51 protein-coding genes and 3 riboswitches (1 of these 54 only partly in view) are annotated in these 54,314 nt (G+C 40.2%); of the genes, 4 read left to right on the forward strand and 47 right to left on the reverse strand.

The annotated features are described in order from the left end of the window. From RYO92_RS01300 to RYO92_RS01345, 10 genes are all read right to left on the reverse strand, one after another. Nucleotides 1-768 carry the 5' portion of a cysteine ABC transporter substrate-binding protein gene (locus RYO92_RS01300; protein WP_315369212.1) on the reverse strand. 171 nt of this gene lie to the left of the window's left edge, so 768 of the gene's 939 nt are visible here — the first part of the coding sequence; its start codon is at nucleotides 766-768; its stop codon lies beyond the left edge, outside the window. A 35-nt stretch (nucleotides 769-803) separates the two neighbouring features. Then, nucleotides 804-1,580: an amino acid ABC transporter ATP-binding protein gene (locus tag RYO92_RS01305; RefSeq protein WP_315369213.1), complete on the reverse strand. Its 777-nt coding sequence runs from the start codon at nucleotides 1,578-1,580 to the stop codon at nucleotides 804-806. Nucleotides 1,581-1,651: 71 nt separating this feature from the next. Further along, the gene (locus tag RYO92_RS01310; RefSeq protein ID WP_315369214.1) at nucleotides 1,652-2,359 is read right to left on the reverse strand and encodes an amino acid ABC transporter permease; all 708 of its coding nucleotides are present in this window, start codon (nucleotides 2,357-2,359) and stop codon (nucleotides 1,652-1,654) included. Continuing rightward, entirely contained in the window at nucleotides 2,352-3,005 is a 654-nt protein-coding gene (locus RYO92_RS01315; RefSeq protein WP_315369215.1) for an amino acid ABC transporter permease, read from the reverse strand. The genes RYO92_RS01310 and RYO92_RS01315 overlap by 8 nt, the downstream gene beginning before the upstream one ends. A gap of 399 nt (nucleotides 3,006-3,404) precedes the next feature. After that, nucleotides 3,405-4,394 carry a transporter substrate-binding domain-containing protein gene (locus RYO92_RS01320; protein ID WP_315369216.1) on the reverse strand — a complete coding sequence of 330 codons (990 nt, stop codon included), beginning with the start codon at nucleotides 4,392-4,394 and terminating at the stop codon, nucleotides 3,405-3,407. Continuing rightward, nucleotides 4,387-4,863: a hypothetical protein gene (locus RYO92_RS01325; RefSeq protein ID WP_315369217.1), complete on the reverse strand. Its 477-nt coding sequence runs from the start codon at nucleotides 4,861-4,863 to the stop codon at nucleotides 4,387-4,389. Before RYO92_RS01325 ends, RYO92_RS01320 begins: the two co-directional genes overlap by 8 nt. 89 nt (nucleotides 4,864-4,952) lie before the next feature. Beyond that, nucleotides 4,953-5,147: a hypothetical protein gene (locus tag RYO92_RS01330; RefSeq protein WP_007156894.1), complete on the reverse strand. Its 195-nt coding sequence runs from the start codon at nucleotides 5,145-5,147 to the stop codon at nucleotides 4,953-4,955. Nucleotides 5,148-5,367: 220 nt separating this feature from the next. Further along, entirely contained in the window at nucleotides 5,368-5,802 is a 435-nt protein-coding gene (locus RYO92_RS01335; RefSeq protein WP_007156896.1) for a CAP domain-containing protein, read from the reverse strand. A gap of 66 nt (nucleotides 5,803-5,868) precedes the next feature. Beyond that, nucleotides 5,869-5,944, reverse strand: a riboswitch (cyclic di-GMP riboswitch). Between the two features lie 162 nt (nucleotides 5,945-6,106). Next, nucleotides 6,107-6,182, reverse strand: a riboswitch (cyclic di-GMP riboswitch). Between the two features lie 642 nt (nucleotides 6,183-6,824). Continuing rightward, entirely contained in the window at nucleotides 6,825-7,742 is a 918-nt protein-coding gene (locus RYO92_RS01340) for a class B sortase (RefSeq protein WP_314344601.1), read from the reverse strand. A gap of 157 nt (nucleotides 7,743-7,899) precedes the next feature. Then, nucleotides 7,900-9,594 (reverse strand): hypothetical protein, encoded by a 1,695-nt coding sequence (locus tag RYO92_RS01345; protein ID WP_315369218.1) that lies wholly within the window; start codon nucleotides 9,592-9,594, stop codon nucleotides 7,900-7,902. Nucleotides 9,595-9,984: 390 nt separating this feature from the next. On the opposite strand from RYO92_RS01345, the gene RYO92_RS01350 reads away from it, so the two are divergent. Continuing rightward, complete coding sequence (locus RYO92_RS01350; RefSeq protein ID WP_314328656.1) at nucleotides 9,985-10,389, forward strand: PaaI family thioesterase; 405 nt, start codon at nucleotides 9,985-9,987, stop codon at nucleotides 10,387-10,389. 57 nt (nucleotides 10,390-10,446) lie between these two features. Here the strand turns inward: RYO92_RS01350 and RYO92_RS01355 are convergent, their stop codons facing one another. The 26 genes from RYO92_RS01355 to thiM form a co-directional block, all read right to left on the reverse strand. Further along, complete coding sequence (locus RYO92_RS01355; RefSeq protein ID WP_315369219.1) at nucleotides 10,447-10,956, reverse strand: hypothetical protein; 510 nt, start codon at nucleotides 10,954-10,956, stop codon at nucleotides 10,447-10,449. Then, on the reverse strand, nucleotides 10,946-12,049 hold the full coding sequence (locus tag RYO92_RS01360) for a DNA repair protein Rad50 (RefSeq protein WP_315369220.1): 1,104 nt from the start codon (nucleotides 12,047-12,049) through the stop codon (nucleotides 10,946-10,948). Before RYO92_RS01360 ends, RYO92_RS01355 begins: the two co-directional genes overlap by 11 nt. Before the next feature lie 238 nt (nucleotides 12,050-12,287). Continuing rightward, entirely contained in the window at nucleotides 12,288-12,533 is a 246-nt protein-coding gene (locus RYO92_RS01365; RefSeq protein ID WP_315369221.1) for an HTH domain-containing protein, read from the reverse strand. An 84-nt stretch (nucleotides 12,534-12,617) separates the two neighbouring features. Further along, a complete protein-coding gene (locus RYO92_RS01370; protein ID WP_315369222.1) occupies nucleotides 12,618-13,079 on the reverse strand; it encodes a hypothetical protein in 462 nt (153 codons plus the stop codon). A gap of 13 nt (nucleotides 13,080-13,092) precedes the next feature. Then, nucleotides 13,093-14,067, reverse strand: coding sequence for a lecithin retinol acyltransferase family protein (locus RYO92_RS01375; RefSeq protein ID WP_315369223.1), 975 nt, complete (start codon nucleotides 14,065-14,067; stop codon nucleotides 13,093-13,095). 341 nt (nucleotides 14,068-14,408) lie between these two features. Beyond that, nucleotides 14,409-14,600 (reverse strand): hypothetical protein, encoded by a 192-nt coding sequence (locus RYO92_RS01380; protein WP_315369224.1) that lies wholly within the window; start codon nucleotides 14,598-14,600, stop codon nucleotides 14,409-14,411. 83 nt (nucleotides 14,601-14,683) lie between these two features. Next, complete coding sequence (locus tag RYO92_RS01385) at nucleotides 14,684-14,836, reverse strand: hypothetical protein (RefSeq protein ID WP_315369225.1); 153 nt, start codon at nucleotides 14,834-14,836, stop codon at nucleotides 14,684-14,686. Between the two features lie 417 nt (nucleotides 14,837-15,253). Further along, the gene (locus RYO92_RS01390; protein ID WP_315369226.1) at nucleotides 15,254-15,865 is read right to left on the reverse strand and encodes a hypothetical protein; all 612 of its coding nucleotides are present in this window, start codon (nucleotides 15,863-15,865) and stop codon (nucleotides 15,254-15,256) included. Between the two features lie 412 nt (nucleotides 15,866-16,277). Next, a complete protein-coding gene (locus RYO92_RS01395; protein ID WP_315369228.1) occupies nucleotides 16,278-16,469 on the reverse strand; it encodes a hypothetical protein in 192 nt (63 codons plus the stop codon). Between the two features lie 47 nt (nucleotides 16,470-16,516). Continuing rightward, entirely contained in the window at nucleotides 16,517-17,461 is a 945-nt protein-coding gene (locus RYO92_RS01400; protein WP_315369229.1) for a helix-turn-helix transcriptional regulator, read from the reverse strand. Nucleotides 17,462-17,823: 362 nt separating this feature from the next. Next, a complete protein-coding gene (locus tag RYO92_RS01405) occupies nucleotides 17,824-18,021 on the reverse strand; it encodes a hypothetical protein (protein ID WP_315369230.1) in 198 nt (65 codons plus the stop codon). Nucleotides 18,022-18,123: 102 nt separating this feature from the next. After that, nucleotides 18,124-18,708, reverse strand: a complete 585-nt coding sequence (locus tag RYO92_RS01410) for a 4Fe-4S single cluster domain-containing protein (RefSeq protein WP_315369231.1) — start codon at nucleotides 18,706-18,708, stop codon at nucleotides 18,124-18,126. Beyond that, entirely contained in the window at nucleotides 18,665-20,506 is a 1,842-nt protein-coding gene (locus RYO92_RS01415; RefSeq protein ID WP_315369232.1) for an AAA family ATPase, read from the reverse strand. The genes RYO92_RS01410 and RYO92_RS01415 overlap by 44 nt, the downstream gene beginning before the upstream one ends. A gap of 6 nt (nucleotides 20,507-20,512) precedes the next feature. After that, on the reverse strand, nucleotides 20,513-21,631 hold the full coding sequence (locus RYO92_RS01420) for a hypothetical protein (RefSeq protein WP_315369233.1): 1,119 nt from the start codon (nucleotides 21,629-21,631) through the stop codon (nucleotides 20,513-20,515). Next, nucleotides 21,609-23,825: a hypothetical protein gene (locus tag RYO92_RS01425; protein WP_315369234.1), complete on the reverse strand. Its 2,217-nt coding sequence runs from the start codon at nucleotides 23,823-23,825 to the stop codon at nucleotides 21,609-21,611. The genes RYO92_RS01420 and RYO92_RS01425 overlap by 23 nt, the downstream gene beginning before the upstream one ends. Further along, nucleotides 23,815-28,746 carry a DEAD/DEAH box helicase gene (locus RYO92_RS01430; RefSeq protein WP_315369235.1) on the reverse strand — a complete coding sequence of 1,644 codons (4,932 nt, stop codon included), beginning with the start codon at nucleotides 28,744-28,746 and terminating at the stop codon, nucleotides 23,815-23,817. The genes RYO92_RS01425 and RYO92_RS01430 overlap by 11 nt, the downstream gene beginning before the upstream one ends. 776 nt (nucleotides 28,747-29,522) lie before the next feature. Next, entirely contained in the window at nucleotides 29,523-30,842 is a 1,320-nt protein-coding gene (locus RYO92_RS01435; protein ID WP_315369236.1) for an ATP-binding protein, read from the reverse strand. A gap of 174 nt (nucleotides 30,843-31,016) precedes the next feature. Further along, nucleotides 31,017-32,666, reverse strand: coding sequence for an ABC transporter permease (locus tag RYO92_RS01440; RefSeq protein WP_315369237.1), 1,650 nt, complete (start codon nucleotides 32,664-32,666; stop codon nucleotides 31,017-31,019). A 16-nt stretch (nucleotides 32,667-32,682) separates the two neighbouring features. Continuing rightward, entirely contained in the window at nucleotides 32,683-33,786 is a 1,104-nt protein-coding gene (locus RYO92_RS01445) for an ABC transporter ATP-binding protein (RefSeq protein ID WP_315369238.1), read from the reverse strand. A gap of 226 nt (nucleotides 33,787-34,012) precedes the next feature. Then, a complete protein-coding gene (locus RYO92_RS01450; RefSeq protein WP_315369239.1) occupies nucleotides 34,013-35,134 on the reverse strand; it encodes an extracellular solute-binding protein in 1,122 nt (373 codons plus the stop codon). 429 nt (nucleotides 35,135-35,563) lie between these two features. Continuing rightward, complete coding sequence (locus tag RYO92_RS01455; RefSeq protein ID WP_315369240.1) at nucleotides 35,564-36,217, reverse strand: HAD family hydrolase; 654 nt, start codon at nucleotides 36,215-36,217, stop codon at nucleotides 35,564-35,566. Nucleotides 36,218-36,246: 29 nt separating this feature from the next. Next, entirely contained in the window at nucleotides 36,247-36,933 is a 687-nt protein-coding gene (locus RYO92_RS01460; protein WP_315369241.1) for a hypothetical protein, read from the reverse strand. Between the two features lie 38 nt (nucleotides 36,934-36,971). Further along, nucleotides 36,972-37,679, reverse strand: a complete 708-nt coding sequence (locus RYO92_RS01465) for a class I SAM-dependent DNA methyltransferase (protein WP_315369242.1) — start codon at nucleotides 37,677-37,679, stop codon at nucleotides 36,972-36,974. Between the two features lie 157 nt (nucleotides 37,680-37,836). Continuing rightward, nucleotides 37,837-38,625, reverse strand: a complete 789-nt coding sequence (gene thiD, locus RYO92_RS01470) for a bifunctional hydroxymethylpyrimidine kinase/phosphomethylpyrimidine kinase (RefSeq protein WP_315369243.1) — start codon at nucleotides 38,623-38,625, stop codon at nucleotides 37,837-37,839. A gap of 99 nt (nucleotides 38,626-38,724) precedes the next feature. After that, nucleotides 38,725-39,387: a thiamine phosphate synthase gene (gene thiE / locus RYO92_RS01475; protein WP_315369244.1), complete on the reverse strand. Its 663-nt coding sequence runs from the start codon at nucleotides 39,385-39,387 to the stop codon at nucleotides 38,725-38,727. Then, on the reverse strand, nucleotides 39,374-40,192 hold the full coding sequence (thiM, locus tag RYO92_RS01480; protein WP_315369245.1) for a hydroxyethylthiazole kinase: 819 nt from the start codon (nucleotides 40,190-40,192) through the stop codon (nucleotides 39,374-39,376). Before thiM ends, thiE begins: the two co-directional genes overlap by 14 nt. Nucleotides 40,193-40,453: 261 nt before the next feature. After that, nucleotides 40,454-40,560, reverse strand: a riboswitch (TPP riboswitch). A 262-nt stretch (nucleotides 40,561-40,822) separates the two neighbouring features. On the opposite strand from thiM, the gene RYO92_RS01485 reads away from it, so the two are divergent. The 3 genes from RYO92_RS01485 (at nucleotide 40,823) to RYO92_RS01495 (ending at nucleotide 41,754) form a co-directional block, all read left to right on the forward strand. Continuing rightward, a complete protein-coding gene (locus RYO92_RS01485) occupies nucleotides 40,823-41,065 on the forward strand; it encodes a GlsB/YeaQ/YmgE family stress response membrane protein (RefSeq protein ID WP_040648719.1) in 243 nt (80 codons plus the stop codon). A gap of 108 nt (nucleotides 41,066-41,173) precedes the next feature. Next, nucleotides 41,174-41,527 (forward strand): hypothetical protein, encoded by a 354-nt coding sequence (locus RYO92_RS01490; RefSeq protein ID WP_050768749.1) that lies wholly within the window; start codon nucleotides 41,174-41,176, stop codon nucleotides 41,525-41,527. 23 nt (nucleotides 41,528-41,550) lie between these two features. Further along, a complete protein-coding gene (locus tag RYO92_RS01495) occupies nucleotides 41,551-41,754 on the forward strand; it encodes a CsbD family protein (RefSeq protein ID WP_183682763.1) in 204 nt (67 codons plus the stop codon). Between the two features lie 261 nt (nucleotides 41,755-42,015). Here RYO92_RS01495 and RYO92_RS01500 read toward each other — a convergent pair whose 3' ends face one another. The 11 genes from RYO92_RS01500 to RYO92_RS01550 form a co-directional block, all read right to left on the reverse strand. Further along, nucleotides 42,016-42,636: a superoxide dismutase gene (locus RYO92_RS01500; RefSeq protein ID WP_040648721.1), complete on the reverse strand. Its 621-nt coding sequence runs from the start codon at nucleotides 42,634-42,636 to the stop codon at nucleotides 42,016-42,018. A 205-nt stretch (nucleotides 42,637-42,841) separates the two neighbouring features. Further along, nucleotides 42,842-44,083 (reverse strand): YkvI family membrane protein, encoded by a 1,242-nt coding sequence (locus RYO92_RS01505; protein WP_314328628.1) that lies wholly within the window; start codon nucleotides 44,081-44,083, stop codon nucleotides 42,842-42,844. Between the two features lie 30 nt (nucleotides 44,084-44,113). Then, nucleotides 44,114-45,379 (reverse strand): 23S rRNA (uracil(1939)-C(5))-methyltransferase RlmD, encoded by a 1,266-nt coding sequence (gene rlmD, locus RYO92_RS01510; protein WP_315369246.1) that lies wholly within the window; start codon nucleotides 45,377-45,379, stop codon nucleotides 44,114-44,116. Between the two features lie 46 nt (nucleotides 45,380-45,425). Then, nucleotides 45,426-46,208, reverse strand: coding sequence for a zeta toxin family protein (locus RYO92_RS01515; protein WP_315369247.1), 783 nt, complete (start codon nucleotides 46,206-46,208; stop codon nucleotides 45,426-45,428). Further along, nucleotides 46,208-46,684 carry a helix-turn-helix transcriptional regulator gene (locus tag RYO92_RS01520; RefSeq protein ID WP_315369248.1) on the reverse strand — a complete coding sequence of 159 codons (477 nt, stop codon included), beginning with the start codon at nucleotides 46,682-46,684 and terminating at the stop codon, nucleotides 46,208-46,210. Before RYO92_RS01520 ends, RYO92_RS01515 begins: the two co-directional genes overlap by 1 nt. Nucleotides 46,685-46,939: 255 nt before the next feature. Then, nucleotides 46,940-47,224, reverse strand: a complete 285-nt coding sequence (locus RYO92_RS01525) for a hypothetical protein (protein WP_315369249.1) — start codon at nucleotides 47,222-47,224, stop codon at nucleotides 46,940-46,942. 159 nt (nucleotides 47,225-47,383) lie between these two features. Then, nucleotides 47,384-48,643, reverse strand: coding sequence for a ComEC/Rec2 family competence protein (locus RYO92_RS01530; protein WP_315369251.1), 1,260 nt, complete (start codon nucleotides 48,641-48,643; stop codon nucleotides 47,384-47,386). Between the two features lie 206 nt (nucleotides 48,644-48,849). After that, complete coding sequence (locus RYO92_RS01535; RefSeq protein WP_315369252.1) at nucleotides 48,850-50,214, reverse strand: N-acetylmuramoyl-L-alanine amidase family protein; 1,365 nt, start codon at nucleotides 50,212-50,214, stop codon at nucleotides 48,850-48,852. A gap of 90 nt (nucleotides 50,215-50,304) precedes the next feature. After that, entirely contained in the window at nucleotides 50,305-51,864 is a 1,560-nt protein-coding gene (locus tag RYO92_RS01540) for a GH25 family lysozyme (RefSeq protein WP_315369253.1), read from the reverse strand. Between the two features lie 334 nt (nucleotides 51,865-52,198). Continuing rightward, nucleotides 52,199-52,840 carry a C40 family peptidase gene (locus tag RYO92_RS01545; RefSeq protein ID WP_308579183.1) on the reverse strand — a complete coding sequence of 214 codons (642 nt, stop codon included), beginning with the start codon at nucleotides 52,838-52,840 and terminating at the stop codon, nucleotides 52,199-52,201. A gap of 319 nt (nucleotides 52,841-53,159) precedes the next feature. Then, entirely contained in the window at nucleotides 53,160-53,840 is a 681-nt protein-coding gene (locus RYO92_RS01550) for a YczE/YyaS/YitT family protein (RefSeq protein ID WP_315369254.1), read from the reverse strand. Nucleotides 53,841-54,314: the final 474 nt, after the last annotated feature.

Genomic DNA, 54,314 nt, shown 5'->3' on the forward strand with positions numbered 1-54,314 from the left:
GGCAATGGTATCATAGTCTCCCAAGGTCTCAACGCCTACGGTAAAGCCCGGATTGGACTTAGCCCAAGCAATTACCTCGGTGTTGTCAGTGGAGAAAGCGTCTCCTCTTCCGTCCAGAAGTGCATTGTAAGCATCCGCATAGGCATCATACTTCTGCAGCTTAACTTCCGGATGATTTGCCTCAAAATAAGTCTCCGCAGTGGTTCCCTTGGCAATAATCAGCGTCTTTCCCTTTAACTCATCTACAGATTTAATCACCGCATTGTCCGGAGAAACCACACCGAGAGCCACCTTCATATAAGGAAGGGCAAAATCCACCTTCTCCGCTCTTTCCTTGGTTACGGTAAAGTTCGCCAGAGTAATATCCACCTTGCCGGTAGAAACATACTCTACACGAGAAGCGGGATCCAGAGAAGTGAATTCCACCTTTACCCCTAAATCATCCGCAATTCTGTGGGCATAGTACACATCATAGCCCTGGTTTACGCCCTTCTCATCCACATAACCAAAGGGTGCCTTATCCGTAAACACACCGATACGAATCACACCGGATTTCTTGATTTCATCTACGGTTCTAAAGCTGGACTTTCCATCGGTTTCAGCAGTCTTCGCTTCCGCCTTTTCTCCTGCCTGCTCTGTCGCCTTTTGGGAACCCTGTTCCGCAGCTGCAGTAGTCTGTCCCTCTTCCGCCTTCTTTCCGCCTCCGCAGGCTGCCAGGGAAAGGGCTGCTAAAATCGCCACTCCGCTAAAAATCACATTTTTCTTCATATTTTCTCCTCTCTCCGGGTCTCCGGAATAAACATTTATCTTCCAACATGTCTATGAGACACGTAAGAAAAATTTTGTAAAAACTGCTGTGCTCTCTCCGTATCGGGCTTTTGGAAAAAGTTCTCCGGGGTATTTTCTTCTACAATCTTTCCCCCCTCCAGGAACAGCACTCTGTCCGCCACCGCCTTGGCAAAGCCCATTTCATGAGTCACAATCAGCATGGTTAAGCCCTGCTCCGACAGCTCCATCACCACGTCCAAAACCTCTCGAACCATTTCCGGATCCAGAGCCGCCGTGACCTCATCAAAAAGCATCAGCTTCGGATGCATCATCAGAGAACGAATAATCGCCACTCTCTGCTTCTGGCCTCCGGAAAGCATGGAGGGATAGGCATTTTCCTTGTCGGAAAGATGGACTCTGGCCAAAAGCTCCCGGGCTTCCTGCACAGCCTCGTCCCTCTTTCTGCCCTGCACCTTCATAGGCGCCAGAAGAAGATTTTCCATGATATTCATGTGGGGAAAGAGGTCATAGCTTTGGAAAACCATGCCCAGATTCTGCCGCTCTTTTCGAGCCTCCTCACTTTTTCCCACAATATTTTTTCCTTCCAGAAGGATTTCTCCCCCTTGGATATGCTCCAGTCCCATGATGGTGCGAAGCAGGGTGGACTTACCGCAGCCGGAGGGTCCCAGAAGCACCACCACCTCTCCCTTTTTCACCGATAAAGAAATATCCTTTAATACGGGGCTGTCATCCTCATAGCTTTTCTCCAGATGTTTTATCTCTAAAAGCTGCTCTTGTACGATTTCTTCCATAGTTTCCTTTCTCTATACATTTTCCACGATTAAACTTGCTAAACCGTTTTTATAACTCTTTTTTCTTCAGGCTATATCTTAAGCTTCTTTTCCAGATATTTTCCCAGTTGGGAAATGGGGAAGCACACGATAAAGTACAGGAAAAAAATCACCGCATAAATCACAATGGAGGCCTTCGGATATTGGAAACGGTTGGCATCAATAATCTGTTGCCCAGTTTTCAGCACCTCCACTACACCGATCAAAACAATCAAAGAAGTGGTTTTAATCATTCTGGTAATCAGGTTAATGCTTAAAGGAATCAGGCGTCTTACGGTTTGAGGAATAATGATATAGCGATAAATCTGCCAAGAGCTCAGGCCAAGACTCCTACCGCTTTCCTTCTGGTGCTTGGGAATGCTGCCGATAGCCGCTCGAACCAGGTCTCCCATTTCCGCCGTACCCCAAAGGGTAAACACCAGAATTCCGGAGGCCTCTCCGGAAAGATGAAAGCCCGCAATTCTTGCCGTTCCGAAGTAGACCAAAAACAGCAAAACCAGCGGCGGCATAATCCGGATAAAGGCCAGATAAAGCTGACTGATTCCCCGACTTATGGGATCCTTTCTTCTCATGAAAAGCCCGAAAAGAATCCCTAAGGGAAGGGAAAGCAAAACCGCAATCAGGCTGACCCGGAGGGTAACAAAGAGTCCCCACAAAAGACGCTGAAAATTATTTCCCGCAAAAAGGATGGTATATACCGGAGGCTTCTCTGCATTTGCCGAGAGCAAAATATTAAACATAAGCAATGCGCATCCTCCTTTCCAAAACATTTCCCAAAATACTGAGGGGCAGAAGCATGATGAGATAAGAAATTACCAGCATCAGTAAGGCTTCCTCCGTCTTATAGTACAGACCGATTAAGTCCTTGCTGACATACATCAAATCCGCAAGGGCGATGCCGCTGAATACCGAGGTTTCCTTAATCAGGAAAATCATATTTGCCACGATAGCCGGAATGGAAACCGATAAGGCTTGGGGGAAAATGACGTAACGCATAATCTGTCCTTTAGACAGCCCCAGGCTCTGGGCAGATTCTTTTTGAATCTTTTGTACGGTGGAAAGTCCTGAACGGAAGGCCTCCGTCATATAGGCTCCTCCCAGAAAGCTTAAGCCGATAACACCGCAGAGCTCCGAACTGAAACGTATTCCCAGCTTCGGCAAACCGAAATAAAGAAAAAACAGTTGCACAAGAAGGGGCGTATTTCTGCTAAGCTCCACATAGACCTGTACCACCCTCCGCCAAAGGGGGACCTTATAGTACAAAATCAAGCTGGCGGCAAGACCGATCAGTAAGGAAAACAAAATCCCCAGAAAGGCAATGCCCAGGGTAAGCTTTCCCGCCTCCACATACATCGGTATGTACTGTTTTATAAACCCAATATCCAAAATACTCTCCCCCTTAGAACTCTTTTTTGAAAATGAACTATTGCATGATTTGCCGCAGCACTCTTTTTTGAAAATGAACTGTTGCGCGCTTTACCGCAACACTCTTTAAAAATGAGAAATCTCACGCTCTGCGTAGGTCGTCATAAAAAACAAAAAAGCGAGCTGCCGAAACAGCTCGCTGAAATATATCCGCAAAAAATATCCTCAGAATCAGCTGGCACGGCAAAAAGCCCTATGACTATGCATACGGCAACAGCAACAGCAGCAATTCATCATATTGATTTCTGTTCTGTTTCTTCTCATCTTGCCAACAATCCTTTCCCAAAAAATCCTTCATCAGACTGAATTGTTTGCTATGCTAACAGCTTTTTTTCTCCCTGTCAAGTATTTCATAGCATTTTACTGGGGATTTGAATTGGAAGAAAAAAGAGAATATTTTTTCGTAAGTGCCTCCCACTCTCCATTTTCCTTCATCTTTTTCAGCCCCCGAACAAAGGCACGAAGCAGCTCTTTATTCTGCCCCATTCCCACCATCAGGCCGTAATGCTGCTCCTCTTTTAGGGAAAATATTTCTATATTCTGCCCTGCTCTGCTATTTTTCTCTTTCTGCACGTCAAATTCGCTGATGTCCAAAAGATCCGGAGGAAGATAGTCTTCCGTTCTTCCCGTCTCATCGATTTTGGGAATTTCTTCCTTCATGGCCTCCAAAACCGGAAGATCCTCCGCAATAAAATCCCCCTTTCCTTCCAGCCATTCCCGGATAAGATCTTGGTTTTCCTGCACCACCAGCAGAGAAAAACCTTCCTTTTGCCGGATGCTTTCCAGAAAAACCGCCGTACCGCTTCCCTCCTTGACCAGGATGCTCTTCCCCTGTAAAGAAGGCATTTGCTCCGATGCCGAAGACTGCTTCTCCGATACCGAAGGCTGTTCCCCGGATTCCGAAGACCTGCCCATGGGTACAGATGACTGCCCCTTCGTTTCCGAAGAATCCTTTCCATATAAAAGTCCCAGGGTAGAACTTCCATAGGCTTCCGAAAAGCTCAGCTGCTTTTCTTCCCGAATTTCAATCCCTCCCATAGCCCCTACAATGGTGCCGGTCACCACGGCAGACTGTAAAGCCGAAGGATTCATGGGAACAAATTTCACGGTAAAGCCCTCCAGCTTGGCAATGGCTTCTATCAACTCCACATCAAAGCCGGCGGGATTTTTCTCCTCATCAAGGTAAGAAAAGGGCGCATTGTCCCGGTCAATCCCCAAACGGATTTCCCTGCCCTGAATCTTTCCGGTACTCTTCTTTCCACAGGAACTTAAGTCAAAGGCAAAAAACAGGACAAACAAAAAAAGAGGCAGAACAGTAAGCTTGCCGAAAAAAGCAGCCCTCTTATGCATCTTTCCCCTGATCCTTTCTCATTTCCCGGTCCATGATTTGAAGCATCCGAAGTACACTCTTAAAGGGGAAGCAGGCTTCCTCCTCCACGCGAAAAATATCACCCTGCCAGGTAGCATTTTGCCGATATTTGGTATGAATAAAGAAGGTACTCACCTTCCCTCTTTTCTGAATAATGGGGAACTTCTCCAAAGTTCCCGCCTCATCCGGAAGACGTTTCTTCCCCTTACGATTGGGATAGCTATACTTCTCTCTTTTCCGAAAGCTCCGGTCTCTGGTGGAGGTTTGGGGATAGTCCCACTCATCGTACTGAAACTCCATCTTCTTGATTAAATCCAGTACACCAAAAAAGGGAGTACTTTCCTCTTTATATTGATGAATAATTTCTCCCTCAAGCTGACCATCCTGATACTTATGTACCAGAACGCCTAATAAGTCTATGGCATAAAGCCTTTCCAATTGATTTTCCATAGTCTCCTTCACCGCTGTCCTATTGCCTGATTCGCAACAACCTCTGACAACTAAGCTTTTCAACTTATCTGATTGCCTTCCCGGCTTTCTTATTCCTCTTCTTCCTCATCCGGGAAATCTTCCTCGGTTAGAGCCTTGTCCATCAGCTTCAGCATCTCCAGAGCACTCCGAAAATACTGGCTCTTATTCTTTTCTGCCCAGGTAACCTTTCCTTGCCAAGTCTCATTCTCCGTGTATTTTACCTGTACGATAAATGTTCCGTTTCGAATTTCCTTGCTATCCATGCGCTATCCCCTTTATGAAGTATTGCCGGTACTGCTACGGTGTACTGTATTCTATCATAAAAAAAGCAAGCTTTGCAATTCCTTTCATTTTTTTGATAAAAAGAAAATTTTTATAACGAAAAAGAGCTGCCGATGATTTTTCGGTAGCTCTTTCCCTTACATACTCTTTCAATTTTTTAAAATTTTTCAATTTCGTTTTCAGTTCTTTTATACTTCTTCTTTAGATACCGAATTCCTGTGCCCAGTAAACTTCGCCATTTACTTCTACAGTGTAGATAGCTCCGGACTTGAACTCCGGCTTAAGGATGTTTGCTCTGTGTGCCGGAGAATTCATCCAAGCTACTACAACTTCATCAGCGCCATCGAAATACTGTGCTAAGTTCTCTCCGTAAAGAACGCTTGGGTCAGCTGTGTACCATGCAGATCCATCAGGTCTTGTGTGAGAAAAGCTTCTAACGATTTCTGTAGCTCTTACCTTAGCTGCGTTTTCGATCTGGAAGTTCCAAGTAAGTGGCTGAAGGCCGTTTGCAACTCTGATTTCGTTAACTTTAGTAAAAGCGGCTTTAGCATCGCCCTTTGCAGCGAATGCAGTCATAGCGAAAAATGCGGTAAATAATGCTGTAAGTACAACAAGTTTGATAACTAACTTTTTCATGTGATAACTCCTTCATAAAGAGGGAGTCAGGAAGCAGAATCAGTGCACCCTGGTCAGGGGATTCTTGATTGCAGCTGGCTGACATTTTACAGTCCCTATAGCTTTGCGTCGCCGGATTTCCCCGGGTTTGCCGATGTCCTACCGTATCTTACGGTGACACCATATGATGAAAAGAAAAAATCCATACTTTCTTTTCGAGTAATAAAAAAACCGACATCTAGAATTCCCTTTCTAGTTGCCAGCTAACCGTAATCTTCGATGAAATGAGTTTGTTTACTTGTTGAGTAACATCTTCATACTGGAAGATCGCAACTGGCTGCCATATTACAGGCCCTATAGCTTTGCGTCACCGGGTTTCCCCGATTTTGCTCAAACAGATCCGGTCAGAATCTGCTGGTAAGTCGAGATCCTCTTACTCGTCCCCTGCGCAAGAGTTCCAAATGACTTACAATTTGGATTATAGCATATTCCTTTGCTATGTCAACAATTTTCTTAAAAGTTTTTCTGAATTTGTTATCACTTTTATTTATATAAGTTCTGAGAGTGCATTCATAATTTATACTGGGTGGTAAACAAAATCTTTATTCTATTTAAGAGATACTTGTTTTCTAGTGGAATTTCTATCTCTGTTTAATGTATCGCCTTGTTTATTAATTTGTATAAGCATTTTTCAAACTATTTTTTAAAAATAATTATATCTATGATTTTACGCTTTTAATATTTAATTTTTCACCAGAAATAAAAGCTGCTTCTGACCTTGATTCTTAAGGCTTTAGAGTGATTTCCATCAAATACTTTTGCTCCATCCATACGATAGCGTGTTGAGCAATGCTTTCCATAAGTATTCAGCCCAAAAGGCAAAAAAACAGCCCTGCTCTGTGGCATTTCCCATTCTTCAGCTTACGAAAGCTTAAAATGGAAATACACAGGCAAGACTGTTTCTTCTGTTTAGATATTCGCTTTTCTATGTTCTTTGCTACAAGGAGCTTTCCTTCTCCATTCTACGCAGAAACGGAATATACTTAACCGTTCTGATAAACCTCTTCCAAAGCCGCCTGCACAATAAAGCGCTGGTTTCCTCCGGAAGGCCCTGAACAGGTGGACAGGGTGATGATATCCGGTCGCTGAGAAAAGTCGATGCTGTCCTTGGGATAATTTCTATAAGAAGAAAGTCTCTGAATCAGACTCAAATACTGATCATAGCCCTTATCTCCCTCGAAGTCGTTGTAAATGGGGCTTTCCACCGTCGTCAAATAATAGCTAAAGATACGATAGCGGGTAATCCCCTCCGGTCTGCAAAGAAAGACGTAAGGATTGCTGTTTGCCAGTTGATCGTCCCGAAGGAAATACTTCAGCTTTCCGAACATGGTTCCATTCTTCATGTTGTGACCGAAAATGAAGGTGTTCTTATGATCATAGCTTCCCTTGGCATTGGCATCCAGGAAAATAGATCCGGCAAAGTTTGCCTTTCCCTCAAAGGTTCTATGCAGATACTCTTCATTGTCCTTACTCTTCACCACCGGATAGGTGATGGAAAGAGCCGGCACATGCAAAACTGCGGTGAAATCAGCATTTACCCCGGAGAGAGCACCGTAGTCAATCTGAAAATGAGGATGGAGCAGATCCACAGGCTCCTCTTCTGCCTCATCATCAAATTCGTCCTCACTCACCTTCTCTTTCTTCGGTGCCTCCTTCTTCGGCTCCTCGGAAATCACGATATGATCCTGCAGAGAAGCGTATTCATCCTCCGCCGCCCGATATTCCAGAAAGTCCCGGAGGAACAAGCCTCCGAAGACAATCATGGAAATAAACAACACCGTGGGAATCAGATAATGAATAAAGCTTTGCTTCTTTTTCTTCTTTGATTTTGGTTTATCTGCCGTCTTTTGTTCTTCCGGATGATTGTCCGAAAGCTTTTGATCCAGATTTTTATCTTCCATTAGTACTCTCTTTCCGGCCTTCTGCCGCTAAACGAACCCTTTCCTCTAAGGCAAAAGGCTTGCTTTAGCTTAGCATAGAATTCCGAGCATATTTTGTCACTTCTTCCTTACTATATTTCGGCCGGAATGAAAATACAATAAAATCCTTCGCGTTGATTTAGCCTTTCATGTCCCAAATCACACTCTCTATTGGATTCCCGGACTCCAACATCAGATCAAATTTCTCCTTATCTTCAAATGCGGAATCGGACAAAAGAATGGTATTGGCGCCTTCCTCTGCATCCTCAGGCACAATGTAATACACATCCTTCTTCTCTAAAAACTCCTTCTCGGAGTTTACTCTTTCATAGAGGGTTTTCTCTACCACCACAGACTTTAAACGCGTTGTCCACCAGGGCTTTTCCGGCATTCCTTTTCCGGGAACATAGGTAACTCGGAAGGCATGTAAATCCGCTTCTTCATTCAAAGCTGCATAAGTGGGTCCTAAAAGAATCCCCTTATTCAGCACCTCAGGCTCACCCTTTTCTGCTGTAAAAGGTACTTCCACATCATCTTTTACCTCTACTTTAATATCATGGAAAGGCTGAATTCCCCCTGCCTGGATAGAGATGTCATAAGTTTTACTTTTCTTAAATAGACTCTTGGGAAGAGTCAGAATCTGCTTTTCCCGATCCAAGGAGTAGCTAGGCTCGTTCTCTCTATGAGACTCGGGTAAAACCGGCTGAAAACCGACGGAAACAAACGCGATGCTGTCCATAATATCCTTAGATACATACAGCTTCACATCCTGATTAACCTTGGCTTCTCCCACCAGCTTAATAACATTCTTTTCCTCAGGTTGCTCCGGTGTAGGATTCTCTTCCGGCTTTCCGCTTTCTCCGGTACCAGGCTTTTCTTCGGTATTGCCGTTGTCTCCTGTGCCGGGCTTTTCTTCAGTATTGCCATTGTCCCCGGTTCCGGGCTTCTCCTCCGGCTTTCCATCCTCTTCCTTCGGAAGGTTTGAAGAGGAAGCGGTATTTCCGGTATTGTCGGCTGTATTACCGGTATTGTTTCCGCTGTTTCCGGTATTATCAGTTGTATTGCCGCTGTTATTTCCACCGGCGTTAGCTCCTGTATTTCCTGCATTTCCACCGGAAGTGCTTCCGCTTGTGGAGTTGCCGGTACTACTGCTTGAGCCGCTTCCGCTTGTGGATCCGCCGGAAGAGCTGCTTGAGCCTCCTCTGCTTACAGAACCGCCGGAAGAGCTACCGCCGGAAGAACTGCCGCCGGAACGGCTTACACCGGCTACCTGACCTACATTTCCGGAAGGAATACTACGGCTGACACCGGCTACCTGCTGGTCAGACACCGCTGCAGACAATCCCTTGCCGCTGATATAAACAGGCTCTCCTTCTGCACCGTTTAGCCAACGACCATTGGCATCCACATAGTAGCCATCCTTGGTTTTCCCACCGGTGAACAGAACACCGTAATCCGCCTGATCCGCCTCTTCAAAATAATAGCAATATCCGTCAATCCACTGCCAGCCCGTTACAACATGACCGAAGCTTCCATTATTTTCCGTGCTGAGAAAATAAGTCTTTCCCTGAAGGTTCAGCCAGCCTGTTTCCATGACATCCTCAACAGGACTTTGATAATACCAGTCATTCTTATACACCAGCCAGCCCTTTTCCGGTGCTCCATACTCTCTGACAAACTGCCATTTCTCTCCCTGCTTCCGCCAGGTACCCGGAGTATCCACTCTGTCGGTCTTGGCAAAAGCAGCCATAGGGGTTGCCATGCTTAGTAAAGCTGTTCCTAAGACAAGCATCTTCCCGATTCTTCCCATCTTGTTTTTGTCCGGCTTCTTCATAATCATTCTCCTTTTCAAAAAAATAGAGCTTTTTTCCAGTTCACATACTACTGTAGTTTCGTTTTCTTGAAAAGGAATTTTTCTTAAGTTTATAGAATTTTTGCAAAAAATTAGAGTTTTTCGTATAGTTTCTATTCGAAAGTAAAATAACTTAAACTTTTCCCTTGACTCAAGCAAGTATTAAAAACAGGAATCGTCCAATTAGGCATTTTAACTATAGAAAAGAAATGCTATACTAAATGCCCGAAACGGCTAAAGCACGTTCAACATTTTCCCGGAAAGCCGTATTCGCTATGGATTTTACAAAACGATTCTGTTGTATAGATAAATCCGGTGCGTAGAAGAATCATCTATTTCTTCCGCACACAAGGATTTAAAAAGGGGATGAAAATGAGAGAAAAGGTAATGGAGGGTGTACGTGCCCATATTCAGGAATTATCCGGCTTTGACAAGATAGAGCTTTTAGAAATCGAGCCGGGACACTGCCTCTACAGCATTGAGGCTACAGAGAAAATGTTGAATCATTATGGTGCCGTTCATGGCGGTGCCCTTTACACCCTCTGTGATATTGCCTCCGGCATGGCCGCCTATGCCTACGGGGTAAAAAATGTCACCCTCTCCGGCAACATCAATTACGTCCGCCCGGCGGGAGCCACGAAGCTCTTTGTGGAATGTAATGCTCTGCACAAGGGAAAAACCACGGTAGTGCAGGACGTGACGGTTAAAGACGAGGAAGATAAGCTCTTCTGTACCGCCAGAATGACCATGTATATCATCGGAGAGGTGGAGGAATAAAAAAGGGTGCGGAAAAATCACTGATACCCCGTTGGTTTCCCAACGAGGCATCAAAGATTATAATGTTTTAATTTGAGAACTATTATCCTCCACAAAACTAAATGCTTCAGGCGTTTTTGTCATCCATAATCGTGCATAATCCAGCTTATGACGCTCAAGCATGGAACGACAATCTTTTATTTTCATCTTACAAAAGTCCGTCTTGAAATTTTTAACGCTTCCACTTTTAGTCAGTTCCATCGCAGTTCGCACATCTGTACACCGAACTAACTCATCCTCCAAATTCAGAACTTGTGGAAGAAAAATGATTTTCAGCTTTCCGCAGTACTTGGTGAGAAGTTCCAAGTTCTTTTTTAGGTTTGATGTCTGTGGCACATCAGTATCAAATACCAAAACGACAGTCGTTCCCGCCTGAATAGACAACATCTGTGATTTTGGAATCAAATTCTGCACCACATTGAAGACCTTTATCTTCCCCGGAATCAATCTTTCCGGTGCTTCTTTTAAGGCCACAATCAGTTGTTGTTCACAGGGGCCTTCTACATAATAGATGCACTTATTGTTCATCTTCCCACCCCATTTCCAACTCGTCCAAAAGGGAATCCTGCGGAAGCGAGGCAAACACATCATTCTCTACCGCACAGCGTAAAGAGTCTGTATTTCGTTTCAGTACATCCGATGCAGAAACAGCAGAAACCTGATATACACCTTCCTCCAGATGCTTACGCAAAAACACATAACTATGTTTCGGCAGGTTCAAATCCAGCATATCTGTATTATGCGTTGTAAAAATCAACTGTTCATCGTCTCCGATACGATCCAGCATAATACCGAAAATCCGTTTTTCAATATCGCTCTGAATATAAGAAAAATGTTCATCACAATAATAGAAACTGCTTTCTTTTGTCGCCATTGCAGCAAGGAACATTGCGACATCTATTCCTTCTGCTGTACCACTGGACAGTATCTCCCGATTCAGCAGTTTACCTTCCTGAATGATGATTTCCGTTCCATCGCGCCGAATAATAAAGGTATCCTTCAAATCTTTTGATAAACTAACGTCCTGCAATGTAGGATCAAGCGTTCCAATAACAGCACGCAGTGTCTTCAACAAACTGCTTTTATTTGTACCTGTAAGTTTCAAAGATTTTTCTATTTCAGGATATGCAAAACGATATCGAACAGCACCTACCAGCTTCTTAAGTGCTGTAGCGGTTCTGGTTGCCTCTATTGTTTGATCTTTCAGCTTCTTTACACATTTTTCATACGAATCCATCGTATCAATGTCTGCGGTCTGATACTGAATGTCAATCTCCTGATTAGAAGCATCAATCTGAGCTGACAACCGCTGCAGGCGGTAATCACCATTTACAAAATCAATACTGAAGTATCCCTTATCGCCTGAAACCATCTCATACAGCGGTGTTGGATTTCCATCAGTCATATATCCGAAAATACGAAGCAAAGCCTTTCCAAGGCTGGTCTTTCCTGTAGCATTTGCACCCATAAGAATTACAGCCTTTTTATAGCGAAACCGCTCTCTTCCTTTCAGATATTCCTGATCGATAATCGAATTGACAATCTTTTTGGGATAACTGAAATTGATATGAAAATCATTGAATCCATAAATTCTCTTTAGCTCAAAGTCTAATACGATCATGTCAAAGTCCCCTTTTCATTATTTCGCCTTATACGAACTAATGATATCCTATTTAAAAGAGCATTTCAAGAACAATTGTCCAACTATCTAAGCAATATTTACATCTATGCTGTATATTATTCTCCATACTGTTAGTTCTAACTTCTTCCGTGCTCTGTATCGTCTGATTCAGAGTAAAAAACACCCCAAAAGAAAAAGTGCTCAGACCGAGCACTTTTTAGGTATAATCAACTTACTTTTAATCATTAAGTTCCCAATGACCATTTTTCCCTTTACCAACATATTTAATATTAGGAATTTCTTTTATATATCTTGTAATGGTTTTTTCACTAACTCCTAATATCATAGCTATATCTTTACGGCTCACTTTATTGTCCTCTTTAATCATATCTTTGATTATGTTTTCAATTTCTTCGAGGGACATTCGAGAGACATCTTGAGAGACATCTTGAGAGACATTTCGAGAGACATTCCCTCCACCCACCTTTTGTGTCGCTATCTTCTTTAAAGGAATAATCGTTCTAAATATATCTCCCTCTTCAAATAACGGATTTTGTCCTGAAGTTCCTTAGGTACTGCTGCCGTTTTCCTGCAAACGAAGTCCACTCATCCATGCGAAAAACCTTCCACTACTACAAAAAATCAAAGCCAGCATAAACCAGAAAAGACTTAAGAAAATCATACTGCCTGCCGTACTCCCCCGGGCAAGAGTATTTCCCAGCTCTCCAAGCATTTTCCCAGTAAAGGCAAAGTTGGAAGAAATAGGATTAGAAGCCTTTAAGACTGCCTCATGATTCCTAAGATGAAAGCGCAAGGCCATGAAGAAAAATGTATATCCTGCAAAGCCGCCCGGAAAAATCCAAGCAAAAATCCGTCCAAAATAGCTTAAAAGAAAGGATTCCTTAGGGCTACGGCTTTCATAGAAAAGCCCTCGTATTTTCTTTGTATTTTCTATCCCCTGCCAAAAGCCAATAAGTCCGAAGAAGAAAAGACAAAGCGCCAGTAAGGAATATTCAAAAAACAGAACCATGAGAGCCTCCTTTCTACTGTTCCGAAAGATCATAAGGCAAAATCGGAAGCGCACAGGTCAGTCCAAAGGCAAGACACTGCATGGCGCCATGGATTACCTGGGTAGACTCCTCCACACCGGTTTTACACCAAAGGGCAAAGTGCTCACAATTTCGGAAGATCAGATTATACTCTTCCTCTCCCACCCTTTCTCTAGCCCTACTTACCGTCTCTTCCGGAGAAAAAATCCGGTACTCCTTGGTATTGGCAAAGGGAAGTTTGTCTCCGGAATACAGCTTTTCGGAACGATAAATCTTTATCGGCAGCTTTTCCTGAAAATGCAGATAAAAAAACTCACCTCCATCCTTCATAAACTCTGAAAAGCTCGCCTCATGAATAGAAATCGGTCCTAAGAAATCGCCGCCTTCTCCGGCATAGTGAATCACTCTTAAATTTCCAATATAAACCCCATAATGCTCATAACCGGGTCTATGCACAGCGATCACATCTCCTGCTTCCAGAAAATGTCCCTTAGCAAGCCTGTCCAGCCTGGCTTCCATAGCCTCTTTACTGCCAATAGCTTTCTGCACAGAAGCGCTATCCACAATTCTGTATCGATTGGACAAACGGTCTCTCTGCAAGAAAAAGCCTTGAAGCTCTTTAGCACTTTCCCAGTCTCCCTTTTCGCTAATGATTCTGGGAAGCTGACCTATTCCATCCCCAATCTGCTCCCCTATATCCTTTAACTCCCGGCCCAAATCCTCCAGGGATTCCTCTATTCCTGTAGAAAGTTCTTCCTTGGCACAGTCGATTTCCTCCAGAAAGTTTCCCGAAATTGTTTCCAGTTCATCCTCCCAATTCTCTTCCATATAGGATAATCCCTCTCCTATCGTATCTCCAAAATCCGATAAATTCTCGCAAAACTCCTCCATGGAAGATTGCAGTCCATCCAAAAGCTCCTCTACAGGATTCAGGCAATCTTCCCAATCTCCAAACAATAACTTTTCCATACTCATTCTCCTTAAAAACATTCTTGTAAAACTTCTTTAATATCGGTCCGGAAGTACCACCTATCCTTTGATAGACAATTCCTTCCGAACCTGAAAGCGAGGTATAAATCTACTCTTCCTGTGGAAGATAAGATGATTTTAGCTTTTAAGGAGGACAAATAATGTCATTCTATATTTTCTTTATGAGATTTTTTATAGAGTGTAAAGGGGAATAAAAGAGCTTTGCCGGATTTAATGGGGTTCAATGGAAAATGCTTTTTAACCAACAGGATTTTGCAGAAAAAAAGAACCATCGCCCAATGTTTTAAAATCACTAAAACAATTGGATGATGGTTCATGCTTTACTTTTTCTTTCCTCCAAACAGAGATTTCTCCCCTTTCCCAAAGGGATCCTGAATCTTTAAGGAAATATCCGCCTTTCCTCCCAGAGCAGGATGACCGCAATGAGGGCAATTAAACTTTCCCACATCGGGATTAAAGCTGTATTTCTTATGACAATGGGGGCAAATCCTCCAATCCGGTAATAGGGACATGTTCATTCCTCCTTTGATGAAATCTAATTTTTCACTGCAAACTATAACTATTCCTGATAGAGCTTTAACATCTCTTCAATACTTTACTCTTTTACTTTCGAAAATAAATTTTCAAAAGTAAAGCTATTTACTGTTGAAAAACTTTCAGGTTCTATATGTATTTTTTCATCTCCAATATTATTTTTATATTTTACTCTAAGTTCATCATCTATTTCGAAAGAAAATTTCTCATCCATACAAATAATACTAATCTTTTTATTAGTTTAGCCTAAGCAACTCTTTAGAGCATAAATTGGAAGCACAGTTTTTGCATCAATAAGATTAACACTAGCCACATCTTTCATATGCATAAAAAGTTCTGAAATCAAAGGAGAATATTTTGATACCATTACGATTTTTACATTGAGATTAATATCATTAAATTTATTAATATTGTAATAGCCAAGAATTTTTGCGCAAAACTCTAATACATCCTCTGAAGAATGAATCTCTGTAAAGTCATTACCATCAAAACTAAGTCTCTCTAACCCCCATTGGGGTTAATATCTATTGCAATCCACTTTGTAGTAGCAGTACAAATCAAAAGATTATATTCCATTATTCACCTACTTCAATATAGTGTTGTCTAGTAAAATTCTTAACAAAGTTACCGTTTATTGTCTTAATTCCATAACATTTTTAAAGGCTTCTTTATCACTAAGACCGGGATTTGTGTTTTTCTCAATTTCAAGAAGAGTATCAACAGTCCCCTGAATCTTAGTACTATTTTTTTCTGTACCATCAACATAGTGCAAAATATCAGAAATGCTCTGCCCATCCGTTTTAATAACTATTGCAAGTTCCCCCATCTTTGATTCAGTAAAGAAACTCTGATTATGACCAATCATATTAATAAATTCCCCCATAGGAAATTCTTGGTATTTGTCAATCATAACTCCTACTGTTAGCTCAATGCCTTTCTGAATTTTCTTTTCCTCTGTACTCAATTTTGATTTTTCCGGATCCAGTTTATAGTCTTCTACAGCCTTAAGATATTCCTCATAGCAATCAAAATCATCAGGGTTCAAGTCACTTTGAATCGCCTTATCCCCTAAATCCTCCACATCTGTTTCTGGTTCTATGAGCCCCAGTTCTTTTCCAAGTTCTAGTAAAGGAGCAGCTAAACTCTTTAAACCTTGAAGGGCTAATCCGGCTACTGCCAGTCCCTTCATAACTCCTGCCACTGCTGTAGTAACAGCTACTATAACACCTGAAAAAAATCCCATAATCTTATTCCTCCCTTAGCTTAAATAAAAGCAACACTGCTATGGAAGATTGCAGACCATCCAAAAGCTCCTCTACAGGATTCAGGCAATCTTCCCAATCTCCAAACAATAGCTTTTCCATACTCATTCTCCTTAAAAACATTCTTGTAAAACTTCTTTACATATCGGTCCGGAAGTACCACCTATCCCTTTGATAGGCAATTCCTTCCGAACCTGAAAGCGAGGTATAAATCTACTCTTCCCGTGGAAGATAAGATAATTTTAGCTTTTAAGGAGGACAAATAATGTCATTCTACGTTTTCTTTCTAAGATTTTTTATAGAGTGTAAAGGGGAATAAAAGGGATTCAAAGAAAAAAGAACCATCGCCCAATGTTTTAAAATTTCTAAAACAATTAGATGATGGTTCATGCTTTACTTTTTCTTTCCCCCAAACAGAGGATTCTCCCCTTTTCCAAAGGGATCCTGAATCTTTAGGGAAATATCTGCTTTTCCTCCCAGAGCAGGATGACCGCAATGAGGGCAATTAAACTTTCCCACATCGGGATTAAAGCTATATTTCTTATGACATTGTGGGCAAATCCTCCAATCCGGTAATAGAGACATGTTCATTCCTCCTTTGATGAAATCTAAATTTTCAATGCAAACTATAACTATTCCTGATAGAGCTTTAACATCTCTTCAATACTTTCTTTCATTTCCAAGCGGAGACTTTCCGGGCTTAGTAGCTCTACCTTCTTCCCTTGACTTAAGAGCCACATCAAAATTCCCTTTCCGTAAACCTCTGCTTTGATAATGAAATAATCTGTTCCCTGCTCCATAATGGTCGCAGTAGGTAATCGATCCGTGATAGGCTCCGGATTTTCTCCGTAAAATTTGATAAGCACTCGTTGCAAATCTCCACCATACATAAACTGTACTCGTTTACGGAACTCCCCCTCTTCAAAACGCTCACTGCCCCGCTCAATAAAGCTTTCTTTACATTTCTTATAATTTTCAATCCTATCCAGACGGAAAATAGCAGGGAAATCATACTTTCGCCGATAGCGCCCCTCTTCGTTCTTTTCCATAATAAAGGCATTTAAGTAGAAATAATATTCCGAAAATAAGATGGATACCGGCGCCACCACCCTTTTAATTTTATCTCTCTTGCTACTTCCCTTGCAGTAGTCAATGGACAGCAAATTCTTTTCATGAATAGCCAAGCCAATTTCCCACAGCTTATCCTGAAGGCTTTCCTTCTGTATCCCCACATAATGAAAACGCTCATTACCAATCAGTTCTTGAACAAGCTTCATACTTTCAGCGGGAACACAGGAATCTACCATTTTCTGCAAAATCTCATTTACTTCCTCCACCGGAAATGCGCGAGATTCCAATATAATCTTAGAAACTGCCAGAATTTGGCTGTTGCTCATCTTGGAGGACTTATTTTTCTCCATTCTGAAGCATTTTTCCGCCTTGCTATAGAGAATCTTGCATTCATCTTCCTTACCGTCCGCTAATACTTCCGATAGGAAAATACGAATTTCATCAATGTCTCTTTGGATAGAGCGTTCGTCCACATGGTACTTCTGTGCCAGTGAAGCCTTATTCACCGGATGCCCCTTTGTAAACTCATCGTATAACTCTAGAATACGCAAGGTTTTGGAGGTTTTATCGCCGGATAAGGCGTTATCTACAGAAAAGAGCAATTTATCTGATATGAATTTTTTAGTTATTTCTTTTTGATTCATAAGGGGTACCAAGGGCTTTCAAATTGTTTTTAAAGTTTTGAGTTAAAACACTTGGAATTTCAGTCAATAACTCATTTTTTTCCTCAACACTTGGAGTATCTTTTTCTGAATACTCCAGCAAATTATATATAAAGGTCTTTCATGCCTTTTTTAGAAAGATTTATCACCTGCCTAATATATGTCTTTACAGACGAAAAGTGAATTTCACAATTACCAATTTTTATTTAATTTACACAAAACAATATTTCATCTATGTCCCAGATGGAAATCTCTGTTGTAGTATCTTCAATGCAAAAACGCTGAATTAATATTGCTTCAGAAATAAAACAAAAATCAATACACTCATTCTCGGTAATTACCGCATTTTTCAAACCTCTAAACAGTTTTATCTTAATCACCTCCAAGAAAGTGCTTCTTCCCATAAGGTCTTAGCCTTTCAAACTTTCCTTTAGCAACTGCCTTATGTGTTCTAACTCCATCTTATCCTTTCCAAAACAAGTATTTCCTCATTGTCATATTAATTGCTAAATTACATCTCCATTGACAAACAGCATACTGCCAACATTTATTTCAACTTTCTTCTCTCTGTTTTTCATAAACCAATTTAGGCAAGTTATATACCTATCTGATAAATATATAATCTGCTGGTTTTTAGAACCAACAAGGTTACGTTCATCATCAAATAGCGTAGCCTCGTACCTTCCATCTACAATCAAATCTATATTTGCCTTAATATCATCACTTAAATTATCATATTCTATTCCTGTGAATAGAATAGTTCCCAAATCAACCTGCGCTAATGCTTTAGCAAGGCACGGCAAGCCTTCCTGCAGTGTTGGCTCACCTCCAAGAAAGGTAACTCCTTCTATTCCATTCTCAGCCTTTGATTTTACAGCAATATCCACAACATCCTGAACAGTCATTAGATGGGACACCTTGATTTCCTGTAACTCGGGATTACAACAACCTTTGCACAAAATATTACAGCCTTGGAACCATATAGCCATTCTTTTATATGGTCCCTCAACCTCCGTACATAAATTAATATGAGCAATATTTAGTTTCTTACTCAAATCTAAAGGAAAGTCCCGATTTCTTTGTTTCAACACAAATACTACTTCCTCTCAATTCTCTTAAATCTTCCTTGTTAGTAAAGAGCCACATTGCAAGATCATCAAGTAATTTATCATTTAAAGCATTAAGAATATCTCTACCACCTTTACTCTTATCAGCATCACCTATTACATAGTTGATAAATTCTAATTCATCATCAAAAGTTAATGTCATATGATATTTTTCTTCAATACCTTTTTTTATTGGCTTCAATTTAGATTGTGCAATTTTTAATCTGAATTCATCATCCTTAATAAAGTTAAAAGGAACTATATTACTATACCCTATTCTCCCAAGCAATTCAGGCCGCTTTAATTCCTTATTAAAATAGTCTTTTACCTTTTCAATAAATTCCGCTGAAGGATTTCCAGAATCCGCCTTAACATCTGATGCACCTAGATTTGAAGTGAAAATAATCACACTCTCGCTAAAGTATACGGTTTCTCCTTTGCTATCCGTTAATCGTCCATCTTCCAATATCTGAAGAAAAATATCTAGAATTCTTGGATTAGGTTTTGCAGCCTTCTCAATTTCATCAAATAAAATGACACTAAAAGGTTTTTCTTTAATTGCATTTGTTAACTGGCCACCTTCCTCATATCCCACATACCCTGGAGGAGCACCAATCAATTTCTGGTCAGAGTTTTCCTGTGCATATTCACTCATGTCGAACCTAATACACGCATCCTCATCACCAAACAAAAATTTAGCCAAAGCTTTTGATAATTCAGTTTTACCAACGCCCGTAGGTCCTACAAAGAAAAGGACTCCTTTAGGCATAGACCTGCTGGATGTCTTATGCAGTCCAGTCATTCCCATATATGCCTTTACTACAACTTTCTTAATCTTCTCAATTGCTTCATCCTGACCTATGACACGTTCACTAAGTTTTTCCTTTATATTTTTAACTTCAACATATGGCAACTTTTCCCAAGGATTATCCTTTTCACCATATTTAAATAAAAGAAATAACTTATCAAAAGTCATTTTATCTTCTTTTCTAGACAGGCGCGCAAGCTGAATAATCTCTCTGTTAGTAAAATCGTTGAGCATATCAATATACTCATTGATTTTTTCGCATTCCATCAAATCTTTGCCCTTATCAGTTACCACATTGAAGCTTATTGCAATCTTTCTAACCATTGCCTCACGTTCTTCACGATCTGGTTTTGGTAATGTCAGTGTACAGACTTCCGGATTTCCCTGATAAAATGAGATAGGAAACATTGCAAGTTTATTAGTTATCAAAATAACCGTACTTTCATTAACATCCGTTGAATTATAATCTGGCATTTTCTCTCGAATAGCCTTACCTAATATTGTTAATTGTTCTCTCTCATCTGGCGGTAGTTGCGCCCCAGAAAAGATGAAGTCAGCCCAATTGAGAATAAACACCACCTTTTTATTCTTATTAAGCAGATTCTTCATGACGATATTCAACATTTCCTTAACATCTGTAGTATCAAGATAAATATCTCCTTTATTGTCCCCTTGTGAATTTCCAGAATCCAAAAGATCAGCAAATTCTCCATCTTCCAGGTAAGGATCGCCTTCTACTTGAACCTCTTCAACAAGTTCAAGATTACCAATATCATCCTTTGTTCCATCTACCTTATCCCAACAGATAACACTGTCATACTCCATATCATTTAATATCTGCTTAAGATAATTTTTCAGGTCAAGAATTTGACCCTTTTCATTCTGATAAACATCGCCGACATTACCATCAATTATTATGCATCGTTTAATACCAATTTCTCTTTTAAGCCTGTTAAATGCATTGTCCAATGCCATCTTTATCTACCCCCCTATAGAATTGTGATTAACAGTCTGATATTTTATAGTAGAATTCTTGTCCGGATTCCCCCCCCATAATTCAGTCTGATTCATTACTTTTATTCCATATACTTCTTCTAAATCCTGCATAAAAGGTTGTATATCTTTCTGGCAGGCTTGTCCCTCGTAACCATTAAAACAATACTCAAACTTCCCGTCAAGGAATACCTTAAATTCTGCTTTAGCTCCACTTGGTTTCATTGCAACTATGATGACTTGATTATTAGCACGATCAATATTTATTGATTTTGCATCTACCACAAAACCTCTGTTCTTTATGCTCTTTACAATAATCTTTACACTTTCCTTGCGAACTTTCTCATCAACAATCTTAGCATTAGCCTGTTCTCTAACCCTCTGGATTCTTTCCTTTGCTGTACCATTAGAAACACTTGTTATTTTATCAATTGTAGTTTCATCTATCTTCTCTTCACGAAGTTCTATCTTAATTTCTTCAATCTTGGCCTTTTCAGTGATTTCATATTGTTTTCTGTCAGCCAAATCCTTCACATTCATCGCAATTGTGTAAAGTCTATCAAAACTTTCATCAGGATGATCTACCCAAGCTAAATAAACATATTGTTTAACTATTTCATCCTCTATTTCTTCAATCTTTCGTTGAACCTCTATATTGATACTTAACTTTCCACTTGCTAAATCTTTTAATCTCTCATTTTGGCTTTCTAATTTGTTTCCTAGTAACTGATTTAACAGTGATTCAAACTCAACAATCTTGGTGTCAGATAGTCTAGCAACCATTTTTTTCAGTTCTTTTGCTTCATCAATTACGCCATATGCATTTGCATGTTTACCCATAAAATCAGAATCAACAACTACTGTTCCTCTGCTTGCATTTCTTCTTGCTTGTTGGATAACTGAATCTATCTTTGCTTGCAGTTTCTGTTTTGTTTTAATTATTTCTTTTCTTAATGCTTCTGTTTGTGAATTAAGTAATCTTTTAGAACTATTCTCTATCTCATCGAGCATTTTATCCAGTTTACATAGATGACTGCTAGCCATCTCACAAATACTCTGACACTGAATTGAAATACCTTGATAATCAATTCTCACTGCGTGGCTCATTATTCATGCCTCCCAACTTTTCAACAACAGAACACCATTCACGTATAGTTTTTTCTGAATATTGAATATCTCTTTTATCCTTTGGATGTTGGAAACCATTTCTACATTTTCTTAATGCATGCATCTGGTCTATCTCTTGATCATCCAAAAAATTTGAAATATTGCTTTCTGATAATAAATTAAATATTGACATGTTTTCAGTATTATACAAACGATTTAGTTCATATTGCAATCTCACATGCAAATCACAAATTGAATCTTTATATCTAGACTTTTTTAACATCTGTTCAATATAGTTCATATTTATATTTTTAGGATTTTTGGTCGCTTCTTTCTCAATAGTGACCACTTCTTTTATTTCAATAAAGCGCTCCTGGAAAAGAGCAAGTCTCTTATAGTACTCCCTTGCAAAATTTTTATATTTTTCAATTTTTTTCATTGAATCAGAAAATGTTACCATCACTTGAATAAATCTTTCCTGGTCAAAATCCATTTCTGCAGCACCCTCAAATGGATTATCAATTCCCGTTAGATTTTTTAACTCTGAAAGTGCCCATCCTAATGATTTACAGTGATCACTTAATTTACTATTTCCGATAATATCCACGCCTTCGATAATCCGCTGACAATAAACATCGAAAATATTAATTATGCTCAAGATTACATCAACACTAAAATCTGCAGCTTCCAATGCTTCAAATACAATAGCATCTTCTTGATTGCCAATAAGATTCTTTGACATTTTTGAAATATATTCTACTTCATTTAATCCCATTATTTTATTTAATTTTTTTCCTAGAATATTTTGTGCGGCAAACCCATCAACCGTAATTTGTGTACATAACATTTCAAACAATCGCTCAGCACATTCTTGTGAATAATCCTTCCATTCCGTTTCATTAATAAACTCTTCGTTTAATTTAAAAAACAGATTAATCTTTTCCGTATAAGATTCAGTTTTACATAATAATGCATTGGCAAACTGTTCTAAATAATCTTTACACTTTGAAATGATAGTCAATTTTTTGATAATAATGCATTTTTCAAAAGGATTAACTGAATCAATACACCCTAAGAACACTTCTCTCATCAACCGTTGTTTTATATCTTCTGCCATCTTTTGTACAACTACTAAATTAATTGCGCATTTTCCCGAATATCCATAAGCATCAAGCAAATACCTACCAGGTATAATTGAATACAACAGACCATTGTCAAAATAGCATGCCACACCATTAATTTTGCACTTTCGCATTAGTTTTAATGCGTAATCTCCATCTATTGAACACTCGCTTCCACGTATCTCACACTTATTCTCAAGAGTTAGCGGACTTTTAACATTTGTTACTGATGCGATTTGAGATGGCATGCAAATCCTAGTCACGTCAGTCAAAGAATTGTAATCATACTCTTCTACTTCAGAAACTATAACTTCCGAAAAATGATACTTCTTCTTCGCACTAATAATTCTAGTAACTGTATCTGCATTATAGAACTTATGAATAAAAGCATCCTGTTCCTTATCCTTCGCCTGAATTTGAACACCATCCTCCAAAATGCGCAATACTACAGCATCATCCATCTTATATACAAGAAACTCCGGAGGTTCATGCTCAAAACCAGATATGCGCTCACCTTTTCTAAAAGCATACTGATTCATATTTTCATTGATAAACATTTCAATATCAGAATCAGTAAGTACAACATCCCCCACACAATTTTCATCCAAAGTAGAATTATCTAGTCTAAATAGCTTTCTATCAAACTTAATTAGTGTATCTTTTCTCGAAACATCATAATATGTATAGAGTTTCTTAACCTTATCGTTGCCTGTCGGTATAGCACCTTCCTTGAATAGTTGTTTCCCTAACTTAGTAATTTCAAAATCTGAAACCCGATAGATGCCTATCAATTCTGTGCCAAACTCTTTCCCTGACTGCATCTGAATAATTCCCAAATTAATCATAGAAGCTAGTTCACCAGCAAATATATAGTGAATATCATGAGGTACACCGAGGCCCTTTAGCATAGCTACAAGCTTTTCATTATTATTCTCCAAACTACTAATAAGTTGCAAAAGAATATATGCTATACCTGAAGCTTTCCTTACTTCTACAAAAGAAGTATTTGTGGTATATTGCAATATAGGAAATGGCCATGCAGTTTCAACCTCAAATAAAGCTTTACTTTCCATTATTTGACACCTCCCCAATCACATCTGATGCTTGTAATACCTTACCCTTTGCCTGTATAGTTCTGATAATCTCCCGATACACAGGGAATGAGTGTCTATCAAGATCTTTATTTCCATTAATATCTGGTAAGTCTATAGCTATACTATTAAGATAATCTAGCGATCCCACAACAACTAAAAGACATCTAGCTCTGGATAAAGCAACATTTATTCTTTCAAATTGCTTAATAAAATCCGAATTCGTTCTACCTCCTCTTGGATTTCGAACCATTGATACAATTATGATGTCACGCTCATCGCCCTGAAAATCGTCTACGGTATTAATAATGAGTTTATCCTCTCTTTTTGAAGAAAAATTTGTAAATGATTTCCCCTTTATCAATGTCTTAATATGTCTAGCCTGATCACGATATGTACAGATAACCCCAGCACTCTTTCTTTCATCCTTCTTCTTATCTTTTCTTATTGTCCCCTTTTCTATCATCTTTCCATACTGCTCATTTATCATCTGAAGTAATTTTGATATAACTTCAGCTTCTTGACGATTTATGATTGATGTAGATTCAGAATCCAATTGTGATTCATACTCTGTACAATTCACAAAGTAAATATGATTTTGAGGTTCTATCAAAGTCAATCCATTACTCTTTATTTCCAAATCATGGTTTTTTAGATCATTTTGGTTACTTAATCCTACCGATAGTCCTTTCCCGTTTGTACTATAGAAATGATTGAATACATCCATTATGTCACTATGACACCTATACTGCTTATCCAGCATAATCTTGTAAGCATTGGGAACACTCTCAAATAAAGTCTTAAAGAAACATGTTTCATACAATTCCTGGTATTGTTTATTTAAGTCATAGTCAATAACCTCCGAATCTAAGCCATCAAAATCAGCCTTCTTCATATGTTTTAGGTCATACATTGGAGGCAACTGTCTATGATCGCCAACAAGAATAACAGTTTTTCCATATAAAATCGGAATCATTAAATCAAGAAATGAGGACTTACTTACCTCATCAATAATAACAACATCAATACCTACATTACGAATATTAATATTACCGAGCTGATACTCTCTTAATGAACGCATAGAATCTTCACTGAAATACTCGCGGCTTGTACAGGTCATTCCAAAAACGTTTGCATTATCGAATAATTTCTTCGTATAACTAATTCTATCTTCCTCAAGTATTTCCTCATCGTTAAGGTACTCTCTAATAGCTTTATACATTGGAATCTTTGAATTATTCTCCTGTTGCAACGCTTCTTGATTACTTTCGATTTCGTTCCATCTTCTTGATATTATTTCAATTGCTACAGCATAGTCATCTGCTGGATATTCATCAAGAATTTCAAAGTCAGAAAAGAATTCTACAATTTCTTTTCTTAATTCTTGATGTTTACGGCGGTAATTAGAGTAAGAATCATCTTCATTCAGATGCTCAATCTCGATCTGTAGTAAGCTTTTATTTCTCTTAAACTCTGAAATTTGTGAATCAATTTCATCGACTTTTTCGCCTAATTCAGCAGAAAGATTACTAACTTTAGTTCTTTCAAAATTAAGAAATCTTGATATTTCTGATTTTATATCTGCTAATTGTTGAAGAATTTTTGTCCTAGCAGAGCTTTCAGATAACTTATCAGCTGGTATAAACGATGCAACCGAGAGTGAAGCATAGTCAACATCTGAATTTGTATCCTTAGCACTTTTCAAAGATATAAGCCGCTTCCTCAGTTGCTCATATTCATCCTCTTTCCCTTCGATTATTTCATCATTATCAGGATCCCGAAGTGCTCTAATTTTTGATCTAATGCTTGCTTTTTCTTGTTCAATGCTCATAGAAGAACTATTTTTTTCCATAATTTTGAATTCTTCTCTTACTTGCTCTAAATTTATTTTGTAAATTTTTTGAATTATATTTTCATCAACTTCAAAGAAGAAGTCATATTGTACTAATATTTCGTATATCTTTGTTCCAATTTTTGATAAAATATCTGACTTTTCAATATCCCCCCAGAAAGCACCTTTATCAATACACAGCAAAACGCTGTTATACTGGCTTAATTCTTCTAGTAATGGTCTCTTAGCATTTCTCCGTTCTTCAACAGACGTATCAATGGCTTCAACCCTACTCTGCAATTTTTGCTTTTTTGTTTGCACTTCTCTACATGCTTTTTCTAGCTTAAGCAGTTGGTCATATCTAAATCTTAAATTTTGCATTTTTTCACCAAAACTGCTCTTCATTTCAGTGAAATTCTCATACTGAAGGATGCGACTAACTAATCTAGATGAAATACTGAAATACAGGTTATCAACCAGCTTTTCCGGACTATATTCCGTATCTTTATTTGATTGTGAAGGAACCAAACGTAGTGGCCTAATCTCTGGTATCTTGGGCAATCTGTCAAAGACATTGTCTATAGCCTTATGCGTTTCGCTAGATACCAAAACTTTTTTACCTTGCTTAACATATTGTGCAGTAATTTCAGCAATTACTTCTGTCTTTCCAGTTCCAGGAGGCCCCTGTAACAAGAACAAACTATTACTAGCCAAGGCTTTTTTAACCGCTACCTTTTGACTATCATTTAGTCTGCTTCCAAACCATTCTATTTCTTGCATCTCGCTCTCTGCTTTACCAAGTGCTTCGGGAACAAATAAATAAGAAGCTAAGAACGGGTTCTTAACATATCCATGATAGAATGAATCAAGAGTTTTTCTTTGACGTTCTATCTTTGCTTTTTCCGCACGGTTATCATAAATTAAAAATCTATAAGAAGACACAACGTCTGATTTCAAGTGTTCAAAATCAATTTCATCAGCCTTAAAATATATATAAAAATGACGTAATGTAAGTTGTGCTATTTTTTTCTTTATCTCCTCTTGTTTCTCGTATTCTATTTGATTTTTAAATTCCTTTTCTTCCTTATAAATAGTATCAGCCAATTCAAGATTAAGAAGACGTTCCTTTTCTTCACATAAATGCTCTAATTCTCTGTTTTTTTGTAACACGCGACTATTTTTAAAATCGTTTTTCAATTTGTTATTTCGCTCTTCGTACCAAGAACGTATTTGAATACTTTTTATTTCTTTTGTTTCAGATTCTCTAATTGCTTCTAATTCAAAATTAAGTTTTTCTTTTTCTGCTTCACCATTTTTACCTTCTAGTTTATATTTATATTTTTTTTCAACTTGTATTCTCTGTTGGTCAAAACCACTCTTAATCTCTCCGACTCTTAACTGATATAATCTTTGAATAGATTTATCAGCATTATTCTCTACATCTAATTCCAGATTTCTGTCTAAAGAATTGAAATATTCGTTAATATCCTTCTCACATTCGTCAGAAAGCCTTTTTTCTTCCTTTTCACGATAGGACTCAATGGCTCGCTTAATAATACCAGCATACGTATTATCAATCTGACTTTTTACCATATCCATCTTACTTTCAAAGAATTGAACAATATCATCACAATTAGGAGTTTCATCTTCAACTTCAAATGCAACTCTATCCCCCAAATAAATAATGTTCTTGCTAAAATTCGTGCTTTCTCCATTTTCAGGATTATGGGGTGACAACGCGACTTGCACACGCGTAAATCGCCTTAATTCTCTTTCGAAAATAGTAATCTTCCTGTCTCTTGACATACTTTTAGAAATCTCAGCTAAATTCCTTGTCAATTCAACCTTTACCAAAGGGAATTCGGCCGTATCCTCATTAGGATGATCTAAAAGAACTTGCTCTCTCTGAATAAAGTTTTTGTTATTATCAAGTAAATGTTGTTCATAAATATCTTCATTTTTTCTGTAATCTGATCTACTAACTGCATAGGCTTTAACAAACTTTATTCTTTGAATACTTTCATTTCGCTGTGACTGCACACTTAGAAAATAGTTTCTAAATTCAACATATCGTTTCCATTTTTCAAAAACCTCTATCGCTCTTTCAGGCTTTTCGATAGGATATACTTTTTCACACAACGATAAAACCATGTCCCTGGTAAGGAATGGCTTATATAAGTCCCTGGTTTCAATTTCATAATCTGGCAAATTTTTTGAATTTCTAGTTATAGCACATGCTGCAGCACAATCAACTTGCAGTTCTCCAAATTTTTCTACATTCTCATCTATTAGATCCAGTCCTTTAACAACGAATGAAATCAGATTATTTCTAAACACCAAATCTCCTACTAACACCACATCAAATTCCTTCGGGATGGTAACTGAAATTACGCCTTTTTTAGCAGGACGCAAAACCATATTATATATACAGTCAGCACCACGATAAGTTTCTGACTTTTCAATTCTTCTTTCGAAACTAGGAAGTGAAACATAATATGTACTTTTCATCATAGGAAAACAAAGGCGTACAAATTTTCGCAAATCTGTTATGTCATTTTTTCCATGTAATACTAATTTACGTTTAATCTTTTCAAATTGATCCTCTATAGATTCCTGATATACATCATTTCTATTTTTACAACTTCCATAATTCATATTTTGTGTAAAATCCAGGTAGATATATTCTGTTTGATTAGTATTACTTTTTTCTGTAAACTCACGTTGTGCTTTCTGATAATCTCTACTCGCATCTCTCTGTTTAAATTCTCCATTATGATGCTCTTCCCGCATTTGATCAACTTGATGATTATCCCACATAGAATCCATCTTACGCTGCAATCTATCTTCTTCGAAAGCCTCATCAACAATAGGAATGTCTGAATATTCATGATTTTCTTCATTATCTTCTTCTGTTTCAGATATAGAACCGCTTCTATTACTACTATACGAAGGTAGAAAGGATTCTCCTTTATCTATTACTGATTCAACTAACGTTGCAATTCCAAGCCCAGCTACTCCAACGCCTACAACTCCAGCAATTATCTTTTCAATATCTTTTCTATCAATTACCATTCTTCAACCTCTCATTGTAAGAAAAATAGATCATCTATTTAAACATGATACATGATGAATATGACACATCCTGTCATACTAATCTATTTACTTAATATACTTTATACTATTACTTCTCTCATCCTAGAATTAATCTACATTTTCTGATTTTGCCTACTTATTTCCATACTTAATAGCATCTTAAAAACACAATATATTGGTTCTCTTTTCTTTAACTCCCATTTTTGACATTTCTGATATATTTAGATGCCCGTTCATAGTACTTCTTTTTATCAAAAAATGGACACCATCACGATTAGTCAAGTCCTAAATTTGATGTAAATTCGAAATATCACCTTTATGCTTTGAAACGTTGTTTATCTTGATTAAAGACTATATGCAAATTGCTTAAACACAAACAATATATAACAACACTCATGGTTGGGAATCGAACATTTTTTCAAAGTCCCATAAACGCAACCGCTCATAACAAAATTTATTAATCATTAATTTATCATCTTCAAACTTCTGAATCAATAGATTTCCTTTCAAACTTTTTTCGTCATTTTAGGTATTTTTTATAAACTAGGTAAAGTTTTTTAGTGTTTCTTTTATTCCTTCAAAAAAGCATGTCCCCTCAGTGGAAGACATGCCTCATAATAGAATAATGAAATTCTAAAAAATAACCAGTCTAAAAATCAGATAAACTCCATAAGCTCAAAATTTTTTTAAAAGAGGTATTCATTACTTAAAATACACCAAGTCTAAGATACATGATAACTCCCTTATCTCTTTCCCTACACTCCCCTCAGCAAAAACGCCATATAGTGCGGCACCGTCAATATCTCTCCTTCTCGTCCCAGATTGTAATCTCCGATTTTAATAGCCTGTTCCACATGATACTTATCTTTATTCTTCAGAATGGTCTTCGTACTTTTCGTGTTTCCGTTGGAGGCTTTCACCTCCACTAAGTTCGCTTTCCCTTGATAACGAATCACAAAATCCACTTCCAAACCGCTGTCTTTATGAAAATAATAAAGCTTTCTGCCCATTTTTTGAAAAATTCCGGCAATTAGATTTTCAAAAATCGCACCTTTATAGCTATAAAGATTTCCCTGCAAAATATCGAATTGGGTACCGTCATCCAGCATCGCTACAAACAAGCCTGTATCATTCATATATACTTTGAAAATATCCGGAATGGCATTACCGGACAGGGGCAATTCCGGAGTCGTCAAGTTATAACAACGGCTGATTATACCCGCATCCTCTATCCATTGCAGGCTGCCAAGATACTGAGAGGCAGTGCTTCCCTTTTTCACAAGAGAATATTGAAATTTTTTATTTTCCTTACTCAGCTGTTTCGGAATGGAGCTAAAACAGTCTCGAATTCTTCCCTTATCCGCCTTTTCAGCATATTTCAACATATCATCCTGGTAGGAATGAAGGATGTCCCTTTGCATCTGTAAAACCAGATTCATTTGCTTGGAATCCACAAAGTTTTGGACAACATTAGGCATTCCTCCCACAACAATATACTGAAGTAAAAGCTCTCGCAGTCTTTGGTGTAAAGCTTCCGGAATTTTTTCTTCTCTTTGCAAATAGCCTTGAAGCATCGTGATTATCTCTTCACTGATCCCATTTGCCCACAAAAACTCTTCAAAGTCCAAGGGATACATTTCCAAGATGCTTTCATATCCCACCGGTATGGAGGCCGGTCTTTCTCCATAGCCCTTTACGCCCAGCAAAGAACCGGTACATAGCACATCATAACGTCCATCCAGCTTGAAGAACTTTAGAGCTGTTCTAGCTTCCGGGCATTCTTGAATCTCGTCCAGAATAATAATCGTTTCATTTGCTTCAAAAGAGATGTCCGGTCCCAGAAATACACTCATCATCATCGTGAGATGATCCACCTCTAAAGCACCTGAAAAAATCTCCTTGTAATTGGGATTTTCAAAGAAATTCAGGTAAATCACATTTTTATACTTCTCTCTGGCAAAGGCATTCACAGACCAGGTCTTCCCGCACTGCCTACACCCCTTTAGAATGAGGGGATTTCTCTCTTTACTATTTTTCCAATTTAAAAGTTGCTTTTCAATCTTCCTTTTTAGCATACTCCCCTCCTATAGGACTGATTTATGCTAATGATAGAAGTAAAAAGCAACTTTTTCAAGGGACTTTTTTTGAGTTTTTAAACTTTTTCAAGGGACTTTTTTGAATTTTCTCAACTTTTTCAAGGGAGTTTTTATAAGAAGTCCCAATTTTTTCCAGGGACTTTTCCTTTTTCTTTAGAACATCACATTTTTATTCTTCGAGTACAGCATCAGTCCAATCAAGGAAATACTGGTCATCAAGCTTAAAATGGTCGCCATTGCCGCCGCAATTCCGTAAGAACCTCTGGAAACATAGGTATAAATCTGAATCGTCAGCGTTGTAGTCCTATAGTTATACAGGATGATTCCGGAAGACAGCTCCGTGATAATACTGATCCAGGAAAGCAGGGCTCCGGAAAGAATACCGTTAATCATCATTGGCATGGTTACCGCAAAGAATGCCTTCATCTTACTGCTTCCAAGAGAAATAGCCGCCTCCTCAATGGACATGGGGATTTGCTGTAAAATGGCGATGGAGGAGCGAATTGTATAGGAGTTTCTTCGAATCACCAAGGCCACAATCATGATGGCAAAGGTTCCCACCAATACAATAGGCTTTCTGCTAAAGCCAAGCACCAAAGAAATACCCACAACCGATCCGGGGATAACATAAGGAATCATGGACAAGGTATCAATCAGCTTGTTTGCAAAGTTGTTTCTTCTTACCACCAGATAGGCCACCATGATGCTCAGAATAATGATGATAACCAGGGAGGTTCCGGCAATAATGAAGGTATTAGGAATGGCATTATCCAAGAACTTCCAAGCATCAATATAGCTCTGTACGGAAAATTCCTTCAGAAATCTCTTTCCCTTGGTTTTCAGGAAGGAGGTATACATCACATAAACCTGAGGTGCGTAGGCGATAATCACCACAAGATAACAATACAGATGAATCAATACTCCTTTGATTCCCTTTGCCGGCTTCTTCTCAATAGGATGCAAGGCATTCATGGAAAAGGAAAAACGACTGTTAATAAATCTTTGAATCAGGAAAATGATGGTGGTAATCACAATGGCAATCACAGCCACCGCCGATGCATAATGCTTATCCGATCCCGTCTCACTCATAAAAGAGTTATAGATTTCCACCGGGAAAGTCTTATAGCCTTCACCGATAAACAGAGGGGTTCCAAAGTCTGCAAAGGCACGCATAAATACCATTAGGGTTGCGGCAATAATGGAGGGTGCGCAGAGAGGAATCACCAAAGTAAGGAAACGCTTCCATCCGGAACAACCCATATTTTCCGAAGCTTCCAAAAGGGTATTGTCAATGTTCTTTAAAGCCGCAGAGAAATACAGGAAAACCAGAGGATATAACTGCATGCACTCTACAATCATAATGCCTCGGAAACCGTAAATGGTAGGCAGCTTAATCCCGAAGAGGTTTTTAAAGAGCTGGGTAACCAAACCGTTTCTTCCCATTAGAAGAATCCAGGAATAAGCACCGATAAAAGGGGCAGACATACCGCAGAGGATAATAAAAATCTGTAAAATCTTTTGTCCTCGAATCTTATAAAAGCTATGAAAATAGCCTAGGGGAATTCCCACAATCAAAGTAATAATGGTGGCACAAAAGCTCACTGCAAAGGAATGATAAATGGTTTGCAAGTTATAGCTTTTGGCAAAAAAGCTTTGGAAATTGGCAAAACCTATGCCTCCATTCTTTAAAATCATAGAATTCCGAAGAAGGGTGGACAGGGGATAGATCATAAAAATCAGGTAAACGATTAAGATGATCATCGTGATGAAGGTCCAGACTTCCCATTTTTTCTTTGTTTTCATCCGTTCTCTCCTCTCCCTACATCACGCCTTGGAGAATATTTTCACTGCCGCCTTCCAAGAAAACGTTGACTTTATGGCTCTTAATCTGCAGCTTCACATTCTTTCCCTTTGGCAAAATAGAGTCAATTTCGGATTCCTTCACCGCCTCCACTTCTTTACCGTTACTTAACTGAATCAGATAGTGGGTATTTAAGCCTAAGAAAATGCTGTCGATAATCGTTCCTGCTATACCCGCCTCTGTTTCTTCCTGAATAATCCACTCCTCCGGTCTTACTGCCAGCTTCACCGGAAGCTCTCCCTCTTGACAATGCTCTTCCTTCACATTGTTTAAGATAAATGAATAATCATCACAAACGGAAACAACCATCTGTCCGTCTTCCTTCTTCAAAGTCCCTTCCAGCTCATTACTGTGACCGATAAAGTTCGCCACAAAGAGATTGGCCGGTCTTTGATATAAAGCCTTAGGCGTTCCGATTTGCTGAATCACCCCATGGTTAAATACCGCAATTCTATCGGATACCGCCATGGCCTCTTCCTGGTCATGGGTAACATAAACAGTTGTAATGCCGATACTATTCTGTAATTGCTTAATGGCGGTACGCATCTCAATTCTTAACTTGGCATCCAGATTGGACAAGGGCTCATCCATCAAAAGCACATCCGGCTTAATCACCAACGCTCTTGCCAAAGCTACTCTTTGCTGCTGCCCGCCGGAAAGCTTCTCCGGCATACGCTCCGCAAAGTCTTCTATCTGCATCAGCTTCAGAAATTTCTTGACTTCTCCCACTCTTTCTTCCTTGGATACATTTCTATTCTTTAAACCGAACTCCACATTTTTTTCTACGGTCATGTTCGGGAAAATCGCATAGTTTTGGAAAACCATTCCAATATTTCTCTTGGAAGGGTCTAAATCATTGATTCTTCTATCACCAAAATAAAAATCTCCACCCTCAATGGAGTTAAAGCCTGCAATCATACGAAGCAAAGTGGTTTTTCCACATCCCGAAGGGCCTAAAAGAGTAAAAAACTCTCCTTCTTTAATGTCTAAGGACAAATCCGGAATCACTACATTGTCCCCATATTTCTTTACCGCATTTTGAATTCGAATATTCACGCTCATAAAATCTTCCCCTTTATAAAAGGGGCTGTAAACAGAAAATGCTTTCATACAGTATAGGTCTGAAATTGGGGTACGCTCCCGCTAACTTCGCCTCACAGCGGATACTAAGCGAAAAACTGCTGTTCCTTTGTTTTTCGCAAGTACCGGCGGGCTCAGATTACCCCTTTTTCAGACCTATACTGTTTGAAAATAGTTTATATATTCTACAGCCCTATTTTCTAACTCTTTACTTTTTTACTAACTCTTGCCAACGATTCTGCCACTCTTCCTTCTTCTCCGCTACCAGCTTAATGTCTTCATAAGCTACTTTAATCTTGGAGAATGGAGGCATAAACTCGGAGGTATTTTCCACAGAGGTCATAACCGGACGAATGGTGGTATCCTTCAGAGCTTCCTGTCCTTCTTCGGAAATCAAGAAGTCGATAAACTTCTTGGCATTTTCTTCGTTCTTAGCACCCTTTACGATAGCTACACCGGCAGGTAACCATACAGCACCTTCAGAAGGATAAACAACTCTTAAATTCTCTGCGCCATCTTCCAATAAGCTTACGCAGGGATCCTCATAAGAAACACCTACTGCATACTCCCCATCAGCTGTTCCCTTGTAAATCTGGGAAGAGGAGGAAAGAATGGTGCCATCCAGCTGATCTACAAATTTTGCTACCCAATCCCAAGCGGCATCATCATAAGGTTCTTTACCCTTTACCAAAAGCATATTGGTAAGCTCTGCCCAGGCACTGGAAGAGTTTGTCGGATCACCCATAGCGATGTGTCCTTTTAACTTCGGCTCCAGTAAATCCTCGTAGGAATTGAACTTCTCCGCATCCAGTCCCAGCTCTTTAAAAACATCCTTGTTTAAAAGAAGAGCTGCAGAACCGGAAAGCTTTGTATACTCAAAATATCCATTAGGATTCTGATACTCTTTTGGTAACTTTGCATCATTGGGAGAAACATACTTCTCATATAAATCCTGCTGTCCCATCCAGAAAGACATATTGATGGCTCCCCAGTTTACGTCTGCCTGAGGGTTATCCTTCTCCGCTTCCAGTCTCGCCAGAACATCTCCTGTTCCCATAGACTGAATGATTACCTTAATGCCGGTCTTCTCTTCAAAGAGAGGTACAACCGCTGCAATCTCACTGTCGGAGTTGGGAGAATACACTACAACTTCTCCGGAGCCCTTCACATCCTCAGCTTTCTCAGAAGAATCACTTCCTTTCTCCTCTGCTGCCGTTGTTCCTGCCTCAGAGCCCTTCGCCGACTCAGCCTGCTTTGCATTTCCTCCGCATGCCATCAGGGAAAGACCTACCATAAGCGATACTGCTACGGTACATAATTTTTTCTTCATAAAAAATCCTCCTGTACAAAATGTTTAATTGTATCTGGAATTTTACCATAAAATCATCAATTTTGCTACAGTATAATGATTTAGTGAGAATATTTTGAGGAAATATTCGATTGTTCTAATTATTTATTCCAACTGATTCAGAGAACTTTTTCACAATAGAAACACTTTTTCTTCATGAAAAGAGAGAGGCCATGAGGCCTCCCTTCCTTTATCATCAGCTATCATGGTCGCTGATTACCAAACCTTATCGCTTCCCACTTATTGGCTGAGAATCACCAAACCTTATCGTCTCTCTCTTTAAAATGGTGGAGAATCACCAAACTTTACAAGTAAGTTACCAAATGTACTAATTGACGTCAATCTTTTATTAACGTAAATTCTACTTCCCAAGTAATATTCTTTCAAGATGTATTATATTACCCACCATAGTCAAGAAAAGTAGACAAGTTCATAAAAATCCTTAGCCGTAAAGTCTGCCACCTCCTGAATCTTCTCCCAATCTTCCCTGTTCGCTTCATCCAGGATTCCGCAAACCTGAAAGCCTGCCTGCTTAGCACTTTTGACGGCATGGAGCACATCTTCACAAACCAATACCTCCTCCGGTCGAGATAAGGAAAGTCGTTCCATAGCCAATTGATAAATCTTTGCCTCCCGCTTGGAGGTATTAAATTCTTCGCAAAGCAAAAGTCCCCGGAACTCCTCCCATACCTTAAGCCATTTTAGGGCAGCAGTAGCCAAAGAAGCGTCTCCCGCTGTTGCAAGGATACAGGGAATTCCACGCTCTTTCAGAAATTGTAAATATTCTTTAGCTCCCGCTTTTAAGGCTATCTCATCGCGATAAGCCCCTGCTATCATTTCCTGAAGCTGTTCTCGAATCCTTTCTTCCGCAATATCCAGAGAATATTCCTTCTTTATATAATGAATTCCCTCTGCAAAGGGCATAGTAGAAATCCTTTGGCTAAGCCCCTCTGTCTCCTCTTCTGTAAAGCCCAATTTCTGAAGATAACGCTCTCCTAAATTATTCCATAGAGGCATGGAATCCAGAAGGGTTCCGTCTATATCAAATATTACTCCCTTAATCAAAATCCACCTCCTCCTCTTACACATTTTCCTTATGGGCTTAATTGATATAGGCTCTTCCATAATAGCAGTTCATATTCTGCACATCTGTGAAAAATCTTACAAAGCTTCTCTGTATTTTCCACATCTTGACTTTCATTCTCAGATCTTACCGCTTCCCATTCCCTGTCCAAGCTGTCTATCCACAGTTGATTGGCCTCTACATACTCTTTTGCTGAATAGGCGTCAAACCATGCTTTATACGGAGATGTTTGTATGGCATTTCCATACTTTTTCGTCATTTTTCGCCCTATATACGCGTAGCTCCAAGAGCACTGAAGCAATGCCGTAAGGCCGGCCAAAAATCCCTCCTCCTTGACTTGTTTATGGATATAAGAAGTATAGTCACAGACTACCCGGCAAGCCTTAGTCTTTTTTATTTCCTCATCCCCTATGCCCAGCTTCTTCATTTCCGGAACATGAACCAGGAAGCACTCCTTCTCCGTAACGGAAACAATCTCATCCATAAAACGCTGCATTGCAGGCTTTTTCGCAAGAGAACGTAGTTCCTTCAGAATATTGACATAGTCCAGGAGATAAAAATAATCCTGGAGCATATAGTTGCGGAAAAGACTCTGATCCAGAGTCCCTTCCGCCATTTCTATCAAAAAAGGCTCTTCCATAGAGGAAAGCCAGAGACTTTCTGTCTTCTTATAGAGAAGTTCCGATAGTTTCACCATACTTCACCTTCTTCTCTCTATTTCATCCTATTTCAGCTTTATTTTTCTGCAATAATGGCTACATATCCACCGCTTTGATAGCCCTCGACTACTTCTTCCGGCTCCTCATTGGTATACATGGGATTTTTCAAAAGAGTCTGGTAGAAGGAAAAGTTTTGAATGCCAAGAGCTTTCAAAACATTAATTTTCTCTTCCGTTGTATGCCATACTCCCGCGGAGACCAGGCCAAGGGGATAGGGCAGCTCCGGCATGGTACCCTTCAAGTATTCATGCTCATAGCTATTTACGCTCTTTGCCAGAAGATACATAAAGCCAAAGGCGCTCTCCTTGGGAACATCCAAAAGAATTAATTTTCCCCCCTTCTTTAAAGCCTTCAGGCATTTTCCGTAAGCAGGACTTAAATCCTCTATATAACTGGAGCTTCCGTTAAAATAAATTATATCATAGCTTTCCTCCTTTAGTTCCACGTCCTCAATCAGGCCATACTGAAGAATCTTGACTCCCCGCTTCTCCGCAATTTTCCCCATATCTTCTGAAGGTTCAACACCTTCAATATGGGAACTGTCTATGTAACTCTCAAAAAGTCCGCTTCCGCATCCCACGGACAGTATCTTCTTCCCCTGAATGTCTCCTAGAGCCTTTTCAAAAAGTCTCAGTTCACTGGTAAACAGTTTTTCGTTCTTCATAAACCACTCGTCATAAAGATTGGCAAATCCGTCAAATTTTTGTTTTCTTGCATTTTCCATTTCTATACTCTCCTTTTCCTTTTTACATTTCACTAGAAATATCATTCTGAAAATATTGTTCTAAAAATACTGTTTTAAAAATACTTTTCTGAAAATTTCTTTCTGAAAATATCAGTGCAAGTCCGATTCCCTCTCCATAGGGAATGCGCTTTCACCTCTATAAGATTTTGAAATTATGGGCCAAGGGACCTGAACCCTTCCCTAAATCCAGCATGGCTGTCAACGCAGCGGAAAGATAAGCCTTAGCATTTTCTATAGCCTCTTCCAATTCCATTCCCTTGGCAAGATTGGAAGCAATGGCGCTGGATAGGGTGCAACCGGTACCGTGAGTATTGGGATTTTGGATTCTCTTCCCTTCAAACCAGATTTCTTTTTTTGCCCCTGCCTTAAACAGCACATCATTGGCATCATTAATGCTGTGTCCTCCCTTTACCAGCGCAGAACATCCGTATTTTTCTGAAAGGCTGCAAGCGGCCTGCACCATCGCATCTGCATCTTTAATCCCGGTATCCGTCAGGATTTCCGCCTCCGGAATATTTGGCGTAATAACCGTTGCCAAAGGAAGAAGCTTTCTTTTTAAGGTTTCAAGAGCCTCATCCTCTATAAGACGCGCACCGCTGGTTGCCACCATCACCGGATCCACAACAATATTCTTCGCCCCATAGAATTTCAGTTTTTCCGCGATTACCTCAATCAGTGCCGTTGAGGAGACCATCCCAATCTTTACCGCATCCGGAAAGATATCTTCAAAGACCGCATCCAACTGCTGCCCCAGAAAATCCGGACTTGTTTCCACAATTCCTCTCACACCGCAGGTGTTCTGTGCCGTTAAGGCGGTAATAGCGGTCATGGCGTAAACGCCGTTCATGGTCATGGTTTTGATATCCGCCTGTATACCGGCACCACCACTGGAATCACTTCCCGCAATACTTAATGCTGTTCTCATTTGCCTACCTTCTTTCTTTTAAGAGCACTTTTCTGCTCCGGCTTTTTCCTGATTATTTGATGCTCTAACTTTCTTCCTGCCAACGGGAAGATTTATCTCCTATCCTTCCTTTTCCGGAAATAGCATTTTCAGGCACTGCTTCCGTAAATCCGCTGTAGCCTCCTCTATGTCCGGCTTTGCAAAAATCGCAGAAATCACGGCTATTCCTGCAATCCCGCTCCCCTTTAATTCCATCACATTGTCTCTGCTGATGCCGCCGATAGCCACCACCGGAAGATCCACCGCCTCACAAATCGCTTTTAGAGTTTCTAAACTCACATCCACCGCATCTTTTTTGGATCCTGTGGGGAACACTGCCCCCACTCCCAGATAGTCTGCCCCTCTTTCCTTGGCAAGAATGGCTTCCTCCACGGTCTGTACCGATACTCCCAGGATTTTCTCTTTTCCCAGTTTTTCCCGAACCCTTCCCGCTTCCATGTCCTCCTGACCCACATGAACGCCGTCCGCATCCGCTTCTATAGCCAATTCCACCTCATCATCCAAAACAAAGGGAACTCCATAGCTTCTACACAACTTTCCTATTTCCAGGGCTTCTTGAAGATAGGCATCATGGTCTAGAGCCATGTCTTCCTTTTCCCGTAATTGGATAAAGCTTGCGCCACCCTTTAGGGCAGACTCCACATCTTCTTTTAAGCTTCTTCCCTTAAGCCAATGTCGGTCCGTCACCGCATACAGCAAGAGGGAGTCTTTATCGAATTTCATACTTTGCTCCTTTTTCCAGCTCTTCCCCTGTCATAAGGCTAATGGCATCTATAATGCGATTCCGATAGCTGGCATTTCCTTCTCCTTCCTGCAAATGAGCTTTCCCGATTTCTCCGGCAAGCCCCATGGTACAGGTGGCTGCGGCAACTGCCTCCAAGTCCTTGTCCGGATTAGCCACTAAAAATGCGGTAATCAGGCCGGAAAGCTGACAGCCTGTACCGGTAATCCTGCTCATTTCTTTGCACCCATTCCGAATAACGTAAGCCCTCTCCCCATCTGTCACCAGGTCGATTGCCCCTGTAATGGCGATGATAGTACCGAAACTTTTGGCATATTCTTTCGCAAAGGATAGCATCTGCGGAAGATTTTCTTCTCTCACCACATCTGCAGAATCCGCATCTACGCCTTTTGTGGATTGGCTTCCCAGAGCCAATGCTTTCACTTCGGAGACATTTCCCCGAATTACATCAAAATGCACTTCCTTCATTAAAGAAAGGGCTGTTTTTGTCCTAAGGGCGGAAGCTCCGGCTCCCACAGGATCCAAGAGAATTTTATGTTGAAGTGCGTTGGCTTTCTTTCCTGCCAAATGCATGGACTCTATGGTTCTTTGATTCAGGGTTCCGATATTGATATTCAATCCACCACAAATCGCTGTAATTTCTTCTACCTCTTCCCGATCATCCGCCATAATCGGACTGGCGCCTATGGCCAGAATTACATTTGCCACATCGTTTACCGTTACATAATTTGTAATGTTATGCACCAATGGGGCTTTTCTTCTGACATTTTCCAAACATTCCTTCACTTTTTGCTCCTTTCTTTCTGTACACTACTTTGCCGGCTTCCTGATGGACGAGGGCTTATATCTCCTGATAGGCAAGACCTCCTATTTCCTGACATATGAGGTCTCACACACTTTGCGAGAGAAATATAAGCAGAATAAAGCGGAACGAGATACCGCACACTACGCGAGCGACACTTGTTAAGAATAAAAAACGCCATCCCCAAAAAGGATAGCGTAGAATTCATGGTCTCATGAGATGCAGAATGAAGAATCATAAGTACCTGTCCCTTAGCGGACTATTTCCCTACGTTGGCATTATCCAAATCAGGTTATGGGTCAGGATTGTTCAATCCACTCTCAGCTCTCAATGAGCTCCCCGTTGTTTATTTTTCATTATAGGTTGTCTAGAACAAATGTCAATACTGTGCGTTGATACAGCTATTTACTTGCACTCTTTTTAACTTGATGTATAAATATTTTTTATCTAGTATCAAATATAATTTATTTTTATTGTTTACATAAATACCGTATAATAATGCATAACTACAATGAGATATCACACGCTTTGCGAGCGATACTCGTTATGAATAAAAGCATCTTATACTTTGAATTTAATAACAAATGTATAGGATAACTAGAAAGGACAAAAATATGATTTGGTCAATTATTGCAGGAGGCTTTATAGGTTTTATTGCAGGAATTATTACAGGAAAAGGTGGAGCAATGGGGCTAATTGCCAACATCCTTGCAGGTTTGATAGGTTCATCCGTTGGTCAAACACTGTTTGGCACATGGGGTCCAACTCTAGCTGGAATGTCATTAGTACCCTCTATCATTGGAGCTGTATGTGTTATTGCCGTCGTATCATTTTTCTTTGGTAAAAAACATTCATAATCTTTTTAGAAAATAGACATTCTTTGTATGTTATACTGGCAAATATAAGCAATCATATCTGAGATTTTATCTTTTTTGATGAAATTTACACGAAAGAAGGAGGTGCGTATGTCAATAGAAGAAAAAATTGACCAAGCTATAACAACATTAAAGGAGGGAGTAGATAAAGGAATTAGTAGCAAGAATATAGCTGTAATTTCATTGATATCTTCTATTATATCTGCACTAGTTGTTGTTTCAGTCTTCTTTGTTTTTTTCCATAAAGTGGAATTAAAAATCGATCAGGCTGTAGGAACATTAGAAGAAGGTATCGGAAAAGGAATCGGTAACAATAGACTCCAAACAAGAGGAGCGACTAAAAAAGTATTTGCTAAAGTGCGTGGCGTTGCTAGAAATGTTAAACACGCTATAGACGGAGCGGTTGACGGTGTTAAAAACAGTGTAGAAGATGAATTTGAATAAATGATTCGAAAGGAGAAATAACTATGTCATTAGAAGATAAAATTGATCAAGCAAAAGGCGCATTAAAAGAAGGTTTAGGTAAAGTAAGCGGCGACAAAAAAATAGAAAAAGAAGGTGCTGCTGAAAAGGTAACCTCTAAAATAAAAGAAGTTGCTGAAGATGTTAAAGATGCCATTGACGGAACCATTGAAGGTGTCAAAAATGTTGTAAACAAAGACCAGAAGTAGCCCGGATAGATATTCAATAAATTTAAACAATATGTCTCAGGCTTCGCCTGCATCACTTGTTAAGAATTAAAGGTCTTCTATGATAAAAACAAATCATAGAAGACTTTTTTATTGCCCAAAGGGAGACTTGAACAGAAGTAATCGCTCCCTGTTCTCCGGATTGTTTTCTTCCTTTTTTAACTACAAAAAAGACGATAGAGTTAAAGTTCTATCGTCTTTCAAAAAGGGCTTAGAGCTACATCTCAAAGGAGAATGCCTGATTTACTCGGCTCTGCTATTTTCGTAATTTTTGCTTACCTTCTCCCAATCCAAAACTTCAAAGAAATTCTTTACATAATCTCCTCTCAAATTCTTATACTTTAGATAATAGGCATGTTCCCATACATCTAAAGCTAATATTGGGGTATGCTTTCCCTCTTCCATAAAGGGATTATTCTGATTTGCTGCCTTGGTGGCATATAGCTTTCCTTCCTTATCTACGGAAAGGAATGCCCAGCCTGATCCAAACTGTCCTAAAGCAAGATTCTGCAAAGTCTCTATCAGCTTATCAAGAGAACCGAAATCTCTCTTAATAGCTTCTTCCAACGCCGGACTGGGCTTTGTATCTTTCTTAGGGCTCAAAATAGAAAAATACAAATTATGATTGTAATACCCGCCACCATTGTTCTGTAAAGTGTTTCTTAAGGCTTCATCAGATACAGAGGATAGAGAAGATAGAATGTCCTCTACGGATTTATTGCTAAGACCTGCTTTATCCACTGCTTCATTAAAGTTCTTCGTATATGCTGCATGGTGTTTTCCATAATGAGTCTCCATAGTTAATGTATCAATGTGGGGCTCCAAAGCATCAAAAGCATAGTCTAATTTTACCTGTTCAAACATAAATCCTCCTTTAGATGTCTCAATCACTCAAGTGTTCTTTTTCTCATACTGTAGATTTAAGTCAAGCTCTATTTCTCCTTGGCTATTACTATGGTATGAAAAAACTAATTTATGATTCTAGTATAACAAAGTTTATGGACAAAGTGTATGAATATTATATTGATCTAAGAAAAAACTATCCTCAATGCACAAAACCATCCATCATTTATCTTGTATCATCGTTAAATTTCTCTTTAACAAGATCCTTAATATCACTCTTAATACTCTGCGTATCAACAATTGAATCTTCGCCCAGCTGATGAAATTTTTCTTTATCTTTAATTGTATAATCTTGATTATCATCATATTTCTTAGTAATCAATCGTATCATTTTACGTCTTAAAAATTTCTCGCCTTTTATATTTGATTTTTCTTTTATCCATGCAATAGTTAATATCGCAAGCATCACAAAGCCAATATATCCCAAAATTGGATACATAATAGACACTAATTCTTTAAAGCCCATAAAGGATAACGCATATCCTATTACTACAGTACCAATCAAAATGGGATAGAAACGCTTAGGATTGTCGGAAGAGAAGCGTTTTGCCAATGCATAGAATAAGCTGAAAGCTGTATTAAAAATTAGCCCATAGATGACAAAAGCATATATTAGCGAAAAAATGGGGTGAATCTGTTCAGCGATTGCTAACATGGGCATATCAACTGTAGAAGCTAGTTTAACATTTGCATATAAGACACAAGTTACAACAGTAATAATAATGCTAACACCAAGACCGCCCAAAATACCGCTTTTCTCTGCCACACCAATCCTCATAATGGATCCGCCTAGTACAAAAGCCATGGGGACTGCCGTCATTACCGCAAGTGCAAAATAATTTAGTAAAGAAATCCATACATTTGGCATTGGACTAGGGATTGTGGCTGAAATTGCTTCTAATTCATCGAAATCAAAGCTCCGATTTGTAAAAGTGTGGACTGCAATAATTATAATCATGATAAAAACTATGGGTGTAAATATCCCAAGTACACCAGTAATTTTTTCGAAATCAAGAAAGCTGACAATGATTATTAGTGCAGCACACAACAATCCTCCTGCCCAAAATGGGAGACCGAACTGCTGATTAAGGTTTGAACCGGCTCCGGCAATCATAACTAAACCGACTACAAAGCAAGAAACGATTAAAGCTATATCAAGGATTTTATTCGTAATCGGTCCGGCTATTTGTGAAAGAACTTCAGAGTGATCGTTAGATCGGAAATAACTGCCTAACGTAATGATAATTTTACCAAAAACTACACTTATGATACCAAGAACAATGGTTCCTATAATCCCCCACTTACCAAAACTGACAAAGTATTGCATCAAGTCCTGACCGGAGGATAATCCGGCACCGATAACAACTCCAACATAAGCCAATGAAATATTTAAAATTCTTTTTAACACCTTTTCTCTCCTTACTACTATATATACAAACTACGATTCCTCTTTCTCCAACAACGCCACCACCTCGCAATTATTGGTTCTGGGAAACATATCTACAGCACATAACTTTTGTACCTTATATCCGTCATTTTGTAAAGCTTCCAAGTCTCTTGCCAGGCTCTTTGGCTTACAAGCCACATAAACCAGTCGCTTCACCCCGTAGGAAATGATTTTTTCCAAGGCCTTCTTATGCATCCCGTCTCTTGGAGGATCCACAATAATAAAGTCCGGGTAGGGAAGCTCTGTTTCCCCCTGCCCTGCCTCCAGCACCTTCAGCACATCTCCGACATAGAAGATACAGTTCTCCACCTGATTTTCCTTGGCATTTTCCTTGGCGGCTTCCACTGCCTCTTCCACGATTTCCACCCCGATTGCCTGCTTTGCCACCTTACTCATCAGCTGGGTAATGGTGCCGGTGCCGGAATAAAGGTCGTAAATCACAGGCTTCTCCTCTGCATTTTCGGAAAAGCTGGAATACTCCTGTACCTTGGCATAGAGCTTTTCTGCACCTAGAGTATTGGTTTGGAAGAAGGAAAATGGTGTGATTTTAAAGTTTAAACCAAGTAGCTCCTCATAAAAATAGTCTTTTCCGTAGAGAGCCTCTGTTCCGTCGTTAATGACTGCATCCGCCAGTCTGTCATTTTTCGTATGCAAAATGCCCGCATAGCTTCCTTCCAGCTTCCCATCCTTTTCCAAGGATAGAAGTCTATCTCTCCAGCCGCTTAAAATCCTCTCTTCCTCTTCGGCAGGAAGCTGGGTACTATGCACCAGAGAGAGTAAAATCTCTCCCGTCTTCTCCGCCCTTCTGATTAAGAGATGGCGAAGATAGCCCTCATGGCGCTTTTTGTGATAATAGCCAAGTCCCTGCTCTTGAAAATACAGTCTTGTAGCCAATAAAATCTCTCCCATATCCGGATGGGGCAGGCGGCAGTCTTCCGTATTTAAAATGTTGAAAAAGCTTCTTTTTTGGTGCAATCCCAAGCAAAGGGGACCATCCTTTTCCTGGTCTCCGAAGGAAAATTCCATCTTATTCCGATAGGCCTCCTTTTTGGGAGAGGAAATGATGCCCTCAAAGAGATAGTCTCCCTGAATCACCGGGTCAAATAAGTCTCGAATCTCCTGCTCCTTTTTCGCCACCTCTTCCTCATAGGGGATTTCCTGATAAAAGCAGCCGCCGCAACGATCCTGATTTTGGCACCAGTGCTTTTCCTGCTGCACAGCCTCCTCTGTTTTGCTATTTGTATTTTCTTTTTCCATATCTCCTGACCTCTTTCTGCTGACCCTTTCTTAAAGGAAACTATCCTTACCCTTCTTCTATGCTACCATTTCGTTCCTGTAATTCTTTTAATCTTTCTTCTTCCAACTTAAGCATTTCCTTTTCGAACAAACTACATTGTCCAAATAGGATTTCCTTTACCTTTTGCGCCGCTTCACCTGAGTCTATCTCTGAATCATAAATACAAGAAGAGTCTCTTTGATACACCTGAATTTTTTCAAAGATTTTTTCTTGTTCCAATGTTTTAAGATTTTCCACTAAGTGTTGAACTATTTCATCATGGATTGCTCTTTCTGTTGCTCTAGCCCGAAATTTATCAATACTATACATTTCCTCATAACGGATTAGTGTGCTGAGATGGGATAGTTCCGGCTTGCATGCCATGATCACTAAAGAAACATGATAATTTCTGGATTTCAAAAGCTTCGCAGTTTTTTTAGGAACCTCAGGATTTCGCAAAGTTCCTTCAATAAGTAATGAATATCCCTTTTCGCTTAAAGCCAGGATGAGTTCCTCCACCATTTTCCCGGCAAAGGCATTCGTATATTGTATAGCATCCTTACCATATTGCTTATATAGTTCCTCATAGTTCGGATGTTGAAAACGAAATAAATCTCCATCAATAATGATAATATTCCCTTGAAACTCCTCTTTCTTGATTCGATGAAGAAGAGTTTTTCCCGCTCCGCTTTGTCCCCCAAGTAGAATAGCTTCAGGCTTTACACTGGGGATTTTTCCTACTGTCAGTGCGCGAATATTTCGTTTTAAAGCAAGGGCAAAATCATCCTCATTAAAACACTCTAACTCCATCAAGCTACCACCTGTTGTTCCGCCAAATCCAACATTCTTTCAATGCCATCCAAATATCCCTGATATCGTTCCAGCTCTTCGATGCTCTGAATAGTATAGATTTTATCTTGTAAAATCATAGACAAATCATCTCCCAGTAAAACCCATGGATTTTTCTCGTCATCAAATGCTATGGCATGTTTATCTTGAAAATGATATAGTCTGGCCAGAATAGATGCTGCCCGCTCTTTAAATAAATCTATTTTAGAGCTAAGTTGGTATTCTTCCAGCGGGTTAATCATCTTTTCTTCTCCTACTATTTCTCTATAAGAAACTTGAAACGCTTGGCAAATCCTATCAATAATATCCGTTGAAATCGGACTACTTCCATTTTCATATCGACTTAAGCTATTGCGAGAAACACCTATTCTTTCCGCAAACTCAGGTTGGGTAAGTCCCTGTGTATGTCTAAGCTTTCGAATATTTTCTCCTATCATAAGACCTCCTTATTTTTTTCTAGTATAGCATAAAACGCTATTGCTTGCACCATTTTTGGTGCACTTGTTTATCTTATGTTTCTTTTGTCATTCATTTACGATGTCTTTCCAACGTTTAAACGTAAAAAAGGCCACACTTTAACTATTGCACTTAAAATGAATCGAATGTCAAAATCTTCAATCACCACCGAGCTCTGTATAAAAAAAAGAGGCTACTGCCTCTTTTTCTTTCGCTCAAAGCACTATGCAATAAGATTATTCCTCTTCCAGATAATCTTCATCCTCTAAATCATCGTAGTCTTCGTAATCCTCCAGATAATCCGGAGCAAGCAAACGATATACGCCGTAAGCCAATCCGCAAAAAGCGATGATTCCACCGATGATGGCCAGTACGGTACAAATCTTTTTCTTCATATCTTCTCCTTCTTTCTGCTTCTCTCTTAAGCCAATGGCATATTGAAAATCATTGCTTAATGCTCTTGCATCTTCTGTGAACTTCTTAGCTCTATCTCTGAAAGCTTCTATATTCCACTGTTCCATATTTTTATCCTTTCCCCAAAAACTTTCTCTTAAGTATAAAGATTCTTGGATAAAAAAGCAAGTCTTCTCTAAGGATACGAGGCTTTTTCTCTTCAACGATACAAAACTATTTCTGTAGGATACAGCATTTTTTCTTTATGGGCACAGGGCTTTTCCACCTTACTTCAGTACCCAGTTTCCATCCGCCATAACGAAGTTCTTCTCCACACCCAGCTTATTCATCCAGAATTTGGTCAAAGCCACGGTATAGCTTTCCTGGTCTTCAGTGAAGGCATCCTTACGTTTGTTCCAAAGCTCCTGAGAGCTGGGCCATAAAGCGTATCTGGGATGTACCGCACTATAGAAGGCAAAGGATCCGCCGTGCTGTCCGTGATGAGCCATCTGCACGATATCCGCCTTAAGCTTATCGGCACCTCTTTCTTCCATCAACTTTCCTGCCGCTTCATAGGGAAGGTCTCCGGTAATCAAAAGCTTCTTTCCGTTAATGGTAATCATATAGCAAACAGAGCTATTGTTTCCTGAGTCGATAGGAATGGAATAAGGGGTGTTCAAAACCTCTACCGCCACATTGCCATAGGTGAAGCTGGTTCCTGCAGGGGAGCTTTCATGGCGCTTTGCACTGTCGTACTGGGCCAGGTCTTCCATAATTTCCTTCATCATGGGGATACGGTGAGCCGGCTCATACTGCTCATAGAAGGCCAATGGCGCAAAGCCGTAGTAAATCTGTCCCGGGTCAATGTTGTAATAATCCGGATGACCTTCCTTCTTCTGCTGCTCAAGGATTACCGCAAGGGCACCTACATGGTCTTCATGAGGATGGGTAAGGAGCCAAGCTGCTACCTTTCCCCCCCTGTCCTTAATGTATTTTGCAAGGTAGGGAGCATTGGTCTTTAAACCACCGTCCACTACGATTAAGCTGCCGTCATTGCTCTCAATTACAATGGAAATCTGCTGTCCGCTTTGTTCTCCCTTAATCATGGTAATGCTGGCGCCGCCCAAGCCGATGGTACTGTCGGTATAAGTTGGGGTAGTGCTACCGTTTTGCACATTTAAAGGAGCATTGCTTGTAGTAACGCCCTGGGTACTGCTCTCGGAGGAACTTCCTGCATTGGAGGAGCTGTTGGACACTGAAGCATTACTTCCTGTGCCGTTGTTTCCGTTACCGTTATTTCCCGTGTTACCGGTATTTGCTGCCTGAGCCGCCTGGGTTAAGCTCGCATCCTGCCAGGGTGCCTTGGGGCTTCCATTGGAAACACTGCTTCCGTTTGAACTGTTTGCCTGCTGATTTACGCCATGAACCACGTTGGGAAGCGCTTCTCCCTGAATGGTACCGTTACTGTACTCATCCGCAAAAGCCTGTCCCTGGAAAGCCAAAGTTCCACTTAATAACAATGCCACTGCTAAAGCTTTTTTCTTCATTTTAACTCCTTTGCCATGCAAAACTTGAATTCTCTTTTGCTGCCACTATCAAGCTATACTCTTTTGCCATAAGGGCCGCAAACATATCGAAAATAGTCTCTTTTACGTAGACAGATTATCTCTCCCAAAGGTTACAAATCCTTCCTCATAAAAAGCAAGAATTTTCCCTATCTGTCTCAAACAGCATGCTTCCAAAACCGTTTTGCTTACTGCCGAACACCTTCTGCGTTGATAGTGTAGCCATCCTGCACGGTATCCTTCAGCATAGCCCCTGCAGGAACACCTTCCTTATTCACATTCAGGAAGTACCACTTATCTCCGATATTCTGCCATCCGCTAAGCATTGCACCGTTCTCCGGCTGGAAATAGTACCACTGTCCGTTGATTTCCTGCCAACCGCTGAGCATCTTTCCCTGTCCCTCGGCCTTCGGCTCCAAATAGTACCACTGATTATTTAAAAATGCCCATCCGCTAAGCATCGCACCGGCACTTGCTGCATTTTGATCCAGATAGTACCACTGCTCACCAATCTTTCTCCAGCCGGTAAGCATTTTTCCATCCTCATCGAAGAAATACCACTGGTCTTTAATCTGCTTCCAGCCCTTGGAAAGCTGACCGTTCTCCTCAAAATACCAGTCTTCTCCGTTCTGTCTCCAGCCTAAAACATTGCCAGAGGGACCACCGGAAGCATTACCGCCATCCTCGGTATTTCCATAGTAGTCATTGGAGGGTCTCTTCTTATTATCCTTAGCCTTCTCTGCTGCAGTCTTCTTCTTTTTCTTGGCACTGTATTCCTTAAAGCTTCCCTTACTAATGCCCTTTGCCTTCAAGGTAATCAGGTTGAAAATGTAGCCGTCATCGGAATATTCTCCGTCCACATCACCGGAGGGCTCCACATACTGTGAATCCGCAATATACTGCGCCAAATCATCCTTCTTGTCATACTTGGCTCTTACGGCGATATGGTCAAATTCCTTTCCGTTCTCGGAATAGGACTTCACGTTAATGCTGGTACCGTTCACGGACTTCTTCGCTACCTTGTCGTCTCCGTTTTTGGTGGTGTAGTAAATCACTACATCATAGCCGGAAGCGTAATCCACTTTTCCCCAGCGAATCAGAGTTCCGTCCTGGGTAAAGTTTGTCGGCTCCTTCAAAATGGTGAAGGGATAGGCATTTGCCTTAAGCTTAATGCTTGTCTTGGACTTCTCGGTTACCGCCATTTCATAAGCGCCTCGAACCTCCACCACGGTATTGTCATCAAAGACATTTCCCCCCTCCGCCTTCACGGAAATGGTATAGGTATAGGGCTTCTTGGGAGAGCCCTGATTCTTTCCGTCAATGGAAAATCCGGAAACCTCGTAGCCGCTGTCCATAGCCACAGCCTCCGGCTTGGCATAGGTCTTACCTGACTCCAGATCCAAATCTTCACTGGGGCTGATGTCGATCTGCACACGGCTTACCGGCTTATCCTCTGCAAATGCAGGAATGCTCCATAGAGCACATATTGCCAGCCCCAAAACCAGAGCCTTCTTTCCTGCTGTTTTGAAAATGCTTTCTTTTTTCTTTAGCATAGTATTCTCCTCTTTCTTATTTTTATTCTCATATTGAGAAGCCTTACTTTCCCTTATCTTCATCGGCGATAGTAGGACATTGTATTATCTTTAGGGAAGCCATGCACCGGAGGCGTCAAAACGATAGTCCACTCCGTTAATGTTTCTCGTGGTATCCGCTACCATCGCGCCGGAATCTTCCATATAATACCATACATTATTGAGATTTCTCCAGCCCGTTCGCATCGCGCCGTCCTCGGAAAGCCAATACCATTTTCCGGAGACCTTCTGCCAGTTCTTGGCCATTGCCCCGCTGTCCTTCAGGAAGTACCAGTTTCCGTTATCTTTGATCCAGCCGCTTCGCATTGCGCCCTGGTCATCTAAGAAATACCAGCTGTTTTGATCCTTCACCCAGCCGGTCTGCATATTTCCGTCGGAATTCATAAAGTACCACTTATCCGATACCTTTTTCCAACCGGTAACAGCCTTTCCGCTTTCCTTATACTGCCACTTTCCGGGAGTACTTTGCACCCAACCGTTTTCCACGGAAGCCTGAGATTCTGCTTCAGGCCCTCCGGTGCTGATGGTACTGTTTTCTTCTTTATTCAGGCTTGTATTGCCCCCATTGGAAGAGCTGTTTCCGGAAGCACCGCCGGAATTGTTGCCGCTCTTATTGCCGCCGTTCTTTCCTGAATTTCCATTATTGGAATTATTGCTGTTCTTTCCGTTATTGGAGGAATTATTGGAAGAATTCCCGCCATTTTGGGAGCTGTTTCCGGAAGCGCCGCCGGAATTTCCTGCATTTTTCTCAGAAGGGTTGCCCCCGCCGTAAGCCTTCCAGGAAAATTCCGTAGTAACCAATCCTTTAATGCCTCGTACCACACCCTTCTCACTGGACTGCCAAATAGTAGTGGCACTTCCCTCTACCGGACGATACACCCGATCCAGCGGATAAGCCGCAAACCACACGTCATAGGGCAAATCCGATAAATTCATGTGCTTGGTCAGCCAGGTTTTATTGGCATAGACCATAGGAATAAATCCCGCATCCTTCACCCTCTTACAGTAGGCGTTGGTCATGTCGGTAAGCCCTTCCTTCGTAAGACCGTCGGAAAGCATAGAGCCGACCTCCAGATCATAGGCCACCGGATATTCAAACTTATAGGGCTTAATCTTCTTTACGGTAAGCTTGGCCTCTGCCAAGGCGTCGTCCATATTTTTCGCGGTGGAGCAAAGGTAGGCTCCCACCTTAATGCCGGCCTTCTGTGCGCCCTTTACGTTCTCATCGAAATAGGCGTCTTCCTTGGTGCCGTAGGCGATACGAATCATGACAAAATCCAATCCGTCCTTCTTCGCCGCATCCCAGTCAATGGGACCGTTTTCATTCTGGAACTTGGAAACCTCGGTTCCCTTCTCCAGATACTTTAAATCGGAGCCGTCCGCATTGGTATAGCCGTACCAGCCGGAGTAATCCAAAGCTCCCGAAGAGGAGCTGTTACTCTGGCTCGAATTGTTGGTACTGCTTGACGTACTGCTTCCTGTGCTGTTCCCTGCATTTTTTCCCAGACTGTCCCCGGGGCCTGCGGCATAGCTTACGCTTTGTCCAAAAAGCAGGCTTAACGACAGGACGGTCAGGACGGCGACTCTTCGCCCTTTCTTCTGAAATTCCATACTTCCTCCATCATCTTTAACCCCGCTAGCTTATCAGCTTTTCAAGGGCAAATGCAATACCGTCCATAGAACTGTAAGAGTTTTTCAGAATTCAGTAAGAGTTTCCGAAAATATCCGGATACAAAAAGCCCCGGGACGCTGATAAGCTCAGCATTCCGGGGCTTTTTGCCGCATTTGCCACTCTCGTGGACTTTTTTATCACACACATTCTACTAGGAGAACTTGATAACTATTTGAGGGATAATTTTCTTAGGAATTTTATCCTTGTGATAGTAATATCGGCGGTATGATATAGAGTATAAGCGATTTTCTTATTTTTTAAAGAAAAATATTTTTATACGAACCTTCTAATGGATTTTATAGGCTTGTAGGTTGCAGATTCAATGGTTACACCGGAGCGGGAATTCAATGCGGAAAGCATTCTTCCGTTTCCTAAATAGATTCCTACATGGCCTGCATAAGCCAAAACATCACCGGGAATCGCATTTGCCAAAGATCCTACATTGGTTCCCATGGTTCCAATCTCTGCAGAGGAATGGGGAAGGCCGATGCCGAAGTGTCCGAAGATTCCCATTAAGAAGCCGGAACAGTCCGATCCGTGAAGAAGGCTTACTCCGCCGTAGCGATAAGGTCTGCCGATATACTGGGTTGCATAATCTACAATCTGCTGACTTCTGCTGACAGTATCTCCCACCAAAACATCGTCGGAAAATAAAGTAGTGGACTGATCCTCCTGAGAAATGATAGCACCCTCCTCGGAAAATACCAAAAGCTCCTCTTCCTTTGGACTTGCGGAAGCAGTGAAAGCAGTACTCATGCTCAAACTCATCAGAGCAAGGGCAAGGGCTAAGCCTTTTTTCCCAAATTTAAGAGCGCTTCTTCTCATTCCTTTCCGATTCGCTTTTCCTAAATTCCCGTTTACGGAATTTCCCTCTTCTGTTCTATTGTTCTTTACTGTAAAATTCGCGTCCTGCATAAACTCTCCTTTATGGTTTGTGTTACAGTTTGCCATTTTAGGGAGAAAATGTGGCGAAAATAAAAACACAAGATGAAGATTCACTAACGCATTCTTACAAAACTGCCTAGTGTTTTTACATTTTCATCCCGTGTTTTTTACGAAATTCTGACATTTTCTTATTTTGGAAGCATTTTTACGCCTCTTTGGTAAAATGGTTCCATTTTTTTAGTCATAAGTAAATTTCTTCATAACAATTTTTCTTTTCTTTGATTCCATGCTTTTCTCTTTTTTTATTCCTTGCTTTTTATCTCCCTTAAACTTTACTTTTCTTCTCTCTTTATTCTTTGCTTTTATTCTCTAAATCCCGCTCTTCTTCCGCCTTTTCACCGCTTGGGGTATAGCCAATCCACTTCTCGGAAAAATGCACGTCGAAGAAATGAATAATCGGTCCCAGGAAAAGGGCGGAAACCAAGGTTCCGATTCCTACCAATCCTCCGGTAAGGAAGGTGCCAAGAGCTGCCAAACCGTCTGTTAACATTCTGCATCCGTAATAATGCTTCTTGGTCTTGTCCCTTAAGCCCAAGGAAAGGTAATCATAGGGCGCAACCCCCAGGTCCGCTGTCTGGTACAGAGAAACGCCGAAGGAAGTTACCACCACCGCAAGGCTTACCCAAATCAACTGCACCGCCAAACCCTGCTCCTCCGCATATCCGAAGTACTTTGTAAATATTTCATAGAAGAAAGTCACGATATAGCCTATCAAAATGCCGTTGGCAAAGGTTCCCGCACCGATATACTTTCGGCCGAAGGCAAGCTGAACCATGAAAAACAGCACATTGGCGATCATGTTTTGCTGCCCCAAAGAAATTCCGAAAATTTCCGCCAAACGCATATTTAAGGCGGAAATCGGGTCATTTCCCAAATGAGACTCCTTAAACAGGGCGATGCCGATGGAAATTACCAGTACTCCCAAAAGCATTCCAATATACCTTCTCACCATAATATTCTTTGTTTGCATAGTCACCCCTTTTCTATACTACTTTTATGCTCTACTCTACTACAAAAGCCTTGTCTACTCCCTAAGTTCTGTACTTTCTTTCCAAAGCTTAGGTCTTTTCTTTTTTTCTATATTCTGTATTTCATACTGCACTGAACTTTCTCGTAAGGACATTATCTTAACGAATTTTCCTTTTTTTATCCAGCATTTTTATCATTATTTTTCTTTTGATCTTAAGCCCAACAACGCAAAGTGAAATACAGGCTTACTAGCAGGAGTGCTTTTCTTCTTTTAACAGCTTTACTTTACAGATGAAAAAAGTGTAGTTAGCGAAAGCTCTAAGCCTCCGATAACTACACTCTTACTGACTTTCTTATTGACTGACTTTCTTATTGACTGACTTTCTTACTGACTTGCTTACTTTCTTACTTATCTTTCTTTTATGGATGAACCACTACCGGGCATCCCTTCTGAATTTTGGCAAAAAGCTCTGCT

This window comes from Oribacterium sinus, assembly GCF_963553175.1.
In the GTDB taxonomy this organism is placed as follows: Bacteria; Bacillota; Clostridia; order Lachnospirales; family Lachnospiraceae; genus Oribacterium; species Oribacterium sinus_B.

Excerpts from the sequence above, each read along its gene's own strand:
- RYO92_RS01305 (WP_315369213.1), bottom strand. The coding sequence starts at position 1,580 with ATGGAAGAAATCGTACAAGAGCAGCTTTTAGAGATAAAACATCTGGAG.
- RYO92_RS01310 (WP_315369214.1), bottom strand. The coding sequence starts at position 2,359 with ATGTTTAATATTTTGCTCTCGGCAAATGCAGAGAAGCCTCCGGTATAT.
- RYO92_RS01320 (WP_315369216.1), bottom strand. The coding sequence starts at position 4,394 with ATGCATAAGAGGGCTGCTTTTTTCGGCAAGCTTACTGTTCTGCCTCTT.
- RYO92_RS01325 (WP_315369217.1), bottom strand. The coding sequence starts at position 4,863 with ATGGAAAATCAATTGGAAAGGCTTTATGCCATAGACTTATTAGGCGTT.
- RYO92_RS01330 (WP_007156894.1), bottom strand. The coding sequence starts at position 5,147 with ATGGATAGCAAGGAAATTCGAAACGGAACATTTATCGTACAGGTAAAA.
- RYO92_RS01335 (WP_007156896.1), bottom strand. The coding sequence starts at position 5,802 with ATGAAAAAGTTAGTTATCAAACTTGTTGTACTTACAGCATTATTTACC.
- RYO92_RS01340 (WP_314344601.1), bottom strand. The coding sequence starts at position 7,742 with ATGGAAGATAAAAATCTGGATCAAAAGCTTTCGGACAATCATCCGGAA.
- RYO92_RS01345 (WP_315369218.1), bottom strand. The coding sequence starts at position 9,594 with ATGAAGAAGCCGGACAAAAACAAGATGGGAAGAATCGGGAAGATGCTT.
- RYO92_RS01350 (WP_314328656.1), top strand. The coding sequence starts at position 9,985 with ATGAGAGAAAAGGTAATGGAGGGTGTACGTGCCCATATTCAGGAATTA.
- RYO92_RS01355 (WP_315369219.1), bottom strand. The coding sequence starts at position 10,956 with ATGAACAATAAGTGCATCTATTATGTAGAAGGCCCCTGTGAACAACAA.
- RYO92_RS01360 (WP_315369220.1), bottom strand. The coding sequence starts at position 12,049 with ATGATCGTATTAGACTTTGAGCTAAAGAGAATTTATGGATTCAATGAT.
- RYO92_RS01370 (WP_315369222.1), bottom strand. The coding sequence starts at position 13,079 with ATGGTTCTGTTTTTTGAATATTCCTTACTGGCGCTTTGTCTTTTCTTC.
- RYO92_RS01375 (WP_315369223.1), bottom strand. The coding sequence starts at position 14,067 with ATGGAAAAGTTATTGTTTGGAGATTGGGAAGATTGCCTGAATCCTGTA.
- RYO92_RS01380 (WP_315369224.1), bottom strand. The coding sequence starts at position 14,600 with ATGTCCCTATTACCGGATTGGAGGATTTGCCCCCATTGTCATAAGAAA.
- RYO92_RS01385 (WP_315369225.1), bottom strand. The coding sequence starts at position 14,836 with ATGGATGAGAAATTTTCTTTCGAAATAGATGATGAACTTAGAGTAAAA.
- RYO92_RS01390 (WP_315369226.1), bottom strand. The coding sequence starts at position 15,865 with ATGGGATTTTTTTCAGGTGTTATAGTAGCTGTTACTACAGCAGTGGCA.
- RYO92_RS01395 (WP_315369228.1), bottom strand. The coding sequence starts at position 16,469 with ATGTCTCTATTACCGGATTGGAGGATTTGCCCACAATGTCATAAGAAA.
- RYO92_RS01405 (WP_315369230.1), bottom strand. The coding sequence starts at position 18,021 with ATGGGAAGAAGCACTTTCTTGGAGGTGATTAAGATAAAACTGTTTAGA.
- RYO92_RS01415 (WP_315369232.1), bottom strand. The coding sequence starts at position 20,506 with ATGGCATTGGACAATGCATTTAACAGGCTTAAAAGAGAAATTGGTATT.
- RYO92_RS01420 (WP_315369233.1), bottom strand. The coding sequence starts at position 21,631 with ATGAGCCACGCAGTGAGAATTGATTATCAAGGTATTTCAATTCAGTGT.
- RYO92_RS01425 (WP_315369234.1), bottom strand. The coding sequence starts at position 23,825 with ATGGAAAGTAAAGCTTTATTTGAGGTTGAAACTGCATGGCCATTTCCT.
- RYO92_RS01430 (WP_315369235.1), bottom strand. The coding sequence starts at position 28,746 with ATGGTAATTGATAGAAAAGATATTGAAAAGATAATTGCTGGAGTTGTA.
- RYO92_RS01435 (WP_315369236.1), bottom strand. The coding sequence starts at position 30,842 with ATGCTAAAAAGGAAGATTGAAAAGCAACTTTTAAATTGGAAAAATAGT.
- RYO92_RS01440 (WP_315369237.1), bottom strand. The coding sequence starts at position 32,666 with ATGAAAACAAAGAAAAAATGGGAAGTCTGGACCTTCATCACGATGATC.
- RYO92_RS01445 (WP_315369238.1), bottom strand. The coding sequence starts at position 33,786 with ATGAGCGTGAATATTCGAATTCAAAATGCGGTAAAGAAATATGGGGAC.
- RYO92_RS01450 (WP_315369239.1), bottom strand. The coding sequence starts at position 35,134 with ATGAAGAAAAAATTATGTACCGTAGCAGTATCGCTTATGGTAGGTCTT.
- RYO92_RS01460 (WP_315369241.1), bottom strand. The coding sequence starts at position 36,933 with ATGGTGAAACTATCGGAACTTCTCTATAAGAAGACAGAAAGTCTCTGG.
- RYO92_RS01465 (WP_315369242.1), bottom strand. The coding sequence starts at position 37,679 with ATGGAAAATGCAAGAAAACAAAAATTTGACGGATTTGCCAATCTTTAT.
- thiD (WP_315369243.1), bottom strand. The coding sequence starts at position 38,625 with ATGAGAACAGCATTAAGTATTGCGGGAAGTGATTCCAGTGGTGGTGCC.
- thiE (WP_315369244.1), bottom strand. The coding sequence starts at position 39,387 with ATGAAATTCGATAAAGACTCCCTCTTGCTGTATGCGGTGACGGACCGA.
- RYO92_RS01485 (WP_040648719.1), top strand. The coding sequence starts at position 40,823 with ATGATTTGGTCAATTATTGCAGGAGGCTTTATAGGTTTTATTGCAGGA.
- RYO92_RS01490 (WP_050768749.1), top strand. The coding sequence starts at position 41,174 with ATGTCAATAGAAGAAAAAATTGACCAAGCTATAACAACATTAAAGGAG.
- RYO92_RS01495 (WP_183682763.1), top strand. The coding sequence starts at position 41,551 with ATGTCATTAGAAGATAAAATTGATCAAGCAAAAGGCGCATTAAAAGAA.
- RYO92_RS01500 (WP_040648721.1), bottom strand. The coding sequence starts at position 42,636 with ATGTTTGAACAGGTAAAATTAGACTATGCTTTTGATGCTTTGGAGCCC.
- rlmD (WP_315369246.1), bottom strand. The coding sequence starts at position 45,379 with ATGGAAAAAGAAAATACAAATAGCAAAACAGAGGAGGCTGTGCAGCAG.
- RYO92_RS01515 (WP_315369247.1), bottom strand. The coding sequence starts at position 46,208 with ATGGAGTTAGAGTGTTTTAATGAGGATGATTTTGCCCTTGCTTTAAAA.
- RYO92_RS01520 (WP_315369248.1), bottom strand. The coding sequence starts at position 46,684 with ATGATAGGAGAAAATATTCGAAAGCTTAGACATACACAGGGACTTACC.
- RYO92_RS01525 (WP_315369249.1), bottom strand. The coding sequence starts at position 47,224 with ATGGAACAGTGGAATATAGAAGCTTTCAGAGATAGAGCTAAGAAGTTC.
- RYO92_RS01530 (WP_315369251.1), bottom strand. The coding sequence starts at position 48,643 with ATGAAGAAAAAAGCTTTAGCAGTGGCATTGTTATTAAGTGGAACTTTG.
- RYO92_RS01535 (WP_315369252.1), bottom strand. The coding sequence starts at position 50,214 with ATGCTAAAGAAAAAAGAAAGCATTTTCAAAACAGCAGGAAAGAAGGCT.
- RYO92_RS01540 (WP_315369253.1), bottom strand. The coding sequence starts at position 51,864 with ATGGAATTTCAGAAGAAAGGGCGAAGAGTCGCCGTCCTGACCGTCCTG.
- RYO92_RS01545 (WP_308579183.1), bottom strand. The coding sequence starts at position 52,840 with ATGCAGGACGCGAATTTTACAGTAAAGAACAATAGAACAGAAGAGGGA.
- RYO92_RS01550 (WP_315369254.1), bottom strand. The coding sequence starts at position 53,840 with ATGCAAACAAAGAATATTATGGTGAGAAGGTATATTGGAATGCTTTTG.